Source organism: Cellulosilyticum ruminicola JCM 14822, assembly GCF_001311925.1.
Classification (GTDB): domain Bacteria; phylum Bacillota; class Clostridia; order Lachnospirales; family Cellulosilyticaceae; genus Cellulosilyticum; species Cellulosilyticum ruminicola.
Genome location: NZ_BBCG01000024.1, coordinates 1 through 49918 on the forward strand (window position 1 = coordinate 1; position 49918 = coordinate 49918).

General features: G+C 33.2%; 51 protein-coding genes and 1 riboswitch. Of the genes, 3 read left to right on the plus strand and 48 right to left on the minus strand.

Features of this window, described 5'->3' with window-relative positions; all coding sequences use genetic code 11:
* Positions 1 to 216: 216 nt before the first annotated feature.
* The 27 genes from JCM14822_RS09560 to JCM14822_RS09685 form a co-directional block, all read right to left on the minus strand.
* Positions 217 to 756, minus strand: a complete 540-nt coding sequence (locus JCM14822_RS09560; RefSeq protein WP_054741857.1) for a QueT transporter family protein — start codon at positions 754 to 756, stop codon at positions 217 to 219.
* A 275-nt stretch (positions 757 to 1031) separates the two neighbouring features.
* Positions 1032 to 1907 (minus strand): DMT family transporter, encoded by an 876-nt coding sequence (locus JCM14822_RS09565; protein WP_054741859.1) that lies wholly within the window; start codon positions 1905 to 1907, stop codon positions 1032 to 1034.
* Positions 1908 to 1969: 62 nt separating this feature from the next.
* The gene (gene ppnP / locus JCM14822_RS09570) at positions 1970 to 2287 is read right to left on the minus strand and encodes a pyrimidine/purine nucleoside phosphorylase (protein WP_054741861.1); all 318 of its coding nucleotides are present in this window, start codon (positions 2285 to 2287) and stop codon (positions 1970 to 1972) included.
* 291 nt (positions 2288 to 2578) lie between these two features.
* Positions 2579 to 2806 (minus strand): hypothetical protein, encoded by a 228-nt coding sequence (locus JCM14822_RS09575; RefSeq protein WP_054741863.1) that lies wholly within the window; start codon positions 2804 to 2806, stop codon positions 2579 to 2581.
* A gap of 149 nt (positions 2807 to 2955) precedes the next feature.
* Complete coding sequence (locus JCM14822_RS09580; RefSeq protein ID WP_054741865.1) at positions 2956 to 3180, minus strand: hypothetical protein; 225 nt, start codon at positions 3178 to 3180, stop codon at positions 2956 to 2958.
* 114 nt (positions 3181 to 3294) lie between these two features.
* A complete protein-coding gene (cobS, locus tag JCM14822_RS09585) occupies positions 3295 to 4056 on the minus strand; it encodes an adenosylcobinamide-GDP ribazoletransferase (protein ID WP_054741867.1) in 762 nt (253 codons plus the stop codon).
* Complete coding sequence (locus JCM14822_RS24980) at positions 4056 to 4142, minus strand: hypothetical protein (RefSeq protein ID WP_408606195.1); 87 nt, start codon at positions 4140 to 4142, stop codon at positions 4056 to 4058. Before JCM14822_RS24980 ends, cobS begins: the two co-directional genes overlap by 1 nt.
* Before the next feature lie 44 nt (positions 4143 to 4186).
* Positions 4187 to 4624 carry a bifunctional adenosylcobinamide kinase/adenosylcobinamide-phosphate guanylyltransferase gene (locus JCM14822_RS09590; protein ID WP_330377447.1) on the minus strand — a complete coding sequence of 146 codons (438 nt, stop codon included), beginning with the start codon at positions 4622 to 4624 and terminating at the stop codon, positions 4187 to 4189.
* Between the two features lie 28 nt (positions 4625 to 4652).
* A complete protein-coding gene (gene cobT / locus JCM14822_RS09595; RefSeq protein WP_054741869.1) occupies positions 4653 to 5693 on the minus strand; it encodes a nicotinate-nucleotide--dimethylbenzimidazole phosphoribosyltransferase in 1041 nt (346 codons plus the stop codon).
* A 30-nt stretch (positions 5694 to 5723) separates the two neighbouring features.
* On the minus strand, positions 5724 to 5999 hold the full coding sequence (locus JCM14822_RS09600; protein ID WP_054741871.1) for a cysteine-rich small domain-containing protein: 276 nt from the start codon (positions 5997 to 5999) through the stop codon (positions 5724 to 5726).
* A gap of 83 nt (positions 6000 to 6082) precedes the next feature.
* On the minus strand, positions 6083 to 7381 hold the full coding sequence (gene hemL / locus JCM14822_RS09605) for a glutamate-1-semialdehyde 2,1-aminomutase (protein ID WP_054741872.1): 1299 nt from the start codon (positions 7379 to 7381) through the stop codon (positions 6083 to 6085).
* A 2-nt stretch (positions 7382 to 7383) separates the two neighbouring features.
* Positions 7384 to 8352, minus strand: a complete 969-nt coding sequence (gene hemB / locus JCM14822_RS09610; RefSeq protein WP_054741875.1) for a porphobilinogen synthase — start codon at positions 8350 to 8352, stop codon at positions 7384 to 7386.
* 35 nt (positions 8353 to 8387) lie between these two features.
* Positions 8388 to 9929 carry a uroporphyrinogen-III C-methyltransferase gene (gene cobA, locus JCM14822_RS09615; protein ID WP_054741878.1) on the minus strand — a complete coding sequence of 514 codons (1542 nt, stop codon included), beginning with the start codon at positions 9927 to 9929 and terminating at the stop codon, positions 8388 to 8390.
* Positions 9916 to 10821, minus strand: coding sequence for a hydroxymethylbilane synthase (gene hemC / locus JCM14822_RS09620; protein WP_054741880.1), 906 nt, complete (start codon positions 10819 to 10821; stop codon positions 9916 to 9918). The genes cobA and hemC overlap by 14 nt, the downstream gene beginning before the upstream one ends.
* Positions 10822 to 10826: 5 nt before the next feature.
* Entirely contained in the window at positions 10827 to 12074 is a 1248-nt protein-coding gene (gene hemA, locus JCM14822_RS09625; protein ID WP_054741882.1) for a glutamyl-tRNA reductase, read from the minus strand.
* Between the two features lie 213 nt (positions 12075 to 12287).
* Positions 12288 to 12992 (minus strand): cobalt-factor II C(20)-methyltransferase, encoded by a 705-nt coding sequence (locus JCM14822_RS21830; RefSeq protein WP_054741884.1) that lies wholly within the window; start codon positions 12990 to 12992, stop codon positions 12288 to 12290.
* Positions 12993 to 13016: 24 nt separating this feature from the next.
* Entirely contained in the window at positions 13017 to 13790 is a 774-nt protein-coding gene (locus JCM14822_RS21835; RefSeq protein WP_054741886.1) for a sirohydrochlorin cobaltochelatase, read from the minus strand.
* Positions 13791 to 13894: 104 nt separating this feature from the next.
* The gene (gene cobJ, locus JCM14822_RS09640) at positions 13895 to 14620 is read right to left on the minus strand and encodes a precorrin-3B C(17)-methyltransferase (protein WP_054741887.1); all 726 of its coding nucleotides are present in this window, start codon (positions 14618 to 14620) and stop codon (positions 13895 to 13897) included.
* 59 nt (positions 14621 to 14679) lie between these two features.
* Positions 14680 to 15432 (minus strand): cobalt-precorrin-4 methyltransferase, encoded by a 753-nt coding sequence (locus JCM14822_RS09645; RefSeq protein WP_054741890.1) that lies wholly within the window; start codon positions 15430 to 15432, stop codon positions 14680 to 14682.
* 30 nt (positions 15433 to 15462) lie between these two features.
* Positions 15463 to 16017, minus strand: a complete 555-nt coding sequence (locus JCM14822_RS09650; protein ID WP_054741892.1) for a decarboxylating cobalt-precorrin-6B (C(15))-methyltransferase — start codon at positions 16015 to 16017, stop codon at positions 15463 to 15465.
* Entirely contained in the window at positions 16007 to 16621 is a 615-nt protein-coding gene (locus JCM14822_RS09655) for a cobalt-precorrin-7 (C(5))-methyltransferase (RefSeq protein ID WP_054741894.1), read from the minus strand. Before JCM14822_RS09655 ends, JCM14822_RS09650 begins: the two co-directional genes overlap by 11 nt.
* Positions 16614 to 17765, minus strand: a complete 1152-nt coding sequence (gene cbiD / locus JCM14822_RS09660; protein WP_054741896.1) for a cobalt-precorrin-5B (C(1))-methyltransferase CbiD — start codon at positions 17763 to 17765, stop codon at positions 16614 to 16616. The genes JCM14822_RS09655 and cbiD overlap by 8 nt, the downstream gene beginning before the upstream one ends.
* Positions 17766 to 17792: 27 nt before the next feature.
* On the minus strand, positions 17793 to 18425 hold the full coding sequence (locus JCM14822_RS09665; RefSeq protein WP_054741898.1) for a cobalt-precorrin-8 methylmutase: 633 nt from the start codon (positions 18423 to 18425) through the stop codon (positions 17793 to 17795).
* Complete coding sequence (cobD, locus tag JCM14822_RS09670) at positions 18412 to 19509, minus strand: threonine-phosphate decarboxylase CobD (RefSeq protein WP_054741900.1); 1098 nt, start codon at positions 19507 to 19509, stop codon at positions 18412 to 18414. Before cobD ends, JCM14822_RS09665 begins: the two co-directional genes overlap by 14 nt.
* A gap of 29 nt (positions 19510 to 19538) precedes the next feature.
* Entirely contained in the window at positions 19539 to 20492 is a 954-nt protein-coding gene (gene cbiB, locus JCM14822_RS09675; RefSeq protein ID WP_054741903.1) for an adenosylcobinamide-phosphate synthase CbiB, read from the minus strand.
* Positions 20493 to 20499: 7 nt separating this feature from the next.
* A complete protein-coding gene (locus tag JCM14822_RS09680; RefSeq protein WP_054741905.1) occupies positions 20500 to 21867 on the minus strand; it encodes a cobyrinate a,c-diamide synthase in 1368 nt (455 codons plus the stop codon).
* Entirely contained in the window at positions 21857 to 23398 is a 1542-nt protein-coding gene (locus JCM14822_RS09685; protein WP_054741907.1) for a cobyric acid synthase, read from the minus strand. The genes JCM14822_RS09680 and JCM14822_RS09685 overlap by 11 nt, the downstream gene beginning before the upstream one ends.
* A gap of 131 nt (positions 23399 to 23529) precedes the next feature.
* A riboswitch (cobalamin riboswitch) is annotated at positions 23530 to 23714 on the minus strand.
* Positions 23715 to 23923: 209 nt separating this feature from the next.
* Here JCM14822_RS09685 and JCM14822_RS09690 point away from each other — a divergent pair.
* Complete coding sequence (locus tag JCM14822_RS09690) at positions 23924 to 26188, plus strand: GGDEF domain-containing protein (RefSeq protein ID WP_054741910.1); 2265 nt, start codon at positions 23924 to 23926, stop codon at positions 26186 to 26188.
* A 54-nt stretch (positions 26189 to 26242) separates the two neighbouring features.
* Here the strand turns inward: JCM14822_RS09690 and JCM14822_RS09695 are convergent, their stop codons facing one another.
* The 17 genes from JCM14822_RS09695 to tkt all read right to left on the minus strand — a co-directional run bounded on the left by JCM14822_RS09695 (position 26243) and on the right by tkt (position 43721).
* Complete coding sequence (locus JCM14822_RS09695; RefSeq protein WP_054741912.1) at positions 26243 to 26965, minus strand: amino acid ABC transporter ATP-binding protein; 723 nt, start codon at positions 26963 to 26965, stop codon at positions 26243 to 26245.
* Between the two features lie 10 nt (positions 26966 to 26975).
* Positions 26976 to 27719, minus strand: coding sequence for an amino acid ABC transporter permease (locus tag JCM14822_RS09700; protein WP_083461365.1), 744 nt, complete (start codon positions 27717 to 27719; stop codon positions 26976 to 26978).
* A gap of 33 nt (positions 27720 to 27752) precedes the next feature.
* Complete coding sequence (locus tag JCM14822_RS09705; RefSeq protein WP_054741914.1) at positions 27753 to 28493, minus strand: basic amino acid ABC transporter substrate-binding protein; 741 nt, start codon at positions 28491 to 28493, stop codon at positions 27753 to 27755.
* Positions 28494 to 28648: 155 nt separating this feature from the next.
* A complete protein-coding gene (locus JCM14822_RS09710) occupies positions 28649 to 28954 on the minus strand; it encodes a Dabb family protein (RefSeq protein ID WP_054741916.1) in 306 nt (101 codons plus the stop codon).
* Between the two features lie 40 nt (positions 28955 to 28994).
* The gene (locus JCM14822_RS09715) at positions 28995 to 29201 is read right to left on the minus strand and encodes a hypothetical protein (RefSeq protein ID WP_054741918.1); all 207 of its coding nucleotides are present in this window, start codon (positions 29199 to 29201) and stop codon (positions 28995 to 28997) included.
* A gap of 322 nt (positions 29202 to 29523) precedes the next feature.
* Positions 29524 to 29829: a hypothetical protein gene (locus tag JCM14822_RS09720; protein ID WP_054741919.1), complete on the minus strand. Its 306-nt coding sequence runs from the start codon at positions 29827 to 29829 to the stop codon at positions 29524 to 29526.
* A gap of 131 nt (positions 29830 to 29960) precedes the next feature.
* Positions 29961 to 30641: a GHKL domain-containing protein gene (locus JCM14822_RS09725; RefSeq protein ID WP_054741921.1), complete on the minus strand. Its 681-nt coding sequence runs from the start codon at positions 30639 to 30641 to the stop codon at positions 29961 to 29963.
* Between the two features lie 201 nt (positions 30642 to 30842).
* Positions 30843 to 31277, minus strand: coding sequence for a hypothetical protein (locus JCM14822_RS09730; RefSeq protein ID WP_157047705.1), 435 nt, complete (start codon positions 31275 to 31277; stop codon positions 30843 to 30845).
* 30 nt (positions 31278 to 31307) lie between these two features.
* On the minus strand, positions 31308 to 32609 hold the full coding sequence (locus JCM14822_RS09735) for an ATP-binding protein (RefSeq protein ID WP_054741925.1): 1302 nt from the start codon (positions 32607 to 32609) through the stop codon (positions 31308 to 31310).
* A 207-nt stretch (positions 32610 to 32816) separates the two neighbouring features.
* Positions 32817 to 33071, minus strand: coding sequence for a hypothetical protein (locus tag JCM14822_RS09740; RefSeq protein WP_157047706.1), 255 nt, complete (start codon positions 33069 to 33071; stop codon positions 32817 to 32819).
* A gap of 109 nt (positions 33072 to 33180) precedes the next feature.
* Entirely contained in the window at positions 33181 to 33360 is a 180-nt protein-coding gene (locus JCM14822_RS09745; RefSeq protein WP_054741928.1) for a hypothetical protein, read from the minus strand.
* A gap of 154 nt (positions 33361 to 33514) precedes the next feature.
* Positions 33515 to 34861, minus strand: a complete 1347-nt coding sequence (locus tag JCM14822_RS09750; protein WP_054741929.1) for a sensor histidine kinase — start codon at positions 34859 to 34861, stop codon at positions 33515 to 33517.
* The gene (locus tag JCM14822_RS09755; RefSeq protein ID WP_054741931.1) at positions 34854 to 35573 is read right to left on the minus strand and encodes a LytR/AlgR family response regulator transcription factor; all 720 of its coding nucleotides are present in this window, start codon (positions 35571 to 35573) and stop codon (positions 34854 to 34856) included. The genes JCM14822_RS09750 and JCM14822_RS09755 overlap by 8 nt, the downstream gene beginning before the upstream one ends.
* A gap of 310 nt (positions 35574 to 35883) precedes the next feature.
* Positions 35884 to 38598 carry a glycoside hydrolase family 9 protein gene (locus JCM14822_RS09760; RefSeq protein WP_054741933.1) on the minus strand — a complete coding sequence of 905 codons (2715 nt, stop codon included), beginning with the start codon at positions 38596 to 38598 and terminating at the stop codon, positions 35884 to 35886.
* A 118-nt stretch (positions 38599 to 38716) separates the two neighbouring features.
* Positions 38717 to 41182, minus strand: a complete 2466-nt coding sequence (locus tag JCM14822_RS09765; RefSeq protein WP_054741935.1) for a glycoside hydrolase family 48 protein — start codon at positions 41180 to 41182, stop codon at positions 38717 to 38719.
* Positions 41179 to 41400, minus strand: a complete 222-nt coding sequence (locus JCM14822_RS21840; RefSeq protein ID WP_054741937.1) for a hypothetical protein — start codon at positions 41398 to 41400, stop codon at positions 41179 to 41181. The genes JCM14822_RS09765 and JCM14822_RS21840 overlap by 4 nt, the downstream gene beginning before the upstream one ends.
* Before the next feature lie 341 nt (positions 41401 to 41741).
* Positions 41742 to 43721: a transketolase gene (tkt, locus tag JCM14822_RS09775; protein WP_054741939.1), complete on the minus strand. Its 1980-nt coding sequence runs from the start codon at positions 43719 to 43721 to the stop codon at positions 41742 to 41744.
* A gap of 149 nt (positions 43722 to 43870) precedes the next feature.
* On the opposite strand from tkt, the gene JCM14822_RS09780 reads away from it, so the two are divergent.
* On the plus strand, positions 43871 to 44917 hold the full coding sequence (locus JCM14822_RS09780; protein WP_054741942.1) for a hypothetical protein: 1047 nt from the start codon (positions 43871 to 43873) through the stop codon (positions 44915 to 44917).
* Positions 44918 to 44980: 63 nt separating this feature from the next.
* Here the strand turns inward: JCM14822_RS09780 and JCM14822_RS09785 are convergent, their stop codons facing one another.
* Positions 44981 to 45997, minus strand: a complete 1017-nt coding sequence (locus tag JCM14822_RS09785; protein WP_054741944.1) for an ATP-grasp domain-containing protein — start codon at positions 45995 to 45997, stop codon at positions 44981 to 44983.
* A 19-nt stretch (positions 45998 to 46016) separates the two neighbouring features.
* Complete coding sequence (locus JCM14822_RS09790) at positions 46017 to 46685, minus strand: hypothetical protein (RefSeq protein WP_054741945.1); 669 nt, start codon at positions 46683 to 46685, stop codon at positions 46017 to 46019.
* 273 nt (positions 46686 to 46958) lie between these two features.
* On the opposite strand from JCM14822_RS09790, the gene JCM14822_RS09795 reads away from it, so the two are divergent.
* Entirely contained in the window at positions 46959 to 47771 is an 813-nt protein-coding gene (locus tag JCM14822_RS09795; RefSeq protein ID WP_054741947.1) for a rhomboid family intramembrane serine protease, read from the plus strand.
* Between the two features lie 64 nt (positions 47772 to 47835).
* Here JCM14822_RS09795 and JCM14822_RS09800 read toward each other — a convergent pair whose 3' ends face one another.
* Together JCM14822_RS09800 and JCM14822_RS09805 are read right to left on the minus strand one after the other, a co-directional pair.
* Entirely contained in the window at positions 47836 to 48729 is an 894-nt protein-coding gene (locus JCM14822_RS09800) for a hypothetical protein (RefSeq protein ID WP_157047708.1), read from the minus strand.
* Between the two features lie 85 nt (positions 48730 to 48814).
* A complete protein-coding gene (locus JCM14822_RS09805) occupies positions 48815 to 49858 on the minus strand; it encodes a S41 family peptidase (RefSeq protein ID WP_083461367.1) in 1044 nt (347 codons plus the stop codon).
* Positions 49859 to 49918 lie beyond the last annotated feature (60 nt).

Here is a 49918-nt window from a genome sequence, read left to right on the forward strand (position 1 = left end):
TGTGCTATGAATCATCCATACGTTTACGGCGGAAATGATAATAGTACAATACGCATTCTATGTACACATACTTGTGGTGTTCATGTGAAAGGGGTTCTAATTGAAAAATTTTATCCACAGAAGGCAACTTTTGAATTGTAAAATATCATCATTTTGTAATAAAGCCAAACACAACTCAAAACCTTAATATTGTGTTATACCTCTAATTTAGAGTATTTATTTAGTGATTTTATTAATAACAGATTGATAACGACTCATAATGAAGTACACAACTGGTACACCAATAATAGTTACTACAATAAATTCACCAAAAGCTACATTTCCCATAAGCCCTATTAACGCTGTAAGATTTTTTGTCATGCTGCCTTCTGCAATGCTACATGTGTAAATAACCCATCCTACAATAAGCCCATTAACAATCGTTGGCCAAATAGATGCTACAATAAGTCCTTTTTTGCTGCCTTTAAATGCTTTAGCTGTGTAATAAATCGCACTTACACTTAAAAGTGTGGCAAGTGTTCCAAAGACACCATCCATTAATAAATAAGGTGACATTAAAATATTTACAATAAAGCATCCAAGTGTTAAACCAATAATATAAATTGGATTGAAATATGCTAAGAATACCATAATCTCTGATAATCTAAGTTGTAGTGGTGTAAAACTGATACTTGAAAAGATTGCTGTAAGTACAGCGTAAATTGCCGCAATCATTGCAATTTGAACAAGTTGTTTAGTTGTCATTTTCGCTTTCATAAGCCTCTCCTTTGATAATACTTTTTCAATTCTGCATAAATCAAATAGTTCATATCATATTAAAGAGGTCATTAGTATAGTTTTCCCTCTACTAATGACCTCATATAATCATTCCATATATTTTATAATATGGATTTATTAATCTTTTTATTCTCTTATCTTACCGTAGTTTTATTTTTAGACAGGAGGTTCACGAACTGTCTTTATTCAATTGCTTTCTATTATACCTACTTATAAATATTTTTTCAACCTTTTACATAGTATGTATAATTTTTCTATTCCATTAAAGCATGCATATACTCCGCAATTATTACACTGACCAAAATCAAAAAGGCGCCTATCCCCACATTTATTGTGAGCTTCTCACTTAAAATAATAATAGAAAATAATGTCCCAAATACTGATTCCAAAGACATAATAATGGCTGCCCTTGCAGAAGTTGTATACTTTTGACCAATGGTTTGGCATAAGAAGGCTAAGAAAGTGCTGAAGACCCCTAAGTATCCTACTGGTATCAACATTTCCAGCCCTAGATTTTGTGGTGGTTCTTCAAAAATGACTGAGCATACAAATCCTAATATGCAACATGTAAGCATTTGAAATACAGAAATCAAACAAACATCATTTTGCTTTGTATAATGTCCTAATGCTGTAATCTGTCCTGCAAAGAAGATTGCTCCCAATATAGCTAATACTTCTCCTATACCTATATTAAAGCCCATTTCTGCATTTAAATTAAGAAAACCAAAACCTATTATTGCAATGATACTGGCAATCATATTGTATTTCTTAATATCTTCTTGAAAAAAGATATAAGATAAAAATGGCACGATTAATACATTAAGTGCTGTTAAAAAGGCCAATTTCCCTACATTTAAAAATTCAGCAGCTACAGTCTGTCCTGCAAATCCTAAAAATAAAAATAAGCCACTTACAGTCCCTGCTATTATATCTTTTTTTGTAGTCTTCTTAATCCTTCTTCCAAAAACGATTCCCATTAATATACTAGCAATCAAAAATCGTATTGCGATCATATAAAATGGTCCTAATGTATCTAACGCCTTAGCTACGCCTATAAAGCCACCGCCCCATACTATTGCCGTAATCAAAAGTAATATATCGCCTCGCCATGTAGTCTTATTTATGCTCATTATCTAATCCCCATTTATTTACTCTGTAATCTATCTTATTATATAAGTTTTTTAATTTCTACTTACTCTTTCACATAAGAACAACAATAATCACTTACTTCTTTTACACGTACTTCAAAACTAGAATTACTTGGTACTTCGAAAACTTCTCCTTCTTTATAACTTACAAAAGCATCACTATCTGGTAATTTAACTTCCATATTACCTGCTAAAATTTCCATTACCTCTTTAAGTCCTGTTTTAAAGGTATATTCACCTGGACACATAATGCCTAAAGTTTTTCTTTCTCCATCTTTTAAAAAGACCGTTCGACTTGTTACATTTCCATCAAAATACACGTTCGCTTTTTTCATTAATGTTACATTTTCAAATTGTACCATACTCAAGACTCCTTTTTATTTGATATGCTTTTCTTTATATTTTACAATATAACATTAAATTTTTCTATCATTTTTATAACTTATTTGTTACAAGATATAAATAATCAATAAATTTTGTTCTAATTTATTAAGACATTCTTATGACACAAAAAATGAGCTATAGAATGTCACCATTCATATAGCTCAATATAACAGTTTAAATTTTAACAATGTCTTGAACAAAGTTTTAGATTTAATTTATTTTTTCTTCTGCTTCTCCATAATATATCCGCATATTACCATCCAAAAATTCTAACTCGTAGTTACTTGTTCAATCTTGGTTACTTTTACTACATATGTCTGAGTTCCATCTATGTTTACAAAGGTATAATCTCCATTTGCATCTGTAAATTGTGACTCTACAAGTACATCTCCACTGATTAATCCAACAAAAGCATTAGGTATAACTACCGGCAGGCTGCTTCCTTCAATAACAACACGTCCTGTAATACTTGCTAGATTTATATTATCACTTACCAAAGCAAATGTAAGATTACGTCCAAGTGTATCTGCTGCTATTTTTATTGTTTGCGTTTGATTATCATATCTTAATTTACTTGCTGTTACATTATAAATAACTAAAGGTACAAAATCATCATATGCTATAAAAGAACCATCATCTGCCGTCGTTAATGTAACCGTATCGCTAATGGATTATTTGTTGGCTGTAATAAAAATAACAAGGATATTACATCTGTGTTTGTAAATGTTTCTTCAGCTGTTGCAGTTATATCATTTGCTATAGGATTTCCATCATGATCATATACAACTACTCTAACACCATTTGTAAGTACAGGGTTGTCTTGTGTTCCTGTATAAACTATGCCATTGATTGTTAATAATACTTTATTCACACTAGTAAGAGGTATTATAATATGTCTTTTTATTTCGTTAAGTGACAAGCAATACTTATATATCCATATAAATAACTAAAAAAGGCTGCCTTAATACCTGAGGCAAGCTTTTTTCTATAAAAAATACATAGCAATGCATACACCTAGTTCTGTAAGTTCACAAATACAGCCTAATACATCTCCTGTAATTCCATCTATTTTTCTATAAACACTTCTTTCAAAAAGTTTTAGTATCACTATAACAATTCCTATTAAAACAGTTGTTTCAATGACAACATTTAAGCTAAATGACTCAAATAGCCATAATACTCCCAATGTAATTACAATTGTTGTACTCAAAGCTATGCCTAATGAAGTATTACTTACTTTACCAATAAAGATATTTCCCATGCCATGAGCCCTAGGCGTCTTGCCATGATAACAACTTAACACTTGCATAGTCCTAGCAATCACAGGCATTATAATAACAACCCATAACTTATTTTGATTTAATAATTCCATTAAGAACCCTAATTTTAGTAACAGTACAAACACTACACTCAATAAAGCATTTGTCCCTACTCTAGAATCCTTCATAATCTCTAAAATACGTTCTTTATCACGATAACTATAGAGACCATCAAAGGTATCACCCAAACCATCTAAATGAAGACCTCCTGTAAGCATGGCTGTTCCCACTAAAATAAGCGTGGCTACAATAAAATTATTGTTAAAGCACATTTCACCTATATATCCTATAACATAATAAATAATACCTAAGATTAAGCCAACTAAAGGGAAATATCTCGTACTCTCATGAAAGTCTTCTATAAAACCAATATCCATATTAATAGGCATACGTGTAAGGAATTGTACAATCCCTATGAATTTCTTCATTACTTACCTTCCCCCTTAATTTGCATCGGTATGCCGCTTACCACAAAGTATACCTCATCTGCAGCTCTTGCAATTAATTGATTCATACGTCCTATAATATCTGTATAAATACGTGTCAGCTTATTAGCTGCTACAGGCTCATGCCTATTTCATTTGTAACAATCACAAAATATAAATGCGTTTGTTTTACAGCTTCAATAAGCTTTTCAAATTCTTCTTTGATATTTTCCTCGATTTCATTAGCCTGCTCTGGTGTGATTTTGTCATAATCTATATTCTCTTTAAACATTAAATTATTTACCATTAACGTAACACAATCTAAAATAACTGTTTCATTTTCTGATGCAACTTCAGGAATACTTGCATAAACTTGTTCATAAGTTTCATAAGTCTTCCACTCACTAGGACGACTTTCTCTGTGTTTCCTTACACGGTCTTTCATTTCTTCATCAAAAGGAATGCTTGTTGCGATATATGCTGTTTGATTATTTTGGGCCTTACATAGACTTTCTGCAAAGCTACTTTTACCAGATCTTGCACCTCCAGTAACTAGAATTAATCTACTCATTAACTTACCTCCAACCCCCTTTTTTATATTAACAATTACTTTCTGCTCTTGTAGCCATATTCTCATAAACAAAATTAGCTGCATCCATAATATTAAATACTAAAATACCCCCTGTTCCTTCTCCAAGTCTCATATCTAAATCCAACATAGCTTGTACTCCTAAAAGCTCTAGGGCTCTCTTAGTTCCTGGTTCTGCTGAATAATGTGAACCTATCATATAATCACGGCTAATAGGACATAAATGATATGCCACAAGTGCTGCTGCATATGAAATAAAGCCATCTAATACAATTGGTACACGGTAAAGGGCGCCACCCAAAATAGCTCCAGCCATAGCGCCTATTTCAAAACCACCTACTTTAGCAAGCACATCTATAGCTTCTTCTTTGTTTGGTTTATTAAGTGCAATAGCACCGCGAATGACATTAGCTTTATGTACGACTCTCTCTGGACTTAATCCTGCTCCTTTACCTGTTACTTCTTTAGGGTCACATTGTCCAAAAACTGAAATAATAGCACTAGATGGTGTCGTATTAGCAATCCCCATCTCACCTATACCAATTACTTTATAGCCTTCTTCTACACATTTTCCTACAACTTCAATTCCTACCTCTAAAGCTCTAATAGCTTCTTCTCTAGTCATAGCTGGCCCCTTAGCCATATTACTTGTGCCCTTTCGAATTTTATAATTTAAAACGTCTTCTAAAGGCTCATCACATTTTACACCTACATCTATAGCTTTAATATCCGCACCTATAAATTTAGCAAGCGTTCCTACACCGCAAATACCTTTTGCAAAGTTAGGAATTTGCGCCTTTGTAATCCACTGCGGATCAGCAGCTACGCCTTCTTCATAGACACCATGATCTCCCGCAAATCCAACCACTACCTTTTTAGAAATATCAAAGCTTGTTTTTTCATAAATACCAGCTAAGGTGCGGCATATATCCTCTAGTTTTCCCATACTTCCTAAAGGCTTACTTAAATTATCTAACTTAGCCTGTGCTATTTTCATAGTTTCTTGATTTAAAGGTTTTATATTTTCTAAAGCTGACTCTAAGTTATACATTTTCCACCACCTATTATTTTATCCACCAAATTATTTATCATCTACAGATTTTACTTCTTTAGCCAATGCCATAACTTCTTTCATTTTTTCCATTACGTATTCATACCCATTAGATCCATGTGTTTTAGTACATTTCATACAACTTTTAATACCTTTAGCTGTATACTCGAAACCTCCTCCACATTTGTCTCCTAAAGCATATAATGGGCAATAGCAAAAAAGACAGTTAAATGTCTCCTCATCTTTTACCTTATGACATGGGAAGTACTCACATTGTTTGTTTTGAAAAAATTTATAATACGCCATTCATATTTCCTTTACTACTTTTTTATTATATGTAGAAATCATATGCTCCACCCACGGCATATGATTTCTACAGGCTCTTATATTTACATGTGTTCTTTTACAACTTTAAGTGCTTCATAGCTTGCTTTAATAGTTGTATCAATATCCTCATCTGTATGTGCATGCGAGAGGAACATGCCTTCAAATTGTGCTGGTGGCAGAATAATACCACGTTTAAGCATTTCTTCGAAATAAATTTTAAATAACTGTGTATTACAATGTTTCACGTCATCATAATTTCTAATTGGTCCTGGTGCAAAGAATAAACATACAAGTGAACCACTATCATTTACAGTGAAATCAAGACCAAGTTCTTCGATATTACGTTTTAATCCAGTTGCAAGACGTACTGCTTTTTCTCTTAGGCTTGTGTAAATCTCTGGGTTATCTCTTAAGATTTCTAAGTTCTTTTTACCCATATACATAGCAAGTGGATTTCCTGATAATGTACCTGCTTGATAAACTGGCCCTAATGGAGATACCATAGACATAATCGCATCTTTTCCACCATAAGCTCCTACTGGAAGACCTGCACCAATGATTTTACCGAAGCATACCATATCTGGTTTAATGCCAAAGTATTCTACCGAACTACCATATGCTATTCTAAATCCTGTGATAACTTCATCAAAAATTAAAACACTTCCATACTCTGTACATACATCTCTTAATGTTTGTAAGAACTCTTTAGTTCCTTCAATAACACCCATATTTCCTGCTACTGTTTCTACGATAACAGCTGCGATTTCATTGCCTTCTGTTTCGAAAATTTCTCTTACAGCTTCTGGGTCATTATATCTTGCTACAATTGTATCTTTTACAACATCCGCTGGTACTCCTGGACTTGTAGGTACGCCGAATGTTAAAGTTCCTGAACCAGATTTTACAAGAAGTGCATCTGAATGTCCGTGATAGCATCCTTCAAATTTAAGGATTTTATTTCTTCCTGTATAACCTCTTGCTACACGAAGCGCACTCATAGTTGCTTCTGTTCCTGAGTTTACCATTCTTACTTTATCAATAGCTGGATAAGCTTCTACAATAAGCTTTGCCATTTCTACTTCAATAGCTGTTGGAAAACCATAACTTGTTCCTCTTCTTACTACTTCTTCAATGCCATTTACAATGATATCTGGGCTATGTCCTAACATAAGCGGCCCCCATGAACATACATAATCAATAAATTCATTGCCATCTACATCTGTTACCCTGCTTCCATGGGCATGATCAATAAATACTGGATCTAATCCTACTGATTTGAATGCTCTAACCGGGCTATTTACACCCCCTGGAATATATTTTACCGCTTCTTCAAAAATTGCTTTTGACTTCTCGTTTTTCATCTTTAGCATCCTTTCATCTTTCTAGCTAATTCTTTTGCAAAGTATGTGATAATAATCGTTGCCCCTGCACGTTTAATAGACATGACACTTTCATAAATAGCATCTTCGCTTAAAAGACCATTTTTGACAGCTAACTTAAGCATTGAGTATTCTCCACTTACATTGTAAGCTGCAATTGGCATATTGAAGTTATCTTTAAAACGTCTAATTACGTCAAGATAAGAAAGAGCTGGTTTGACCATAATGATATCTGCGCCCTCTTCACAGTCTAATGCCCCTTCACGTAAAGCTTCATCACTATTTGCTGGGTCCATTTGATATGTTTTTCTATCTCCGAAACTTGGTGCTGAATGAGCTGCTTCTCTAAATGGGCCATAGAAACTAGATGAGTATTTTGCGCTATAAGCCATAATAGATACATTCATATATCCAGCTTCATCAAGTCCTTGTCTAAGCGCTGAAATACGTCCATCCATCATGTCTGAAGGTGCTACCATATCTGCTCCAGCTTCTGCATGACTTACTGCAATTTTTGTAAGATATTCAAGGGTTTTATCATTATCTACATAACCTGTTTCAGTCAAAATACCGCAGTGTCCATGACTTGTATATTCACACATACATACGTCTGTAATAACGAACATTTCAGGGTCCCATTCTTTAATCGCACGTACAGCTTTTTGTACGATGCCATCATGGGCAAATCCTTCTGAACCACATTCGTCTTTATGATTTGGAATACCAAATAAAATAATATAACGGATGCCTAAGCTTTTAAGCTCCATAATTTCTTCTCTTAAACGGTCAATTGAAAAATGATATACATCTGGCATAGATGAGATTTCTTCTTTAATATTTTCCCCTTCAACTACAAAAAGTGGATAAATGAAATCTTCTACATGAAGTACTGTTTCACGTACTAAATTGCGGATTGCCTGACTGCTTCTTAATCTTCTTGGTCTTTTAATCATCTTTCTTATCCTTCCTACCTATACATTTTATTTAATTAATCATTACTAATGGTTTCTAATACACTTTCAATTTTAGCTTCTGGTGACTGCTTATAAACATTCATGCCTAACTCTCTCATCTTAGCTGATGTGATTTCACCTATTGAAATAAGCTTAACCCCTTCTAATTTTAAAAGATTTTCGCATCCTAATATTTCCATAAAATAAGTAGCTGTAGAAGCACTTGTAAATGTAATATAATCAACTTCTTTATTTTCTAATAAAGCCACAAGTTCAGTGCGTCTTTCTTCTAAACTTTTTACTTCTTCTAACCCATTAATAGAAGTTTGTGTGTCCATGACTGTCTCATATACTGTTGCATATGTGAGCTCACAAATCTTATCTAATGAATCTCTTAAAAAGTCTCTGGCATTTGTAGCTTGTGGTAATAAAACTTTATCTTCTTTTCGAAGCATCTTTTCAAGACTTGTATATAGCGATTCTGCTACAGCTTTTTCTGGCACAATATCCGCTAAGATTCCTTTTTCTCTAAGAACCTTTTCTGTAATAGCACCTATAGCTGCTACCTTCACATTACCTAATGCCCTTAAATCTTTACCAGACTCAAGTAAATTTTTAAAGAATATTTCTACTGCATTTTGACTTGTAAACACAATATAGTTATAAGTATCTATTTGAGCTATAGCTGATTTTAAAACTGTTTGATCTTCATTTTCTTTAATAGAAATTGTAGGTAGTTCAATGGCTCTTCCACCTTCATCTTGAATACGGCTTACAAGCTGACTACTTTGTGTTCTTGCACGAGTTACCATGATTCGTTTACCAAAGAGAGGTCTATTTTCAAAGAAGTTAAGTTTTTCTCTATATCTCACAACATCCCCTACTACGATTAAAGTAGGTGGTTTCACTCCTTCTCTAAGTGCAATTTCATAAATTTCTTCAAGATTTCCTGTTACCACACTTTGGTTATAACATGTTGCCCAGCTAATAAGGGCTACTGGTGTGTCTTTTGATTTACCTGCTGCCATTAACTTAGTGGCGATTTTATTTAAGTTAGCCACGCCCATTAAGAATACTAAAGTCCCTTTTAACTTACCTAATACATCCCAGTCTAATTCATCATTTTCATCTTTTAAATGCCCCGTAATAACATGGAAAGATGAAGCCGCATCGCGGTGTGTAATTGGAATTCCCGCATAACATAAACCGCCAATAGCTGATGTAACTCCTGGTACGACTTCGAAATCTATGCCTCTCTCATAGAGATATTCACCTTCTTCTCCGCCACGTCCAAATACGTAAGGGTCTCCTCCCTTAAGTCTAGCTACAATTTTACCTTCTGCTGCTTTGCGTGCAATTACTTCATTAATTTCATCTTGTGGCAATGTATGATTACTAGACGCTTTCCCTGCATCAATATATTCACATCCTGCTTTGCCTTGTTTTAAATACTCACTATTTGCTAAACGGTCATATACGATTACATCTGCTTTTTGTAAGCATTCTAACGCTTTTAATGTTAATAATTTATAATCCCCTGGTCCTGCGCCAATGAGGTAAACTTTACCCTTTTTCATTCTTAAATGCCTCCCTTACCTCTTCTGCTAACTTCTTGCCAATTAATACGGCTTCATCTTTATGTCCCGTTAAGCTTTTCTTAATCAAAATCGTTCCTTCTTCATCTCCATAGAGTCCTGTTAAAGTAATGTTTTCACCTTCTACTTTACAATATGCACCTACTGGTATATGACAGCTTCCCTCTAAAGTATCTAAGAAACTTCTTTCTGCTTCCATCTGAATCTTAGCCGCTTCATCATATATAGATTTCATAAGTTCATCAATATGCGCATCATTTTTACGTACTTCAATGGCAAGTATGCCTTGGGCTGGTGCCGGAATCACTTTCTCTGGTAATAAATAACAACTAATTTTATCTTTTAGTCCCACACGTTTAAGTCCCGCTGCCGCAAGTACAACGCCATGTAAATTCTCCGTTTCAATCTTACGGATTCTTGTATCTACATTCCCTCTAATTGGTACAATATTTAAGTCCGGTCTTAAGGCTAAAAGTTGATACTTTCTACGTTTACTTCCTGTGCCAATTGTTGCTCCTTGTGGTAAATCTGCAAGTGTACTATAGCCTTCTTTTAAAACTAAAGCATCACGCATATCTTCTCTTGGTGGTGTATAAGAAAATTTAAGGCCTTCTGGCAATTTAGATGGCATATCCTTCATGCTATGTACAGCAAGGTCAATGCTGCCATCTAAAAGTTTGAGTTCTATTTCCTTTGTGAATAATCCTTTATCACCAATTTTATCTAATGGGATATTTTGAATCATATCTCCTTTAGTTTTGATAATCTCTACTTCAAATTCTACACCTGGGTTATGAGCTCTTAACTGATCTACTACCCAGTTTGTTTGTGTAAGCGCAAGTTTACTACCTCTTGTCCCAACTTTAACTTTCATTTTTACTACCTCTCTTTATTCAAGTCAAATAACGTTTCTACAATCTGTGCATACTGCATTTTTTCTTCATGATCCTTTGTTCCTCTAAGCTTTACAATAGGCTCTCTTATTACCTTTCTAAGAGCACTTAAAAGGTACTTATTAATCATTTCCTGATCTTCTTCTGAAAGATTTAATTTCTTATTAATTTGATGCATTGTATTTTCACCAATCTGCTCACATCTTGCATTAAGTCCCCAAATAATCGGGTCCATACGTAAACTTTCAAGCCAGATATTTAACTCTTTCATGCTTTCCATTATCATCATTTCTGCCTGACCTACTAACTGCTGTCTTAAAGCATTATTCGCCTCAGAAACAGCTTTCAAATCATCTATATCATATAAATACACATCTTTGAGCTTTCTTACGCTTGGATCAATATCCCTAGGCATAGCAATATCCACCATATAGAGTGGCTTTTGACGCTTTGTAATATGTTCTTTTTTTAAGATTACATGTGGGGATGCCGTTGCACTCACCACAAAGTCTACATCGCCTAATATGTCATAGCGTTTTTCATAGAGAATAGGTGTAAGCCCTTCATACTTATCTGCTAAAGTCTCCGCTCTTGCATGGGTACGATTCGTTACATAAATTGTCTTTACCTTTTCTGCTTTAAGATATTTAATAGTCAGCTCATTCATTTTACCTACGCCAATAATTAATGCTTTCTTATCTTCTAGGCTGCCTTGTAACTCTTTTAAAAACTTTACCGAAATATGACTGACAGACAATGGATGTTCCGACATTTTCGTTGTACTTTTAATTTCTTTAGCTGTTGTAACTGCTTCACGAAATACTTTGTTAAGCACTTTCTTACTTGTTCCCTCTGCCATAGCTAGCGTATGTGCATCTTTTACCTGTCCTAAAATTTGATCCTCACCTATAACAATGGAATCAAGTCCCGCTGCCACATGATATAAGTGTGATATGGCCTCACTGCCTATCTTTTCAAATAAATATTCCTTAATACGAGGTGCATCAAAATACGTTCTATAGAACTCTTTCACCAGTTCCACTTTATCTTCAATCTCATCATCACAAATATAAATTTCACTACGATTACAAGTAGATAAAATAATACATTCTGCAACACCCGCCGCATTAAAAAAGTTTAATCCTTCAATTTTTTTACTCTCTGTAAATGCTACACATTCTCTTATCTCAATAGGACAAACCTTATGATTTACGCCTATTACTGCAATCTCCATAGTGCACCTCCTTCTAGCTAATTGACCTATTTATATCATTTCTTAAAAAAACTTTACTAACCATTTAGCTCCTAAAATTCTTTTAAGAAATCCTATAAATAATATAATTTCTCTACGTTAATATCATGTACAATTCTTGTATACTTTAATAGGCATGGTAAATAGAGCTCACCCTATTTACCATGCTATCATTGATGTTATTTTAACAACTTATTATCTATTTAATTTCTTATTAATTAAGATTGTAGAGAAGTATGAAATCTTATCTTTAAGCCCTACCTCTTTTAAATTCCTATAAACTACTTCACTTTCTTGTGAAGAATTACTTACTAAAATAGCATACTCTAATAAATCATTTTCTTCAATCTTAGCGATGATTTTTTCAAAATTTCTGTAAACCTTCATTAATACTAATGAGTTATAATTTGCTAAAGCATAATCCAGTTTTTCTTCTGCTGTTGTACATGGTAGCACAATAAGTGGCTCTTTATCCATAACTAATGGAAAGTTTTGATTAGATGCAATATGTGAGAATGATGAAATACCAGGAACAGTTTCTACCTTAATTCTCTCTTCTAAACGTTCCATAATATAAACATAAGTACTGTAAATCATAGGGTCTCCCAATGTAATGAACCCTACTTCTTTACCAGCTTCTACATCTTTTACAACTTCATCAGCTATAGCATCCCATGCTTTAACTTTCTCCTCTGTATTGAAAGTCATTGGAAAATGTCTTGTTTTGATTTCTAAATGATCATTTAAATGTGGTTTTACAATTGATAACGCTAAACTGCCTTCATCTTTACTAGATTCAGGTGTATATAAAATATCTAGTTTATTTAAAACGTCTACAGCCTTAAGTGTTAAAAGTGAACTATCTCCAGGCCCTGTCCCAATACCATAAAATTTTGCCATGTTATTTCTCCTTTTATATTCTGTCTATGCAATGCTTTCTTTTGCGTGTGTAATGAAACGTTGTTGTACGCCTTCATATTCACCTAAGCCTTTGAAGATAATTTCTACTTCATAACCAGCTTCTTCGAAAAGAGTTTTCCATGAATCCTCCTCATCACTAGCCATATCATTTGTAGCATGATCTCCTGCTACTAACATAAATGGTGTGAGATAGATTTTTTTGATATGATCTCTTTTAAGTCTCTTAAATACTTCACCTATTTCTGGATAACCTTCTACAGTTCCCACATAGATTTTCATATCCTCTTGATCAAACATATAGTCAAGAGCGCAGTAAGCAGAGTGTGCTGGATGCTCTGTCCCATGTCCCATAAATACAAGTCCTTCTCCTTCTTTAAGTTCTGGAAGTTCTTGTTTTAAAAGTGCTACAGTTTCTTTGTAGTCATTAATAAGTGTTAAAAGTGGACGCCCTAATGTAATCTTTTTAAATTTATCTTTATATACCTCTACTTGGTCTTTAAGCTTTGTATATTCATCTCCACAAATAATGTGTAATGATTGTACAATGACTTCTTCATACCCTAATTCATAAATTCTTTGAAGCGCTTCTTCTGGATTATCAATCACAAATCCTTCTTCTCTTGCAATCTTTCTAATAACCATATCTGATGTGTACGCTCTAAAGAAATCATATCCTTCAAAAGCCTCTTTAATTTTATTTTCACATGCTACAATTGTCTTTTCTCTTGTATCTTGATAACTTGTACCAAAACTCACTACTAATACTGCCTTTTTCATATTGCTTCATCCTCTACTTTTTTATTAACTCCCCACATCCTAGTTCTTTATCTGATTTAATTAAGCACATCTTATCTTATCTACTTATAAAAATCAATTATTTTCTATACTGTATATCCTCTAGGCGTAATCATAAAATCTTCGTGAATAAATGTACTCTTATTTCCGATTACAACCATAGTTGTCATATCAACTACTTCATAATTCATTGTGTCAAATGTACAAATGATTTTTTCTTCACCTTCACGACCAGCATCTTTTACGATACCTACTGGTGTATCACCTGATTTAAATTCTCTCATAATGTTAAATGCTTTTTCTAAATGATCTTTACGTCCTCTACTTCTTGGGTTATAAAGACAAATTACAAAATCCGCCTGCGCTGCTAATCTAAGTCTTTTTTCAATCACTTTCCATGGTGTTAAAAGGTCACTTAAACTAATGTGGCAGAAATCATGCATAATAGGTGCTCCCAAAATACCTGCTGCTGCAATACTTGCTGTTACACCGGGGATAACTTTTACTTCTATCTTAGTTTCTTCTTTTGTAGCAAGTTCTAAGATAAGTCCTGCCATCCCATAAATCCCACTATCTCCACTACTGATCACTGCTACATTTTTACCTGTCTTAGCAATTTCAATAGCTTCTTTACAACGTTCAACTTCTTGACGCATGCCATTTTGCATTACTTCTTTGTCTATTAACATATCTTCAATTAATTTAATATAAGTTTTGTATCCTACAATAATATCAGCATTTTCAATTGCTTCAATTGCTTCTAATGTCATTGTTTCTTTGCCACCTGGGCCGATTCCTACTACTGCAATCATTTCTAAATCCTCCTGATGTCTCTTATTCTATAATTACTTTTATTATATTCTAGTCTAAATTATGATCTAAACTCATGTTTGAAATGTTTATCATAAAGCTTTGAGTAATTGTACTCTTTCCCTAAGAAACGCCCTACCATAATAAGAGCTGTTTTATTAATGCCAGCTTCTTTTACCTTTGCTACAATATCTTTAAGTGTGCCTCTAATTTGCTTTTCATCTTCCCATGTTGCTTTATAAACAACGGCCGCCTCTGTATCTTCTGGGTAACCACCTTTAATAAGCTTTTCTACAACTTTTTCAATACCTTGTGTCGATAAGAAAATTACCATAGATGTTTGATGCTGTGCATATGATTCTAATGATTCTAATGGTGGTACTGGTGTTCTGCCTTCCATACGTGTAATAATAACACTTTGTGAAACTTCTGGTACTGTATATTCTACCCCTAATGATGAAGCTGCACCTAAAAATGAGCTTACCCCTGGAACACAATCGTATCCGATATCATATTTCGCAAGTTCCTCTACTTGTTCACGAATTGAACCATAGATTGAGAAATCTCCTGTTTGTAAGCGTACTACTGTTTTACCAGCTCTTATGCCATTTACAAAGACTTCTGTGATTTCTTCTAAGTTCATATATGCACTATCATGAAGCTCACAGCCTTCTTTGCAATAATCTAATAAATCTTTATTAATTAATGATCCCGCATAAACAACTACATCTGCCTCTGTAAGTATTTTATAGCCTTTAAGTGTAATTAATTCTTTATCTCCAGGTCCTGCGCCTACAAAATGTACTTTATTCATTTTGTTCTCCTTTAACTATTTATTTTTTGTCTATTTTTTAGTTGCTTCGATTAAAAAGATAGGGTTAAAAGGCTTAAAGTACTCCCCTTTTCCTAGCTTATCTAATTTGCTTACACTAAGCATTGTAGCATCAATATCTTCAAAACCATATTTTCTAAATAACTTTAAGCATTCATTAAAAGTATCTAAAATAATAAAGTTGGCTACGATTCTTCCGCCTTCATTTAAAAGCTCATGACACCATTTAATGATTTCTTCAAGTTTAGCACCTGTACCACCAATGAAAATCCCATCCATCTTTTCATCAATTTGAACTGGTGCATAACCTTCTATGATTTCCATATTGCTAAGCTCAAATTTATCTCTATTTTGTTTAATAAGTTCTATAGCTGGCTCTTTGCATTCTACAACATAAACTTTCATTTCATCATAAGTTCTAGCCACTTCTACGCATACACTACCAGTTCCTGCACCTACATCTAAGAATGTCTTTTTGCCCTTTAAATCAAGTTTATTAATAGCAATAGCTCTTACTTCTTCTTTTGTAATAGGTACTTTACCTGTAATGAATTCACTATTTTTCATCTACTATCACCACCACATTCATTTCATAATTCTCTGTTTCCAAAACTTCTTCAGGTCTCAATTTTGTAATACGTTCATTATCATAAGATAGGTTTTCGCCTATCCACATCATCTTATTTAAACCACTCTTAATAATTTCTTTAGCGATTTCATAAGGACCGATTTTATCATCTGTTACCATAGCTACTTTTTCATGAGCCAATATAAATGGGAAGTTTGGTATTTTGCCGTGACTACTTGTAATATATACATCATTCATATTCATAGGTATTTGACTAAACATATAAGTCGTCGCACTAATGCCTGAGATAATCTCAAAGCTGCCTTCTTCTAACTGCTCACTTAAGTATTTACCAATGCCATAAAGCATAGGATCGCCTGAAGCAACTACAGTGATTTCTTTATTTAAATAATTTACTTTAATAAACTGTAATATTTCTTTTAAATTATTGCCAATCTCTAATGTTTCTCCAGTAAACATCTCTTCTAAACTTTGTAAGTTTCGTTTGCCGCCTATTAAAACATCACTTTGTGCAATAGCCGCCTTACCTTTGTCTGTAATAAGTTTTATATTTCCTGGACCTAGGCCTACAATATTAATCATTGTCTACCTCCTCTACCTCAGGTGTTAACGGTGTATATCTTTCTAAAAGCGCATCTACACTTTCAGACCTTGCAAGTTCATCTCCTGCCATAGTAAATAGGATAACCCCTATATTTATACTTTCATCTTGTAAATGGATTTTACATCTTGTTTCACATTTATCTCCAAGGATCTGATAAACTTCCTGTAGTCCTTCTCTTTCAATAATCTCCAATGTAGCTTCTATCGTTAAGCAGCTCTCTACTTCTTTAAGAATTTCATATCTTACTCCCATTAATGCTAGGTTAGCAATCATTATCTCACTTCTTGCATCCGCCACCCTACTATGAGTATGAAAAATACCTGCTGCTACTTTAATAAGCTTTCCAAGATGTCCTGCTATGACAATCTTTTTGAAACCAATGCGCTTACATTCTACAAGCATATAACTTACAAAGTTACTCATACGCACGACATGTTTACTATCAATTTTTAAAACATTGCTTACAAAGCGTTCACCATGATTTCCTGGTACTAATATAATTTCTTCGATGCCTTGGGCCTTCTTCATTTCAAGCTCTACAGAAAGTGAACGCTTCCAGCCTTCATCAGACATAGGTTCTACAATACCCGTTGTTCCTAAAATCGAAATGCCACCCATAATCCCCAGTCTTGGATTAAAAGTTTTTTTAGCAATTTCTACGCCTTCTGGTGCAGAAATAACAACCATCATTCCTCTATTTGTTCCAATGACACTACGTACTTCTTTACTAATCATCTGACGTGGCACTTTATTAATAGCTGCTTCGCCCACTGCCCCATCTAATCCTCTTTGTGTAATACGTCCTATACCAAGACCACCATCTATAGTTATTTTATTGTCTTCCTGCCATCTAACTGTGGCATAAATCATCATGCCATGAGTGGCATCCACATCATCTCCGCCATCTTTTTGAATAGCACAAGTAACGCTATCTGCATCTCTTATAATATGATGTACTTTTAGATTTAAGACGATGCCCTTAGGCGTATCAATTTGTACTTCTTCGATATCCTCTCCTGTAAGCAGCATAAATGCTGCCGCTTTGGCAGCACCTGTGGCGCTACTTCCCGTTGTATATCCTCTGCGATATTTCTTCCCGTCTACATATACGAATTCTTCCATTGTCTTCTCCTTGAAGCCTAAATCTCACTATAGACTATATACGATTGCATTAATGATTGCTGCTGCTAAATTGCTGCCACCTTTACGTCCTTTAGAAAGAATATAGGGAATATCTGTTTGTTCTAAAGCATCTTTAGATTCAGCTGCTCCAACGAATCCTACTGGTACGCCTACTACCGCGTCTACATCTAACCTGCCTTCTTCTTTCATTTCCATCACTTTATAAAGTGCTGTAGGCGCATTACCTAATACAAAAATTTTACGTCCTTCCTGAGCTGCTGCATATTCTACAGCTGCCATCGAACGTGTCATTTCTTTTTCTTTTGCCATAGCACTTACTGTTTCATCACTTACATAACATTTTACTTCTACACCTAACGCTTTAAGTCTTGTTTTATTAATCCCACTTAAAGCCATATTGGTATCTGTGTAAATTGTTGCACAATTTAAAAGAGCATCTTTGATTGATTCTACTGCTGTTTCAGATATTTTAAGAATATCTAAGTATTCAAAGTCTGCTGTTGTATGAATGGCACGTTTAATAATTTTCTCTTCTACTTCATTTTTGAATTCATATCCTGGTCTAGTTTCATCAATAATATCTTGAATAATTTCAAAACTTTTCGTTTCAATTGCCATAGGATTTTTAATATAACTCATGATTTAATTCCTCTCTTATTGCTGCTATGAGCTGATTATTTTCTATTTCACTTTTAACTGCTACACGGATAAAATGTTCATCTAATCCTTTAAAATTAGATGCATCTCTTATAAGCATATTATGTTTTTTAAATAAATTCGTTTTAAGTTCACTTGCCGTCTTTTCAAATAACTGTATTAATATAAAATTAGTTGTTGCTTCATATACTTTGAGTCCTTTAATCTCACTCAAAGTATTCATCATACGTTCACGTTCTTTAATAAAGTAAGCTTTACTTTCTTTAATATAAGCTTTGTCTTCTAAGAATTTAGGTGTTAATGCCTCTGCAAAACTATTCACTGTCCAAGGTTCTTTATAGTTATACATACCTTCTAGTAATGTCTTATTACTAGTTACGCCATAGCCTAATCTTAAGCCTGGAAGCCCAAAAAATTTAGTAACAGCCTTAATAATAATTAAATTCTTATACTGACTTATTTTATTTACTAAACTTAATTTTTCCTCTTCTGCTACAAACTCCATAAATGTTTCATCTACAATTAAAAGTTTTTCCCTTGCTTCTAGAATCTCTATAATTCCTGTAAGATCCTGTACATGTCCTGTAGGATTATTAGGATTACAAATAAATAAAGCATCTATTTCATCTAAGCTTTCTGCAAGCTTTGCCTGATTTATCTCAAATGTATTTCCTGCTTCTGTTAGATACAAGTCTTTAATTTGCATCCCACTTAACCTACTACTACGTTCATACTCTGAAAAAGTAGGGTTCATCACGCCTAATGTGCCACCTTGTAACTTATTATTTAAAGTCTTCATAAGTAAATACACGATTTCTGTTGCACCATTACCTACTATAATTTCTTCAGCCTTTACGCTTAAATATGTGGCAATAGACTTTCTAAGTACTGTATAGTGAATATCTGGATAAGCCTTGGCATTTTGTAAGGCTTCTTTTAATACTTCTTCTAAAACTTCTGGTACCTTCGGATTAATATTAGAACTAAAGTCAATAATCTCCTTTGGATTCTTACCATACAAGCTTGCCATTTCTTCTACATTGGCTCCATGTCCTAATGATTTCATTTAATTTCTCCTTCTTGCTTAAATCTGCTTTAAAGCATACCTAAACCTATTTTAATACCAATAAAAATAATTAAGGCTACAATTGATGTTACATACATAAATTTATTAGTTCTTACGATATCCTCACGCTCTGTCTCACGTTTTTTATCACCAATCGTTGGTTTATAAACCACCTCACCAAAGTAGACATTTGTCCCACCTAATTGAATACCTAAAGCTCCTGCTACTGCCCCCTCTGGGTAAGCACAATTAGGACTCTTATGATTTTTACGGTCTCTTATTGCTATTTTAATGCAGTCTCTTGCATTATAACGTAAAATGAAACTTGCAATCATCATTAAAAAGGCTGTAAGTCTTGCTGGAATATAGTTGGCCACATCATCAATCTTAGCTGAAACAAAACCAATATCTCCATACTTCTCATTTTTATAACCCACTGTAGAATCTAAAGTATTAATAGCCTTATAAGCAAAAGCTAAAGGTGCACCACCAATACAAGCATAAAATAATGGGGCAATAATACCATCTGTTGTATTTTCTGCCACAGTTTCTACTGTAGCACGTACAATCTCACCTTCATCTAACTGGCTTGTATCGCGTCCAACAATATAAGAAAGCTGTTTTCTAGAAGCTTCTATATCACCAGTCCCTAAAACTTTATAGATTTTAACAGCTTCGTCTTTTAAACACTTAGTTGCTAAAGTTGTATAAATTAAAAATGCATTGACCACAAAAACTACTATTGGATGAATATCCGCTACTTTTACAATACTCCATGCAACTAAATACGTCACACCCACTGTTACAAGCCATAAAATAAACCCGCCTACTTTAAGTGCTCTTTTACTTTTGGCACACTTTCTCACTTTGCCTTCTACAAAACGGATAAGCTTACCTATGAAACGTACTGGATGCGGAAACTCATAAGGATCTCCAAAGATTAAATCTAATATATACCCCATAATAATCTGTAAACTCGCCATATTTATCTCACACCTCTATTAAAAAATGTGCAAGTGCTTCCAAGTTACTATAGAAATGAATGTGCAAATAAGCAGCTAATGTATTACCTTTGCTATAGCCTCCACTCCATTTATCCTCTTCCTTAGCCTTAGCACCTTTTTGCATAATATAAACACCTTTTTCTTTGCTTTCAAACTCTGAATGGTGAAATTCATGTCCTCTTAAAGTATCGCCTACTTTAGAAAGAATCGTTTCTTCTTGAGCAGTGCCATAACAGTAGCCAAAACGTTTAAGTGATTTTGTCATACGGCTTACTCCTTCAAAAATGCCTACCATCTCGTAGTAATTTTCATCATGGTCAATTAATCCCTCACCTAAATACATTAATCCGCCACATTCTGCATAAATCGGTATACCTGCTTCATGGGCCTTTTTAATAGCTTCACGAACGACCTTATTCGCTGCTAGTTCTTTTCCAAAAACCTCTGGGAACCCACCACCAATATAAATATAATCACAGACTGGTAATTCTTTATCATATAATGGACTGAAGTTTACGATTTCAAGTCCCATATCTCTTAGTAAATCTAAGTTATCTGCATAATAGAAGTTAAATGCCTTATCTTGGGCAATAGCAATCTTCTTTCCTTTCACTTTTGTAAGCCCACTAGATACTATTTCTGGTTTATAATCCGTTTCTACATCTTCCGTCTCACAAAGTTCTAGGAGACGATCAATATTAATATATTTCTCTATTTCACTTCCTAAGCTCTGGAACTTATCATCTAAAGCTTCCATTTCGTTACTTGGTACAAGCCCCAAGTGTCTAGATGGTAAACTGAAGCTTTCATTTGGAGGGAAGTAACCTAATACTTCTACCCCACAATATTTCTCAATAGATTCTTTAACTAATTTGTAATGCCCTTCTGTACGTACATTATTAGCAATGACTCCGCAAATATTAAGATCTGGATCTATTTTTTGATACCCAAGTACCATAGCTGCACTAGAAGCTGCCATAGCCTTAGCATTGATAACAAGAATAACTGGAATATTTAATAACTTAGCCATACTGCTGCTGCTACAATTATTAATATCTGTCCCCTTTCCATCATATAAGCCCATTACACCTTCTACCACGCTAATATCTGCATCCACCTTAACCTTATTAAATAAGTACTTTAACTTTTCTTCTTCTAACATATAAGCATCTAAATTTCTAGACGCACGTTTTGTAATGTGAGTATGATAAGCTGTATCAATATAATCTGGTCCTACTTTATAAGGCTGTACCACCATATTTCTATTTTTAAGTGCCTGCATAATTCCAAGTGATATAGTCGTCTTACCTACACCACTATTTGTACCAGCAATTAATATCTTTCTAGATTGCATTCCCATTCTCCTTAAGTCCTAAAATCTCATAAATAGCAGCCATATCCATATTTTCTCTTACTACTGCTGCTAACTTATCATATTCGCCTTCTTTAAAATCAGCATATGAGGCTACTTCACTTTGAACATCCTCTAAGTTTTTCTCACGACGTATAATATTTAATAAGCCTCTTAAGAATTCTGCTTCATCAAATATTCCATGCATATAAGAACCAATGACATTTCCTTCTTCATTCATGCAGCCTTCTAAATAATTCACAGCTTCACCTAAACTGTTTGCAATAGTTAAAAGTTCCTGACATGGGCCTGTTTTCCTGCTTACACCCATGTGAATCTCATAACCTTTTACAATTTTGCCACCAAGCTCTTTAAAACATCCTGGTAAGTCTTCATTAATCTTACCAATTACCTGAGTTGTCACTTTCTCCTCTGCAAAAGTTGTCTCCATATTTAAAAGTCCAAGACCATAACACTCTTTCTGCTCACCTTCTACTCCTGATGGATCATAAATCTTTTGTCCTAACATTTGATAGCCGCCACATACACCCCAGATTAACTTACCTTCTTTTTGAAGTTTATGAATTTCAATATCTAGTCCGCTTTCCTTTAAATACATTAAATCCGCAATAGTATTTTTACTTCCTGGAATAATAACCATATCAGTTTCCCCAATTGATTCTCCTCGTCTTACATATCTTAAGTTAACATCTTCTTGGGTTTCAAACATATTAAAATCAGTAAAGTTAGAGATATGTGGTAAGTAAAGCACAGCTATGTCTATAGGTTTTGATTTACTGCGTTTATTTTTGAAACTTCTTGATAAACTATCTTCATCTTCAAGCTTAAGATATGTATAAGGTATAACCCCTAATACTGGAATTTTAATAATATCTTCAAGCATTTTAATTCCTGGCTCTAAAATTGTTTTATCCCCACGGAATTTATTAATAATTACGCCCTTTACACGTTTACGTTCTTCCTCTGTTAAAAGCATAATTGTCCCTGCTAAGGAAGCAAATACACCACCGCGGTCAATGTCACCAATTAAAATAACCGGTGCATCTGCAATCTCTGCCATTCCCATATTTACGATATCTTTATCACGTAAATTAATTTCCGCAGGACTTCCTGCACCTTCAATTACAACTATATCGTGTTTGCTGCTAATATCCTCATAAATCTCACGAATCATTCCTGCAAGCTCTGGTTTAAATTCATGATACTCTCTAGCATTCATATTTTTATAAACCTTACCATTAATAATAACTTGAGATTTACGATCTGAAGATGGTTTTAATAAAATAGGATTCATGCATACTTGTGGTTTCATACCCGCTGCCTCTGCTTGAAATACTTGAGCACGTCCCATTTCTAATCCTTCATCTGTAATATATGAATTTAAAGCCATATTTTGTGATTTAAATGGAATAGGCTTTAAACCATCTTGTTTAAATATTCTACAAAACGCTGCTGTTATAAGGCTCTTCCCTGCATCAGAACAAGTACCTTGAAACATAATACATTTACTCATGTTCAATTCTCCTTTAAATGTTTTTTAATTTTTCACAGGGAAAAAGGTCCCTTTTAGGGACCTTCTGTTTATATACGCACAATAAGATATTTTAATCTTAAGCCATATCTAAATTTCTCTCCCACCGAAAGCAATATTTCTTATCCTAGGTAGGTCTCCTGGCTTATGCGTCATCAATATATTTACCTTCCCTAGCTTATGCTTAGTGCATTTAAACATATCTCTTCATATACAGTAGCGGGGGCTGCAGTGTTCTACACATTTCCCTGTTACGAAAGTTATTTAATGTCTTTACACCTAAAACGTATTTATTCTTCTATAATCCTATTCTAGCATATATTAGCCCTGTTTCAAATAACCCTTAAATATCTATCCAGTACTTTCCATTTCTTCTTTTTATTATAATAATTTCATTTACTTACATTTACACTTTTACATATTATATCTATTAATTTAGCGCCTACTGTTGTATAATTTAAAATATTCATTATTGTTTAAAATAATTGTATGGGGGTGAAAATAAACGTGAACGACCAAGTCCATCCAGTATACACGATTGGCTTTTTTACTACTGGAGTTGAGCTTGAGTATTCTACTATACTTTTTCAAGCTGTTTCTAAAATTGCTAAAGAATATCAAGTAAACTTAGTAAATTTTTTAGGTGGTTCTCTAAATCCTGATTTTTCATTTCAGCAGTATAAGCATCAGTATCAATGTAATGTTGCTTTTGATTATGCTAATCAAGAAGTTTTAGATGGTATCATCTTAGCATCTGGCGTGCTCTCTTCTTTCTTAAGCCCTACGGAATATAGACGCTTTTATTCAAAATTTAAGAATATTCCTACAGTAAGTCTCGGTTCATTTGTTAATGATATGCCTAGTGTATATACAGATAATAAAGCTGTATTAAAACAACTAGTATCACATCTTATCACAAAACATCATAAGAAAAACATTGCCTTTTTATCTGGTCCTAGTAGTAACTGTGATGCTTTAGATCGTTATTTAGGTTATAAAGAAGCACTTCGTGAAAATAATATTCCTTTCCGCGAAGACTATATACGTATCGGAGATTTTACACCAGACTCTGCTATAGAAGCTGTAAAGGTTCTTTTCGATCAAGGTAATCTTCCTATTGATGCAGTGGTCTGCTCTAATGATTCTATGGCACTTACCGTACTCAATGAACTTCAAAAACGGGACATAAAAGTTCCTGAAGATGTAGCTATTACGGGGTTTGATAATATTCATACCTCTGCTTATTGTGTTCCTAGTTTATCAACCATTGAACAACCTTTAGAAGACTTTGCGCGAAATGCTTTTCAATTACTCATTAATATGCTTCAAGGGCATCCCGTTCAAAACAGGCTTATCCCTTGCAAACTAATTCTTAGAGAATCTTGTGGTTGTAACTTTTTCTCCGCTCCTATGTTGGGACCTATTCTCAATATCGAAGGTGCTAAACTACTTGCCGAATCATTACTCACGCAAAGCCATTATTATTTACCGAATTCTACAATTCCTAAACTTGAGGAATTTGTTATACAAATATACTCATTACTCTTTTTATCACCGGCTCAGTTTCCTACGCCAGCGACTTGTACAAATCTTTTCTTAAAATGTAAAAAGGCTTTATCACCGTCTTTGGCTACAACACTTAACCTTAAACATTTTTTAGCTTCGCTCAAAAAAGATTGGCTTCTTAGATGTGATGACTTATCTAAAATTGGTTTCATTACAAACTTATTTGAAAACCTTTCAGATGATTTATTTAATGATTCGTTAAAATACTATGGTCATAAAACAAACCGTGTTACTAATAACTTTGCATTTATTCGTCAAGTACTCTTATCAATTACACATAATATTACTGTTCAAAACTTAACGCTTTCTTCTATTGCAGAAAACCTTATGACTTGTGGTATTCATACTTGCCTTGTTTATCTATACGATGAAGGGATTACCCATCATCTAACAGATAAATGGCAGATGCCTGAAAAGCTTCATCTATACATGGGATATATAGATGATAAAATCATTGATAATATTCATGAAGTGCCACCTTTAACACCTAAGGAAATTGTCACCTATGGCCTAACTAACAAAGACCATCCTTATACATCATTTATTCATTCCATATTTTTTGGTAATGAACAGCTTGGTGTCATTGTATTAGAAATGCCTTCTGATAATTATGATCTCATTGAAACGCTTACCTTAGAACTAGGCTGTGCACTGAAGCTTTCTTCTATATTTAGAATAGAAAAAACTACAAAAAACAAGTTAGAAACCCTTTCTCAAACAGATGAACTTACAGGGCTTCTAAATCGCCGTGGTTTCTTCACAAAAGCCGTTGCAAGCTATAATCTAGCTAAGCAGCAAAATCGCAAAGGAATCCTATTCTATGCTGATATGGATGGTCTCAAAGTTATTAACGATACCTGTGGACATAGCGAGGGAGATGTTGCCATTGTTGCTATGTCAAAAATATTTAAACAGATTTTTAAAAATCCTGATACACTTATTGCCCGTATGGGTGGGGATGAATTCATCATTTTCTGCTTAGATAAAGAAGAAAGTTACATAGAGTATGTTACAACTCAAATTGAAGTTATTTGTAAAAACTTTAATATTACTTATCATAAATCTTATAAATTCAGCATTTCTATAGGCGGTGTTCCATTTAATGCTAATAGTAGTCCAAGCTTAGAAGAACTGCTTAAAGCAGCTAATAAAAAGCTTTATGGTCTCAAGAAATTAAAAAAAGAACTTGCTACTTCTTCAGAGTAATAAAAACTAGTTGATAAAAGAATTTCATCTTCTATCAACTAGTTTTTTATTATTTTATAAAACTTTACTAAAGAATAATTTAGTTCTTTCTTGCTTTGGATTTGCGAACACTTCTACTGGTTTTCCCTGTTCAATGATTTTGCCACCATCCATAAATAATAATTTAGTCCCTACTTCCTTAGCAAAGCCCATTTCATGGGTAACAATCATCATTGTCATTCCTTCCTCAGCAAGCTCTTTAATAACTTCTAATACCTCTTTAACCATTTCTGGATCTAAGGCAGAAGTTGGTTCATCAAATAACATAACTTCTGGTTTCATAGCTAATGCCCTAGCAATAGCTATACGCTGTTTTTGCCCACCTGATAAAGTGTTAGGATAAACACTTGCTTTATCTTCAAGTCCAACCTTGTGAAGGAGCTCCATTCCAATCTTATCTGCTTCTTCTTTAGAAAGTTTTTTAAGTTTAATAGGAGCTAAAGTAATATTCTCAAGCACAGTCATATGAGGGAATAAATTAAAATGTTGAAATACCATCCCTACTTGTTGACGCACTTTATTAATATTGATATCTGGGTTTGTGATATCTACATTATTAATTAAAATATGGCCAGACGAAACCTCTTCCATCTGATTAATACATCTTAGATAAGTTGATTTTCCTGAACCAGAAGGACCAATTATTACAACTACCTCTCCCTTTTTAACATAGTCATTAATTCCTTTTAAGACTTCTAGAGAGCCATAACTTTTATATAAGTCTTTAATTTGTATCATAATCCTCCTCCTAGTTTTTGCTGTTCAACTTTTTCTCTAGTTGTTTCATAAATAATGTAAGTATCCCTGTAATCATCAAATAACATATAGCCACTATTAATAATGGCTGTGCTGCATTATATGTTCTACTAATAATGATATTGCCTGCACGTGTTAAGTCCATACCACCAATATACCCTACGATAGAAGTTTCTTTGATAAGCACGATAAATTCACTTACAAAGGCTGGTAACATTTGCTTGAAAGCCTGTGGCAGGATAATATGCTTCATTGTTTGTGTATATGTAAAGCCTAGAGAACGTCCTGCTTCCATTTGTCCCTTATCAATGCCTTGAATACCTGCACGAATAAGCTCAGACATATAAGCGCCACTATTAATACCAAAGGCAAGTCCACCTACCCAAATACGATATTCAGAAGGTACACTTGCACATAATACTGTCCATAGGAAAATTACTTGAACAGTTGTTGGTGTTCCCCTAATAATATACACATATGCACTTGCAATATATTTCAAGATTATTTGTATAATGCGAAGAATTTGCCATAAAACTCCTGTACGCTTAGTAGTTTTTATGAAGCCAATAAGCGCTATAATTATACCAATGATTAATCCTACAATAGCTGCAATAATAGTAAGCCCTAAAGTCCATAGAATACCATTTAAAATTAATTGGTAAAAAGCATTACTAAAAAATGTACTATAAAAATCAAAGTTTTGTTGTCCCAATAAATGATAAAAGAAATTCTCCATACTGCTGTACCCCATTAATCCATTTATTTGTCATTACTCAGCAAAGTATTTTGCATACATTTCATCATATTTTCCACTTGATTGAAGTTCTGCTAAAGTTTCATCAATAGCCTCTTTAAGTTCAACATCACCTTTTTTAACTGCTATTGCGTATTTTTCTTCAACAAATGGTGCTTCTAATACTTTAAGTCCTTTTTGAGCAGCTACCATACGTTTAGCAGGCTCTTCATCAATAACAACTGCATCGATTTTACCATTTACAAGATCCATAACAGCTAAAGTTCCTTTATTAAAAGGTATACATTCTACATCCTCTTCTTCACTAATATATTCTTCACCTGTTGTACCTAATTGTACCCCTACTGATTTACCTTTTAAATCTTCACCTACTTTAATATCTTCATTTTCTTCTTTTACAATGATAACTTGTTTAGATGTAAAATATGAATCTGAGAAATCTACTTGTTTTTCACGAGCTGGTTTAATTGTCATACCTGAAGCTACGAAATCTAATCTTCCTGCATTAAGCTGTGCAATTAAAGAGTCAAACTCCATATCTTCAATCTTTAATTCTTTTCCTAACTTCTCAGCTACTGCCTCAGCAATCTCCACATCAAAACCTACAATCTCTGTTCCTTCACGATATTCAAATGGTTCAAATTCAGCATTTGTTCCCATAACGATATATTGTTTACCACAGCCAACCATCATCCCCATAAGTAATGTTCCTATTGTTAATACTGCTAATGCTTTTAATAATTTATTTATTTTCATAAAATCGCCCCCTTTAATTATGCTATATTCTCACTGTCTTATTAAAATTCTTAATAAATTATATTTTTTCAAACACTTCTTATGAATAAGTATACATAGATATGAATTTATAGTCAACGATTTCACTTAAACTTTTTCTATTTTTCTACATTTTTCTAAGATTCATAATCCACAACAATGCGACTTATGGCAACTTGTCTAACAAGATTCTGTCCGATTGCCACATGAAGTGGATGATTTTGATAACCTTCTAATGCTTCTTTACTTGTAAAAGTCGAATAAAGTACTACATCATATGCAGCTGCACTTATATTGTAATTCTTACCTACCTCAATCTCTACAAGTCCTTCTATTTTCCCCTTTAAACCTTCTAACTCAGCTTTCATCTTAGCAATAATTTCTTCTTTGTTTCCATGTACTTCATGCTCTTTCACTTGCCACATTACAATATGTTTAATCATTTTATACACTCCTTTTCTCTTTTGTTTCTTACACTTTTATTTAACCTGTATTTAAGCTGAAAGTCAATTTCTTTTCACCCCAGCCACATTTCTGTAAGCTCATTTCACCCTCATACTTATAAATATTTCTTACAATGTTACCAAGTCCATAGGGATTTTTAGCAATTGCTCGTTTAATTAAGTATTCTGCATTATCTTTCCTTGCTTTTTTCACTTCTTTTGGTATTGAATAGTACACTTTAAACATAATATACCCCTTATACCAGACACCTTCTACACTAATGTTTTTATCTCTATCTTCTTTAATATGCTCACATTACTCTAAGACATACTCTAAAATGTTATCCAAAAACATACAAAGTTCTACTGTTCTCATTCCTACTTTTTCAGACAAACTAATATTAACTTTCATTTTTGAACTAATTATGATCTCATCCTTGTTTAAATAACTATAACACAAGAATTTAAATATCAAGGTATATACACTACCCATTAAACTTAACACTATGCAGCTCACCCATCATACTCTTCTTGCCCTCTTTGATACATTTGATACATAATTTCTTTTTTCAAAAAAGGCTTACACCTAAAGCTACACCTAATGTACACACATGAATTAATAAATCTCCTGTTATAAAGCTTACTGATTCATAACCTATACGCATATAAACCCTATCTATTAAAATTCTTATGACTGTTTGTCCCGCTTCGGAAATAACATAAGTTAAGAAGAATGTACATATACGTATTTTAAACTTCCCTTCATGAAATAGGTTATTAAGTATAAATGCTGACATAATAATATACCCAGTATTACTACTCATCCCCTGTCCATATATTAATTCGACACATACTAGTGTTAAAATTCCCCCCATAAATTATAGTTCTTTTCTTGGTAAATTTAGCTATTGGCATAAATAAATTTGTAATAACACATAATTCCACTGTATATAACATACATAATATTATGTGTACAAAATATAAATTTCAACAGCTTCTCACCCCACTATTTACTTACTGTATTAAAACAAATTTCTAACTTATGCCATTTTCCTTCTGTATAAAATTCCAACTTACCATCATATCTTTGTATAATTTTATTAACGGCCCCTAACCCATATAAATCATTTTCTAAAGCAAATCTAGTTTCTGTGGCACTACTAATCTTTTCTTGTTCTGCATTTTCTGATTTACTGAACCAAATCTTAAATATAATATATCCTTTATACCAAACACCTTTAATTTTAACTTTTCTCCCTTTGCCTAAAGTAATATTCTCACAGGCTTCTAAAGCATAATCTATGCTATTTCCTATTATCAAACATAACTCTTCAACGCTTATACCCAGCTTCTCAGGTAAACTTATATTTATGCTTATAAGAATATGCTTTTCACAAGCCACTTTATATTTCTCATTCATAATTGCATCAACTATGGTATTACCCGTTAATATATTATTTTCTTCAATAATGAGCTGTTCCTGTAGCGCTTCTACATAAGGCTGCATACACTCTATTTGTTCTGGTTCTATAAGTCCTATTAACTTTGTTACTTCATTACTTACTGTATTCTTCTCAACTTCATTCTCTCGTTCTAGCCGTATAAGGCATTTATACGCTTCTAACTGCTGATTTGAAAAATTATGTACTAATTCCTTTTCTTTCACTTCATATTGCTTCACAATCATCTTATGGCCCTTTATATAAAAACTAAGCTTCCTATCAATGCTATATAAATTGTTAGTAAAGGTCTAATATCACCATAGTAGACTTCAAATCCTTGTATATAAGCTTTAATCCCCATGTTAGCTGTCAATATAATAGCTATGCCTACAAAGCTATAAAAAGCACTTTGATACAAAGATAATTTCTCATATACTGTTTTATTCCTATAGTATAAAAAATGTACTTTTAAACACCTTAGTCAAAATAACACATACGATTAATGCAGCTATAGCTGGAGACAAATAGTTTCTTATTATTTCACTCTTGAACTTGTCACCTATATAATCAAAAATTACCCACCAAAAAGTATAGTTAATATAATAAATTGATTGTACTAAACAAAATTCCCATAACTTATTTTTAAAAATCATATGGATAAATATAAAGTTAAGGACTAAATATAAATAAAAATCTTCTTCAGCTACTTTGGCATAAACAATATATAATCCCACAATAATGCCTATTACAGACATATGACTAACAATATTCTTTACACTCAATTTTGCTTTCTTTGAAAAGATACTTATTAAAATAATATTTCCTGTAAAAGATAAAACCCACATCCCCATCTTGTCTATTCCAAAGCTTAAAGTCTCCACCATATACTCACCTTTATTCCTATATTTAATCTAGCTTGTTGCATTGAACCTTAATTCTAGCTTATTTCTATGAAGTGCTACTACTTCATTAAGCTGCCCTTCATACTTTTTAATATATCTTTCTATAACTTGTAATTCTGTTTTTTTATCTTCTGTAGCTTCTTCTGCATGACTATACCATAACTTCAGCATAATATAGCCCTTATACCAAACACCTTCTACCAAAATAGATTTCTCACCTTTAACTGCTTCACACTGTCTTATAGCATAATCCAAAGCTTGTCCCACAATAATGCTAAGCTCAGTGCTATTTAATGCAATATGATCTGGAATACTAATCTTATTGGCAAGCTTGATTCCCTTTTCCTTTGTTATAAGATACTTTTCTCTAAGCAGCGCATCTAATACTCTATGCCCCGTTAACAAAAATTCTTGATTCATAGGTTCTACAGCACTTGCTAACTCCTCTGCATACTGTCTGATTTCTTCAAATCCAGATTCTTCTGCCAGCTGTGCCAAACCACTAATTTGCTGATGTAACATCTCTTTATCTTTTTGATTAAATAAGTCCTGCTTCTCTAACTGTTTTGCAGTTACTACATGCTTCTCAGTAAAGCTTTGAATTAACAATGCTTCTTTATTTGTATAGGTATTATGGATTTCGCCATAAGATTGCAGCATAATGGCGCTGCCTAATATAATGACCACATAAATACTTAAGAATAGTGTAATATTTCCTTGTGCTACATTCCCCTTCAAACCATCTACAACATCCATCCCCAAACCTGCCATTTGACCTATACCGTTCATTATAATCAAAATTACAATTTTTTTAAAAGGAGAAAGCTTTCTATAACAGGCTTTATCTTTGTAATAAAAAGGTGTACTTTTGATGAGCAAAAATGCGATGATTACACTAATAATTTCCGGAATACATATCCATTCATTCATAATCACTTCTCCTATAAGGTCTAAGTCACCTATTTCAAATAAAATAATACCTAAAACTAGCTCTATGCTTCCTACAACAATGATCAGCATCTCATAGGCCACCCACATACTCCATATCTTGTAAAATATTGTTCCCTTATACAAAAATACTACAATTAATACGCCCCATAACGTATATATTGATACCTCTAAATCTTCTACACTTCCACCTCTAAAATAGATAAATAAAGAACTTAAAATACCCATACCACTATACAGTAAAATTCTCTCTAAATTAATCTTACTTCTCTCTAGAAAAATCTGTGTAAATATGCCTATACAAAATGTAATTTCCAAGCTTAGTAATGTTAATTTTAATATCTCAATAATACTGCGCCACATATCTAGCTCCTTTTATCTAGTTTATGTATATAATATTATTACCTAATATTAGTATATTAAATTCTGACTATACTACAAATAGAAAATTATGCACTTTTACAACAATTAAATAAGGGTTATTTGCATATTAATACCAATTGAATGCAAATAACCCTTTATATGTTCACCTTATTCTTATGATTAGGCACTTATTAACTACATTTTTTATTAACTATGATAAAACTGTTGGTGATTATATCCTTTCATATTTTCCGTATACTCACTTAATATCTCTTTATACTTGGCATAGCTTTTCTCAGAAATCTTTCCGCCTCTATAACTCTCTTCCACTAACATAATAGCATCCTTCCTAGATTGAATCGCTAAGTCCTTATAATTATTCTCTAGATATAACTTCAAATCATTGATCAACATTTCGATTTGCTGCTCTACTGGATTTTTCACCTTATGTCTAAAAAACATACTCCACCACCTTAAGCTTATTATAATCACTTTCCTCCCCCTATTATATCAAATCCTAAACGCAAAATGAGCTAATTAACATTAGCTCATTTTAATATGTATTAGATAATTACCAACCTGCTATTTTTTTAACAGCTGCTCTCTCTTTACGATAGAATTTTGCTCTAGCTCCACCTATAACTTTTTGTTGTAAATCTTCCTTCTCTACTTCTTTAAATCCTACACTTATTTCTTTAAAAGTATTAGCATTTATTTTTTCCTTTGAATTCATTCGTAATTTATTTAACATATCCATCATCCCCCTTAGATAACTTGTTTTATTAACTATATTGTACAACAAAATTATAATATTTCAATTTTATTAGTTCAATATATCCATTCGTTGTTCAAGATGTTGTTTTTTTCTGCATAAAATGTACTTTATAATTTTTCATTTTACCGCTTTATGCTTGAAGTGCTTTAACTGCTTTCGTATTAATTTCTACTTGCAGAATAAACTGAAAATCACCTGAATTTGTTTTAACATCACCATCATATTTTCTAACGCTTTTTTTAATGTTTCCTATACCAAAGCCATGATTTTTCTTATCTTTTTTAATAGTTTCTATCTTATTTTTTAACTTGGATACCCTTTCTTCTTTCATCGTATTGATAACTTCATATAAAAAATAACCCGCTCTGTAATTACATTGAATACTAATTTTTCTTTTTTCAGGATCTTCTATACGTTCACAAGCTTCTATGGCATTATCAATACTATTAGATAAAATAATGCATAAATCAACAAATTCCATATCAATATCACCTTCTACACCTACTTTAACCTCCATATGAATTTGCTTTTCATGTGCAACGGCATATTTCTCATTTAATATGCTATCTACAATAGTATTACCTGTTGATATAAGCCCCATCTTACTTTCTACATTAGCTCTTATATCATGAATATATTTTTCTAATTCTTCAAGCTTATTTTCTTGCAATAAACCTTGCATAGCTATCAAATGATTTTTCATATCATGTTTAATTTCTCTAATTTCCTTATGACTTTCTTCAATTTTCTCATAATAAGTCACCTGTCTTTTAAATTGTCTCTTTATTAATTCGTTAACTTTTAAATAATAATTTTGAGCAATATTTTTATCTATCCCTAGAGCTAAAGCCATTAATGAAATAATACTGGTTATTGACCATACTATAAGTGTTACTGGCCCTATGCTTATTTTTTCTAAATTATCATAACAATTAAGTGCAATTAATGAATTTATATTTACACAATATCCTAGTATACATAGTAGAACACCTTCAGCCTTTGAAAAAACAATACTCTCACAATTTACTGTTTTAAATAAGTTAAACTTTTTAATTATACGTACAATCATCCATGTTACTAAAAATTCAATAATACTTACTGAAAAATAATATATAAACCAATTAGACCATAAATCATCCGGGAAACAGCTGCATGCAATATTGCAAAGATATCCAATTAATCCTTCAACCCCTAAAATAGATAAAACTTTCCATATCTTGGTTAATAATTCATTTTCATTAAATAAAAAGCATAAAATTACTATCCCTATAAAGAATATTCCATTTAGAATTTCCCAATCATTAAATATTACAGCTTGTATCATAAATACAATTATTGACCAAATGATACATTGTATTACCTTTTTTATAGTAACTTTCGCCCTTTTAGAAATAAGGTCTACAAGTAAACAATATATAGCCGTTGATAATGCAAGTTCTATCCCTGCTATTATGTAATGATCTAAAATATTATTCACCACGTTCCCTCCTTAGGAAGACGCCGAATTTTTCTTTAAATGATTTAAGTTTTAGTCTACTAATATAAACAACGTCTCCATTTTGCATAGTCACAGTACTTTGATCATGTTCACGAATATATACCATGTTAATCAAATATGATTTATGAATTCTAAAGAAGTTGCGGTCTACAAGTTGTTTTTCAAGTTCATTGATTTTATTATCCACAATATATGGTTTTTTCATAGTATTAACCTTAATTTTTCTGTCTTGTGTTTCGAAATATACTATATCAATAAGTGGTATTTGAATGAACTTTTGTCCTTGATTAAGTACTAAGAATTGGCTTTCTCTCTCCTCCTTTCTTTTTAACGCAAGGTCTAATGTTTGTTCAAGCTCATCTTTTTGAATTGGTTTTAATAAATATCTAAGGGTGTTTACTTCAAAAGCTTTATAAGCCTCTTCTTGATGACTTGTTGTAAAAATAATGTCACTTGTATGTGTTTTTTCACGTATCTTTTTTGCTGTTTCTATACCACTCATACCATCTTGTATTGCTACGTCTAAACAGAATATATCATATTGATCAAGTGATACTTTTAATAAATCTTCTCCTCTTAAAAAATCATCTATGGAATATTCTATTTTACGTTCTTCAAAATAACCTTTTAGCAATCTTATTAAGTGGTCTCTAAAAATTTTTTCATCCTCACATATAGCTATTTTAATCATTCTATGCCCCCTAATTCCAATGATTTATTTCATAGCTTATATATCAGTCTTTCCTGCTATAATGCTACAATTACATTTTATCACAATTTTATTATTTTTTCATATATTTTATTATTTTCAAAATAAAAAATTGTATATTTTTATAGTTACACCCACTAATTTTTAGCAGTTTTTACATTACTTTATTATATTGCATATTTATACTTGTGAGTTTTAACATAAAAGCAAGATACTACAATATTTCATGTCACCTTATTCTTTAGCAAAAAAAGCCTAGCAAGTTATAATTTGCTAGGCTTTTTTATATCTACTATTTAACTTCAACTGTTGTTGTACCAACTTTTACATTAGAGAAGTTAGACCAATCATTTTGACAAATACGGAGATCTGCTGCAACTGTTCCATTTCCTTTTGTAATTTCTTGACTATTTGTAAACGTAATTGTTAAGCAGTATTCATTATCTCCAAGTGATGTAACTGTTGCTTTAGTATCATCTGTAAGTGCTAAGTACCAAGGTGCACCTGTAAATTGAGCGCCTACATTATCGATATTTACAATTGGGTTACCAGCTACACCATCAGCTGTAAATGTTTGTTTAACTATAATTGTATTAAGAGCTGTATCTTTTTCTGCAGTAACTGTTACTTTAGCAGAAATTGTATTTCCTGCGTCAGCCATTACAACTTTAGCATTTACATCGCCTGTTACTGTACCTGTTTCAACGTTTCCGCCTTCTCCTTCGTTTCCGCTTTCTCCTTCGTTTCCGCTTTCTCCTTCGCTTCCGCTTTGTTGTTCTTTAACTACATTTACAACTTTAGTAGCTGTTTTAACTACATCTTCGTCTGATGTTGCTGTAACTTCAAAGCTGATTGTACCTTCTTCTTCAGCTGTAACTGCATATTTACCTTCTTCATTCTTTTCAACTTCTTTACCATTTGCTGTAACAACTACAGATTTGATTGTACCTCTTGAAATAGATGTATCAACTGCAATAGCTGCTTCTTCACCTACTTTAACTGATGAAGGTCCTGTAATTTTTACAGATGGAGTTGCTGGTTTCACTACTTGTGTACCAGGTTCACTACCAAATACTAATTCATCATTATCATATACAGCCATGTTTGTAGCACGAACCATATTATTTGAACCGCTTGATTCTAATCCTTCTAATGAATAACTCTTTGTGTAGTCCCATTTACATGGAGCAGCAATTCTAAGTTGTACTTCATTTCTACATTCTGATTGACCACCTGGATAAATCTTAGCTCCTGTTAAATCAACATCTACATAATAAATGTTATTTGCTTCATCAAAAGGTAATACTTTTGATATTTTTGTACCAGCATATTGTCTATAACTAGCTGAAACTGACATATCATCAGCTGTATAACCATTATTAATTACATCAGTTAAGTCTAAGAATACTCTATATTTTAATTGATCTGTTACTCTTGCAGGCCATGCTGTATGGTTACGAAGCATGAACTTAAATTCAACAAAGTTGATTTTATTTGTTTTATCTTGAGCATTGATACCTGCTTCAAGGAATATTTCTTCGCCTACTTCTTCATTTGCAGTTAAGTTTGCAATTAGTGTTCCACCGTATTCTTTATACATTTTAGCCATAAGCCCTACGAAACCTGCATTGTAGTCACAAGCTACTTCGTTTGATACGTAGTCTGTAATAACATCTTTGTATCCATCACTGCTATCTGGCCCACCAACTAATGCTCCTACTAATGTGTGGCGGTGTTGTTGTGGTGCCCCACTAAGGTTGTTTTCCCATCCACCATGAGCTGTTCTATGGTGTGGTCTAGCTGGTGCATTTTCACCAAATCCTACTACGAAGCTACGTCCTGTGCTTCCTAACATATAATCTGCTTGTGTTTTAGCAAATGTTCTGTATTCAGCAGCTTTTTCAGCACTACATCCATCCCAATCAGCATAAACAGAAGCCATGAAACCAGCTGTCGCAGCATATCTAAGTGGACCCCACTCTGTAAGCCAAGCAAGTCCTTTTGGTGTACGTGTAATATGTTCACCATCTTTATCTGTTGCCCAGTAATCTAAATGGTTTTCAATATTTTCTTTGTATGCAGCTTTATCTGTAATTTGTGCTAAAAGAAGAGATGCTCCTAAATGTACATCATCCCAGTTGTGACCCCATGTATACGCTTTTTCTGTGCCACCTTGTTTTTCTGTACCGAAGAATTCTGTAGCTGCTTCAGCTTTTGCTAAATATGTTTCATCACCTGTTGCTTTGTATAACCAAGCACCAGCCCATGCAAGTTCATCTTGGTATCCACTCCATGATTTGTAGAATGAACCAGCAATTGTATCATAGTATGTATCTCCACCCATTTTTTCTGCTAATGCATAAAGTTGTTTAGCATGATCTAAGCATTTTTCTGCATATGCTGGATCACTATCTTTGAATGCGATAGCACAAGCTGCAAGAGAAGCTGCTGTTTCACCAGCTACTGCTGAACCTGGTTGAGCTACGTTTACTTTGTAAGATGGTCTAGCCATTTGCATGATTTCTGATGCACCCCAGAATGCATGGTCAGCGTTACCATCACCTACTTGGAAGTAGTATGTATTTGGATCTGGATTACATTTAATGAAGTAATCATTTGCCCATTTGATTTGATCTAAGATAAATTTATCTTCACCTGATTTTTCATAGATATCTTTGTCTTCTAAGTAAGACCAAGCAAGCATTGTAGATGTATATGACATTGGTAAGTTGAATTTAACATTATCACCAGCATCATACCAACCACCTGTTAAGTCAAGACCATTATCTGCTCCATCTGTTAAAGCAGAGTCTCCACGCCAGTTATTACGTTTTGTTTCTGGTAATTTACCAGATTCTTGTAATTCATAGAACATGATACCTTTTTGTAATGCTTCTGCATAGTTGAAATTAGAAGCTGCCATTACATTTGTAGCTGGAAGTGATGCAATTGTAGATGTTGCCATTGCTACTGAAACCATACTAGACCATAATCTTTTGTTTTTCATCTTCATACCTCCTATTATTACTAACTTATTAATCTTAAACCCGATAGAAACCCAGCAAATCCACTAATTCACCGGGTTTTCTATCTGTTGTATCTATTAAGTCTCTAAATTTTAACTATTAGTCAACTACTGTGATTGTTCCAACATTAGACCAGTCACTGTTGCAGATACGCATATCAGCTGTAACTACACCATTACCAGCGCTGATTTTTTGTGTGCTTGTGAATGTAACAACTAATTCATATTCGTTATCACCAAGTGATTTAACTGTTGCTTTTGTATCACTTGTAAGTGCAGCATACCAAGGAGCTCCTGTAAATTGAGCACCTACATTATCAACGTATACTACTGGATTTGTTAAGTTAGTAGCTGTGAATTTCTTTGTAACAGTAACTGTATTAAGAGCTACTTCTTTATCAGATGTAACTACTACTTGAGCATTACCACCAGCTGTAATAGTAACTGTACCAACTTCATCTACTACTGGAGTAACTATTACTTCATCTTTTTTACTTACTGTAACAGTAGCTGATTTCTTAGTTACTTGTTGTTTATCAGAAGTTGCTTCAACTGTGAATGTATATTCACCTGCAGCATTAGCTGTAAATGTATATTCACCATTGTTTAATGTAACATTTCTACCATTAACTTTAACTGTTAATCCTTCAACTGAACCTGTTTTAATTGTAGCATCAACTTTAACTGTAACTTTATCTCCAACTTTTGCTGTTGCAGGAGCAGTAATTGTTACAACTGGTTTTGGATCAACAACTTCAGTTCCACCTGTTTCATCTGTTTTGAAGAATCCTTCATCTAATAAGTAATCTAATGTTCCTAAAGCAACAGCGAAGTCACATTGTGCCCACCATCTGTGGTAGTTCATTTCGAAGTGGAATTCGCCTGTCTTCTTGTATTCTTCATAAGCTGCTTGAAGTCTTGGGAAGTCTTTATCATCTTTGTATTTTGTACGAATATCAAGGAATGTTATACCTGGTTTGATTTGATCTCCATTAGGCATTTCTCCTAAGTATCCAGTTGGAACGTATACTTCTTGATCGAAGATACGTACGAAGTCTTGACGATCTTCTGAAGATACGATACCTTTATCATCTTGGTAGTTATCCCAGATACAATCTAATAAGCCTTTAGCTGCATTGTATGGTGTTTGCCAATCTGCACCTGTTTTATGTTTTTGAGTAGCTGCTGCATAGTAAAGAAGTGCATTAGATAATGAACCAGCTACACCAAGGTCTTGACCATATGTTTCAACTTTTACATGAAGACCTTTGTTTCCTGTATATGTACCATTCCATGTATCTGGTTGGCCTTCCCAGATTAAGTTACTTGGAATTTCAAATGTAGTTCCATTTAATTTAATCTCTGATGCAGCCCAAGCAGCCCATTTATCAAGTAATGGTTGAACTCTTTCATCACCTGATAAATAGAAGTACTCTGCCATACGTTGCATTGACCAAGCTTGCATACCAAACCATCTGTTACTTGATGGATCGTGATATACTGGATCTTCATCATAAACTGTTCCGTAGAATGTGCTTGCTCCTGATGGATATTTTTGATATTGTCCACCATATGAGTTACAAGAACCACCAGCGATACCACCTTCATCAGATTGTAACCATTGATAGAATTCAATTTGTCTATCTAAGCTCTTAGACCAATCTCTTGCACCATTTGTTGATTTTGGTTTCATTTCACTATCTGTAGAAAGGATGTAAGCAGCAACTGGACTTTGGTAACCAAAGTGGTTGTAACTTGAACCAATTCTCCAACTCCAATCACCTTTTATAGAACCACCCCATGCATAGTACCAAGATAATAAGTATCCACAAGAATCATATCCTGTACCTGGTGTGTAGCTTTGAGCACCTTGTTTTACAAAGTATTTATCAAACATAGCATATCTTAAATAGTCACCCATTTTAGCAGCTTTAGCAGTATATTGAGAAAGGTTTACGCCATAGTCTTTAGCCCATTCTTTAGCCCAGTATGTAGCTTGAATTGTACGAGCATCAGCATCTGGAGCATCTGTGTATTTCCATTGTTTAGAATATGTTGCATCAAGTGTGAATAATGGAAGGAATCCACTTTCACTACCCCAGTTAAATTCTTCCCAACATGGTTGTGTAATAGTTTCAAATGTTGATTCTTGTTCACCACGTTGGAATGTATTGATGTAAGATGGTGTAGATTTTCCATCTCCTCTTACACCAAATCCATACCAGTTATCACAGTCAATTAACCAGTGCATACCATAAAGTGTTTTTGTATTATATGTGCTTTGAAGTTCATTAGCGATTGGGTCTACACCAGCTGTTTTATCTTGGTGTAATTGACTTGGATAGTAATCTGGTAATGGATATTCAGCTGCATATGTAGCTTTACCTACTTGGTTTGTTGGTTGATCTTTGTCTGTTGGGATGAAGTAATCTTCTATTACTCTCCAAGATTCACCAATACCTGAGAAATCTCCTGATAATCTACCATGCATAGCTTCTAACCATACATAGTAACTAGCAGCTTCACTAGTTGACTCATGTCCTTGATCAGGAGCTTCACAGTTCATTGTTTCAATTGAGTGATAAGGAATACCATCTGGCTGAAGAAATCAGATGTTCCTCTGCCTTTAGAATCTTTTGTACCAACAATTTTTGAATAAAATTGCTCGAAACGATCACCATAATCAACACTATCATTTATTGCAGCTAATGTTGTAAGAGGCGCTAAGCATTGTGCACCAACAAGTACACTTGTAATAAAACCATAAAGTTTTTTGTTTTTCATTTATTACTCCTCCTAAGTTATAAAAGTAGGTTACTCCCATAAGCTTATGTTCTTACCCTAATGTACATTTTTTCATTAGTAGTTGTTAACAACTTCCTTAATGACTCTTTATCCAAGATTAGACACTTTGCTTAAAGTTTTAACCTCTTGTATGATTTCATTATAAATTTTCAATCAAATATTTCAATATATTCAGAACGAGATGTATTGTTTTGCAACACTTGGTGTTTTCTGGTGTTTTATTTATGGTAAAAAATGCATACACAAATAAAAAGGATAACGTATAACTACGCTATCCTTTTTTGACTTATATTTACTTTAAAGCTCACTAATCCTTATAATTAGAGGATTCCTTTAGCTACTTTTACTACATTATCTACTGTAAAACCGTATTTTTCGAAAATAAGTCCTGCTGGAGCTGATTCACCAAAGTGATCAATTGCAATAACTTCACCTTCGAATCCTGTATATTTATGCCATCCAAATGGAGATGCAGCTTCGATAGCTACTCTCTTAGTTTTGTTTGATGGTAATACACTTTCTTTGTATTCTTTAGATTGTTCTTCAAATACATCCATAGAAACCATACTTACTGCTGTAGCTTTGATTCCTTCTTTAGCAAGTTCTTCTGTAGCTTTTACTGCAAGTTGTACTTCTGAACCTGAACCCATTAAAATGATATCTGCATCTTTTGGTTCTACACCAGCAACTACATATGCACCTTTTTTAGCATCTGCGCCTGTTTTTGCAAGGTATGGAAGGTCTTGTCTTGAAAGAACGATTGCAACTGGTTCTGTTTTGCTATTTAATGCATATTCCCAAGCCGCTACTGTTTCTTTAGCATCTGCTGGTCTAAATGTTACCATGTTTGGTGTACTACGAAGCATAGCAAGTTGTTCAATTGGTTGGTGAGTTGGTCCATCTTCTCCTACCCCGATACTATCATGTGTAAGAACATAAGTTACTGGTAATTTCATAAGTGCTGCAAGACGCATTGGGTTTTTCATATAATCACTGAATACGAAGAATGTAGAGCAGAATGTTTTAAGTCCGCCATGAACTGCAAGTCCATTTGCAACAGCTCCCATTGCGTGTTCGCGAATACCGAAGTGAAGATTCTGACCTAAGTAGTCATCACTACTAAAGTCACCTTTTCCGTTCATATAAGTTTTTGTAGATGGTGCAAGGTCAGCTGAACCACCAATGATGTTTGGTACACGATTTGCCATTTCATTGATTACTTCAAATGAAACATTACGTGTTGCTTTTTTAGAAGCAGTATCAGAGTATTTTTCGTAAAGGTCTGATAAGTCTACTTCTTCTTCACTAAACCATTGTTTCCATTCTGCTGCAAGCTCTGGATAAGCTTTTGCATAGTTTTCGAATAATTCATTCCATGCAGCTTCTTTAGATTCTCCAGCTTTTACGATATCTCTAAGATGTGCACGTACATCTTCTGCTACAAAGAATTCATCTTTTTCACAACCTAAGAATTCTTTCATTTCAATGATGTTATCTACTCCAAGAGGTTCACCATGAGCTGATGATTTTCCTTGTTTTTTAGGACAGCCATAACCGATTTGTGTTTTTACTTCGATAAAGCTTGGTTTATCTAAGTTAGCTTTTGCTGCTTTAATAGCTTTTGCAATAGCTTCTGTATCATTTCCATCTTCCACCAAGAACGTTTCAAATCCTTGTGCTTCGAAACGAGCCCTTACATTTTCTCTAAATGCAATATCTGTGCTTCCTTCGATTGTAATGTTATTTGAATCATAAAGAACGATTAATTTACCAAGTTTAAGTGTTCCAGCGATTGCTGCTGCTTCGTATGAAATACCTTCCATTAAGCATCCATCACCAACTAAAGCGTAGCTATAGTGATCTACTACATTGTAACCATCTTTGTTGAATTTAGCTGCTAAATGTTTTTCAGCCATTGCCATACCTACAGCTGTTGCAATACCTTGTCCAAGTGGCCCTGTTGTTGTTTCTACCCCTACAGTATGACCAAACTCTGGATGTCCTGGTGTTAAGCTTCCTTCTTGACGGAATCCTTGAAGGTCTTCAATTGTTAATCCATATTCGAATAAGTGAAGTAATGTATAAAGAAGTGCTGAACCGTGTCCTGCTGAAAGTACAAATCTATCTCTGTTAATCCATTTAGGATTTTTAGGATTGTGATTCATTTCTTCTGCCCATAATGTATAGGCCATAGGAGCTGATCCAAGTGGAAGTCCTGGATGTCCTGAATTTGCTTTTTGAATTGCCTCTGCAGCAAGTACCCTAATAGTGTTAATAGTTTTTTCTGATACTGAGTTCATTTTTTTCCTCCTTAAAGATAAAAGGTTTTCTTAGGTTCTCATTCATCCTTATTATACTGTGTTTTTTAAGTATTGTATATCCTTTGATTGCTTTATTTTGCATATACTTTATTTATGTTGTATGATTAAATTCAAGGAGGGTGATTTTTATGTCTTATATCTATCCTAATATAAAAGGGAACCGTACCACTTATAAAGTTTATTTTCTTTATGAGAAGAAAAAATTGTATCTAGGACTCTATGATTCTAATGAATCAGCAAAAGCGGTTCTTAAAGAAGCCACTGATATTATGAATGCTTCTCCTGGTACGTTGGACTTTCCAAATTCTCTTATAGACTTTAAAAAGATTATTAGCCTTTGTAATTTTAGAGATCATAAAATGTACATCAAAAATCCTATTTATTTAATGGGGAATTATTTCTACTATTACTTATCTAAAGAAATCACCTTAGTCTTCGATATGAAAGATTTATTATTTTTCTCAACTTATAAAATAAGTAAACGTGGTAATTATTTATATACTCACGATAGCATTTCTCAACAAAGTCTTTTAAACCGCTTTGGTATCTTAAATCATAGTATACCAGGTAAAGACTATATTTTTAAAAATGGAAATCCTTATGATTTTAGACGAGATAATATTGAAATCATCAATAGTTACAAAGGGGTTTGCAAAAAAGTTATAGATGGTCAGACATTTTATACTGCTACCATTTATACAACTCAGCCTTTAGTATTGGGCCACTATTCTTCTGAGATTACAGCTGCTATTGCTTATAATAAAGCTGCTGATTTTCTCATGACGCATTCAGGGGAGCAGCGTGAATACATACTTAATACTATTCCATTTATCACAAAGGCTGAATATGATTTAATCTATGCAGATATTAAGCTTTCTCCAAGGCTTAAAACACCTAATGCTACACGTAAACGTGCGATTCGTGGAAATACATATCGTGGTGTTAGTCAAACTAAAAGTGGTTTCAGAGCAAATATTGGCTACAATAAAAAGCAAATTCATTTAGGTATTTATCCTACTGAAAAACGTGCTGCTCAAGCTTATAATTTTGCTTCATTTTATCTTTTTGGACAAAATGGACACATTAATGATGTTACACCACTTGTTCATGACAATGATGCTTCAAAAGTTGCTAAACAGCTTGAAAAACATAATCTTACAAAAAAACAAATATAAAATATTTAAAGTCTATTAGAGTATAAAATCCCGTGTCATCGTTATTGAAGACACGGGATTTTATTATTTTTCAATGCTATTTCTTGTAATACAGAGATTTGTAAGTCCTAGATTATACATATGATATGGTTTATTTTTATCCATTGGCTTATCAGATTCTTTAATATGTCCATGAGCATATGTTTCTAAAGTTGGTGCTACGATTGACAGCTCCATAAGCATGTGCATATATTGCTCATAAATAGAAACATTATGTGCTTCTAAAGTAAGGAGTGCTGCCATATCTATTTCTGGTGTAATTTCAACAAATTCTAAGCTTTTATTGGCTTTAATCCCATATTTAATAGTATAAACCCCTGCACCTTGTAATTCCTTTAAGACCTTGCGATTAAGGCGTGCAATTTTTTGAGTCATTGTTTTAGTAATGTCATCTGCTACTTTTACTCTGCATATCTTTTTAGCTTCATAAACTACTTCTAGGGGATCATAGATTTGTGCTTTACCCGCTTCATCTACAATGACAATACTGATAATTGTCTTTGCATATTCTGGAATAAGCTGAATTGCAAAACTATCAATATTTTCATCCATATCTAGTATAAAATCTGCCATATCTTCATGGTTTTCTACACATTTTAATTCACTACGGCTGCCGTATTGTTTAATGAAATTAAATGGCAGACTAATGTTTTCAATCTTCTCAAATACCATTTCTTTATTATCTTGATAATAAGTTGGAGCTGTTGGAATTTCTAATATTTCTAAAAGCTCTAAAATGCCTTTTGGATTGCTTAATTCATCCATTGCTGTTTTAGATGGATAAGTTTTGCAATGTAATCTACATTCTAATGGAAACTCTAGTTTTGTGTTGAATACAATTGCATCTACTCTTAAACTAAGCTTCTCTATACTTTCATTAGTAATCGTTGCTAAAATGTGTTCTGTTGCAATCTGTGCACCAATGCAGTCTACTTTTGGGTCTAATAAGGTTGTGGCAATACCTACTTTTGCTGCTTCTATACATAACATTAAAGTGGATACCCCGCCACCTACTATGCCGACTCTTTTTACAGAATTCATGTCATTTCTCCTCTTAAAACTATTTACTTTCTAATAAGTATCTCATCATTTCTACTGTTTTATCAATATCTTTTACAGTAGTTGTTATGCCTAATACAAGATCTTCATTTAATGTACTACTCTGAATATTGTCAATCTTTGACACTTTAATACCAAATACATGTTGATCTCCCTTAGTAATATTAAAGTTTTCATCTTTATTATAACCTGCTATTACAAGTTGGTCTTTATATTCTTCTAAAAGTGCTTTACACTCTGGTATTTCATCTAATGGTCTTAACATATCTTGTCCTGTTTGTCTTAGATAGATATCAAACTTTTCTGGTGGAATACCTAAAATATCTAATTCCTTTGTTGTAATTTGAAGTGCAATTCTCTGTTCTGTAGCTAGTTCCATCTCTGTAGACTTTGTCCAATCCACCATTGAAACCATAAGCCCCGCATCAAAGTTCTCTTTGAACTGCTTCGTCACTTCATCTAATGTTGCTTGGTCCTCTGTATAAATTTTGCCTGCTAAAGTTATATCTACTGTATTTACTTCTCTTGGTGAAAGTATGGCTGTGATTAACTGTATGACTAATATGCCTGCTATGATACAGAACAAGGCAGGTTTTCGATAATACTCCCATAGGTGTGCTGCTTTTTCTTTCAAATCCATTTCACTAAATGCTTTTCCGTATTTCTCCACTACCATTTCCTCCTCTATTTCCTGCCCCTTTGAATAAACTACTGCTTATGCTATACTAAAGTATGATTATTCAATATTTCTTTATATTGTATACTTTATGCTGTTATATACTAATTAACAGCATATGTTATGTATGATAGATTTATGGTCTATCTTTCTTTTATATTTCTTAAAAAATACAATATATTTAGCAAGATTATCAATTTTATTATAAACTATGATATATTATAAATCAAAAGTATATGATTGATATTAATTTATAAGGAGGTACTTATGGACTTTTTAGACAAGTTATCGCGTAAATATGGCAAGTATGCTATTCGTGATCTAATGAAATATATCATCATTGGAAATGGTATAATCTTCCTTTTAGAAATGATTACACGAATTCGCATTTCGCAACTACTTTCATTTGATTTAAATGCCATTTTACATGGACAAATTTGGAGAATCATTACCTTTGTGTTTATTCCAGATGTCACTAACATTATTTTCTTTTTCTTTATGGCATACTTATATTATTCAATCGGTGCAGCCTTAGAAGATGCTTGGGGAACTTTTAAATTTAATGTTTACTATTTTTCTGGTGCGCTTTTCACAATGATTGGTTCTAGTATTTTTACACTTATTACAGGCTATAGCGTAGAGACTTCAGCATACTACATTAATTTATCACTATTTTTAGCTTATGCTACACTATTTCCTAATGTAGAATTCTTATTGTTCTATATCTTACCTGTGAAAGTAAAGTACTTAGCTTTCTTAGATGTAGCCGTTTTAGCACTTAGTTTTATTGGCACAGATTTAGGTACTAGAATACTTATTGCTATTTCTTTACTTAACTTCTTAATCTTCTTTGGTAAATTCATCAAAGGAGCTAAACCAACAGCTACACAAAAGAACTTTAGAAAACAAAAACGTGAACTAAAAAAAGGTGATCCTATACAAGTTGCTTTCCACAAATGCAGCGTATGTGGCAAAACAGAACTCACTGACCCAGATATGGATTTCAGATATTGCTCATCTTGCAATGGAAACTATGAATATTGCATGGACCACCTCAAAAATCATGAACATAAAAAATAGTAGCTTAATAATTTAAGCTCAAAAGGGTTACTGACAAATTTTTTTGTCAGTAATCCTTTTATTATTAGCTTATATCTTTATGATATTCTCTAGGCGGTGGTAAAAACACATTACTTGCACGCTTTAATAATGTTTTATTACACTGTATAATCTGGTGACTTCCTTCTAGTGTCTGCAAACTAATGATATATTGGTCTGCATTGGTACTTAGAGCCTTTTCATAGTCTTCTAATGTATTAATAGGATCTGCATTAATAAACTCTATTACATCTCCTTTATTAAACGGATTGTGAAAATCTTGACTTTCAGTTGTAGCAATAATTCGAAGTCCCTGTTTAGGCGGTGTATTAATCGTGCTATGTGTTTCTAATTGTTCATTAATTGCAAACATAAGTTCATGTAATATAAGTACAAAGAATAGGGATAAAACACTTGGTATATACCCTAGTTTATTAAGAACACCTATTCCCAATATACTACACGCATACATTTTAACAATAAATCCCATTTTAGAAGCTTTTTGTTCTGGTTTCATCGTATAAGTTTCATCACTATAAGCAAGAACGGCTATAATCGGTATATACCATCCTTTTATGGTGAAAAATAGCAGGGGCATACACCATTTTCTCTCTAATCGGTAGCCTCCTGCTATTTTTTCTTTATTGTAACTTAAAACTTCTTTACTATCATTAGCACCATATTGATATGTTAAACTCCCCTCTACGGCATGTAAAATGCCAATTAGGATAATCATATCTTCATATGGCAATAAATTAGGTGTATGACCTTGCATCAAATTTAATCCATGTAATATACAATCAATTATATAAATACTTGGTACAACATAAGCAAGACAAGTATATTTAGGTTTTATAAACCCGAATACAATACTTAATGGAATAACTAGTAATACACCAGTTGTAAGCGGAATGCCTAAGCCTAACATAATTATTAACACACTTATCAATATTCCTAATGTGATACTTGCTATCTTTTCTTTATACTGGTTTATAAATCCCCTTATAAGAACCCCTCCTAACTCACTAATAAGTCTCCTCCTTTAGTACTTCTACTGCCTTTTGCAATTGGATATCTTCTTCTTCTGTGAGTCTAGATTTGGTGAGTAATTCTACTGGAAGTGTTACGATATAGTCTGGTTCAATACCTATCCCTTGAATGCATACGCCACTTGGGGTAAAGTATTTTGCTGTTGTTACTTTAAGTGCTGAACCATCTGTTAATGGAATGACACTTTGTACAACGCCTTTTCCATAAGTTGTCTCTCCTATAAGCTTTCCTCTTCCTGTATCCTTAATAGCACCCGCTAATACTTCTGAAGCACTGGCACTATTTCCATTAACCAATACTACAATTGGTATATCTATATACTTATCATCTGCATAATATACTTCATTTTTACCAACTTTATTTTCTGTAGAAACTACGATGCCTGCTGGTACTAATTCATCTGCAATTTTTTGTGTGATCTTTAAAAGTCCGCCTGGATTATCTCTTACATCAATGACTAATCCTTTCATCTGCTCATTAATCAGTCCTTCTAATGCTTTTTTAAACTGATCATAAGTAATCTCTTCAAATTGAATAATTTTAATATAACCAATATTATCTTTTAACATTTTAGATTCTACTGATGCCGTTGTAATATTTCTTCTTTCTACATCTAAATCATAGGATTTACCTTCTGAAGGTCTATAGATTGTTATTTTTACTTTACTACCTATCTTACCTTTTACCATGTTTGGTAAACTTGAAAAATCGTCTCCTGTTACAGTTTTACCTGCTACTTTTATAAGTTTATCATTAGGACGCATCCCCACTTCCTGTGCTGGAGACCCTTCAAATACATCTACTATCATAATAGTATTATCCACACTGTCTAAAGTCATTTGAATACCTATTCCTGCATATACTCCACTAGACTTCTCCATAAAGCTAGCATATTCATCTGCTGTGTAATAATTTGTATATACATCCCCTACACCGTTTACAAATCCTTTATAAATTCCTTCGCGAAGTTTTTCAGTATTTACATCCCCTACGTAATAGTTATTAATAACTGATTCTATAGACTTAAGTAGTTTTTTATACTACTTAATATAGTATTTTAATCCTACAAATTGCCTGTA

What these genes read in the sequence shown, in the direction of transcription:
- JCM14822_RS09740 (WP_157047706.1), bottom strand. Translation starts at nt 33,071, where the DNA reads ATGTTTTTTAGACATAAGGTGAAAAATCCAGTAGAGCAGCAAATCGAA.
- JCM14822_RS09685 (WP_054741907.1), bottom strand. Translation starts at nt 23,398, where the DNA reads ATGAGTAAATGTATTATGTTTCAAGGTACTTGTTCTGATGCAGGGAAG.
- JCM14822_RS09695 (WP_054741912.1), bottom strand. Translation starts at nt 26,965, where the DNA reads ATGATACAAATTAAAGACTTATATAAAAGTTATGGCTCTCTAGAAGTC.
- hemA (WP_054741882.1), bottom strand. Translation starts at nt 12,074, where the DNA reads ATGGAGATTGCAGTAATAGGCGTAAATCATAAGGTTTGTCCTATTGAG.
- hemL (WP_054741872.1), bottom strand. Translation starts at nt 7,381, where the DNA reads ATGAAAAACGAGAAGTCAAAAGCAATTTTTGAAGAAGCGGTAAAATAT.
- JCM14822_RS09755 (WP_054741931.1), bottom strand. Translation starts at nt 35,573, where the DNA reads ATGATTAAAATAGCTATATGTGAGGATGAAAAAATTTTTAGAGACCAC.
- JCM14822_RS09560 (WP_054741857.1), bottom strand. Translation starts at nt 756, where the DNA reads ATGAAAGCGAAAATGACAACTAAACAACTTGTTCAAATTGCAATGATT.
- JCM14822_RS09760 (WP_054741933.1), bottom strand. Translation starts at nt 38,598, where the DNA reads ATGAAAAACAAAAGATTATGGTCTAGTATGGTTTCAGTAGCAATGGCA.
- cobJ (WP_054741887.1), bottom strand. Translation starts at nt 14,620, where the DNA reads ATGATTGCAGTAGTAGGAATCGGCCCAGGTGGCAAAGAAACAATGACA.
- ppnP (WP_054741861.1), bottom strand. Translation starts at nt 2,287, where the DNA reads ATGGTACAATTTGAAAATGTAACATTAATGAAAAAAGCGAACGTGTAT.
- JCM14822_RS09565 (WP_054741859.1), bottom strand. Translation starts at nt 1,907, where the DNA reads ATGAGCATAAATAAGACTACATGGCGAGGCGATATATTACTTTTGATT.
- cobA (WP_054741878.1), bottom strand. Translation starts at nt 9,929, where the DNA reads ATGAAAAAGGGTAAAGTTTACCTCATTGGCGCAGGACCAGGGGATTAT.
- JCM14822_RS09645 (WP_054741890.1), bottom strand. Translation starts at nt 15,432, where the DNA reads ATGAATAAAGTACATTTTGTAGGCGCAGGACCTGGAGATAAAGAATTA.
- JCM14822_RS09705 (WP_054741914.1), bottom strand. Translation starts at nt 28,493, where the DNA reads ATGAAAATAAATAAATTATTAAAAGCATTAGCAGTATTAACAATAGGA.
- JCM14822_RS21840 (WP_054741937.1), bottom strand. Translation starts at nt 41,400, where the DNA reads ATGAAAAACAAAAAACTTTATGGTTTTATTACAAGTGTACTTGTTGGT.
- JCM14822_RS09590 (WP_330377447.1), bottom strand. Translation starts at nt 4,624, where the DNA reads ATGAGTAGATTAATTCTAGTTACTGGAGGTGCAAGATCTGGTAAAAGT.
- JCM14822_RS09600 (WP_054741871.1), bottom strand. Translation starts at nt 5,999, where the DNA reads ATGGCGTATTATAAATTTTTTCAAAACAAACAATGTGAGTACTTCCCA.
- JCM14822_RS09710 (WP_054741916.1), bottom strand. Translation starts at nt 28,954, where the DNA reads ATGATTAAACATATTGTAATGTGGCAAGTGAAAGAGCATGAAGTACAT.
- JCM14822_RS09650 (WP_054741892.1), bottom strand. Translation starts at nt 16,017, where the DNA reads ATGAAAAATAGTGAATTCATTACAGGTAAAGTACCTATTACAAAAGAA.
- cbiB (WP_054741903.1), bottom strand. Translation starts at nt 20,492, where the DNA reads ATGGCGAGTTTACAGATTATTATGGGGTATATATTAGATTTAATCTTT.
- cobS (WP_054741867.1), bottom strand. Translation starts at nt 4,056, where the DNA reads ATGAAGAAATTCATAGGGATTGTACAATTCCTTACACGTATGCCTATT.
- JCM14822_RS09720 (WP_054741919.1), bottom strand. Translation starts at nt 29,829, where the DNA reads ATGGGGGGAATTTTAACACTAGTATGTGTCGAATTAATATATGGACAG.
- tkt (WP_054741939.1), bottom strand. Translation starts at nt 43,721, where the DNA reads ATGAACTCAGTATCAGAAAAAACTATTAACACTATTAGGGTACTTGCT.
- JCM14822_RS09680 (WP_054741905.1), bottom strand. Translation starts at nt 21,867, where the DNA reads ATGCAATCTAGAAAGATATTAATTGCTGGTACAAATAGTGGTGTAGGT.
- cobT (WP_054741869.1), bottom strand. Translation starts at nt 5,693, where the DNA reads ATGTATAACTTAGAGTCAGCTTTAGAAAATATAAAACCTTTAAATCAA.
- JCM14822_RS09785 (WP_054741944.1), bottom strand. Translation starts at nt 45,997, where the DNA reads ATGAATTCTGTAAAAAGAGTCGGCATAGTAGGTGGCGGGGTATCCACT.
- JCM14822_RS09725 (WP_054741921.1), bottom strand. Translation starts at nt 30,641, where the DNA reads ATGATTGTGAAGCAATATGAAGTGAAAGAAAAGGAATTAGTACATAAT.
- JCM14822_RS09765 (WP_054741935.1), bottom strand. Translation starts at nt 41,182, where the DNA reads ATGAACTGTGAAGCTCCTGATCAAGGACATGAGTCAACTAGTGAAGCT.
- JCM14822_RS09715 (WP_054741918.1), bottom strand. Translation starts at nt 29,201, where the DNA reads ATGTTTAAAGTGTACTATTCAATACCAAAAGAAGTGAAAAAAGCAAGG.
- JCM14822_RS09780 (WP_054741942.1), top strand. Translation starts at nt 43,871, where the DNA reads ATGTCTTATATCTATCCTAATATAAAAGGGAACCGTACCACTTATAAA.
- JCM14822_RS09795 (WP_054741947.1), top strand. Translation starts at nt 46,959, where the DNA reads ATGGACTTTTTAGACAAGTTATCGCGTAAATATGGCAAGTATGCTATT.
- JCM14822_RS09700 (WP_083461365.1), bottom strand. Translation starts at nt 27,719, where the DNA reads ATGGAGAATTTCTTTTATCATTTATTGGGACAACAAAACTTTGATTTT.
- JCM14822_RS09665 (WP_054741898.1), bottom strand. Translation starts at nt 18,425, where the DNA reads ATGAGTTATATTAAAAATCCTATGGCAATTGAAACGAAAAGTTTTGAA.
- JCM14822_RS09735 (WP_054741925.1), bottom strand. Translation starts at nt 32,609, where the DNA reads ATGTGGCGCAGTATTATTGAGATATTAAAATTAACATTACTAAGCTTG.
- cobD (WP_054741900.1), bottom strand. Translation starts at nt 19,509, where the DNA reads ATGAAATCATTAGGACATGGAGCCAATGTAGAAGAAATGGCAAGCTTG.
- hemB (WP_054741875.1), bottom strand. Translation starts at nt 8,352, where the DNA reads ATGATTAAAAGACCAAGAAGATTAAGAAGCAGTCAGGCAATCCGCAAT.
- JCM14822_RS24980 (WP_408606195.1), bottom strand. Translation starts at nt 4,142, where the DNA reads ATGAATCAATTAATTGCAAGAGCTGCAGATGAGGTATACTTTGTGGTA.
- JCM14822_RS21835 (WP_054741886.1), bottom strand. Translation starts at nt 13,790, where the DNA reads ATGAAAAAGGCAGTATTAGTAGTGAGTTTTGGTACAAGTTATCAAGAT.
- cbiD (WP_054741896.1), bottom strand. Translation starts at nt 17,765, where the DNA reads ATGGAAGAATTCGTATATGTAGACGGGAAGAAATATCGCAGAGGATAT.
- JCM14822_RS21830 (WP_054741884.1), bottom strand. Translation starts at nt 12,992, where the DNA reads ATGGCAAAATTTTATGGTATTGGGACAGGGCCTGGAGATAGTTCACTT.
- JCM14822_RS09655 (WP_054741894.1), bottom strand. Translation starts at nt 16,621, where the DNA reads ATGATTAATATTGTAGGCCTAGGTCCAGGAAATATAAAACTTATTACA.
- JCM14822_RS09745 (WP_054741928.1), bottom strand. Translation starts at nt 33,360, where the DNA reads ATGTTAAATAAATTACGAATGAATTCAAAGGAAAAAATAAATGCTAAT.
- hemC (WP_054741880.1), bottom strand. Translation starts at nt 10,821, where the DNA reads ATGAAAGTTAAAGTTGGGACAAGAGGTAGTAAACTTGCGCTTACACAA.